The organism is Arenibacter echinorum, assembly GCF_003259375.1.
Classification (GTDB): Bacteria; Bacteroidota; Bacteroidia; order Flavobacteriales; family Flavobacteriaceae; genus Arenibacter; species Arenibacter echinorum.
Genome location: NZ_QLLN01000006.1, coordinates 115,343 through 173,013, shown reverse-complemented (window position 1 = coordinate 173,013; position 57,671 = coordinate 115,343). Strand labels below are relative to the sequence as shown.

General features: G+C 40.0%; 47 protein-coding genes (2 of these 47 running past the window's edge). 18 read left to right on the top strand and 29 right to left on the bottom strand.

Features of this window, described 5'->3' with window-relative positions; translation table 11 throughout:
* Positions 1-1,961 carry the 5' portion of a cation-translocating P-type ATPase gene (locus tag LV92_RS16330; protein WP_111624843.1) on the bottom strand. The gene continues 550 nt to the left of window position 1, outside the view, so the window shows 1,961 of its 2,511 coding nt (coding positions 1-1,961); the start codon lies at positions 1,959-1,961; its stop codon lies beyond the left edge, outside the window.
* A 221-nt stretch (positions 1,962-2,182) separates the two neighbouring features.
* Here LV92_RS16330 and LV92_RS16325 point away from each other — a divergent pair, with 221 nt between their 5' ends.
* Both LV92_RS16325 and LV92_RS16320 read left to right on the top strand, forming a co-directional pair.
* Positions 2,183-2,647, top strand: coding sequence for an Hsp20/alpha crystallin family protein (locus LV92_RS16325; RefSeq protein ID WP_111624674.1), 465 nt, complete (start codon positions 2,183-2,185; stop codon positions 2,645-2,647).
* Positions 2,648-2,759: 112 nt separating this feature from the next.
* Positions 2,760-5,399 (top strand): cation-translocating P-type ATPase, encoded by a 2,640-nt coding sequence (locus LV92_RS16320; RefSeq protein ID WP_111624673.1) that lies wholly within the window; start codon positions 2,760-2,762, stop codon positions 5,397-5,399.
* Between the two features lie 109 nt (positions 5,400-5,508).
* On the opposite strand, the gene LV92_RS16315 is transcribed toward LV92_RS16320, so the two are convergent.
* Positions 5,509-6,318, bottom strand: a complete 810-nt coding sequence (locus tag LV92_RS16315; protein WP_111624842.1) for a patatin-like phospholipase family protein — start codon at positions 6,316-6,318, stop codon at positions 5,509-5,511.
* A gap of 260 nt (positions 6,319-6,578) precedes the next feature.
* Here LV92_RS16315 and LV92_RS16310 point away from each other — a divergent pair, with 260 nt between their 5' ends.
* Positions 6,579-9,332, top strand: coding sequence for a PAS domain S-box protein (locus LV92_RS16310; RefSeq protein WP_111624672.1), 2,754 nt, complete (start codon positions 6,579-6,581; stop codon positions 9,330-9,332).
* Positions 9,310-10,377, top strand: a complete 1,068-nt coding sequence (locus LV92_RS16305) for a response regulator (RefSeq protein WP_111624671.1) — start codon at positions 9,310-9,312, stop codon at positions 10,375-10,377. The genes LV92_RS16310 and LV92_RS16305 overlap by 23 nt, the downstream gene beginning before the upstream one ends.
* 36 nt (positions 10,378-10,413) lie before the next feature.
* Here the strand turns inward: LV92_RS16305 and LV92_RS16300 are convergent, their stop codons facing one another.
* The 3 genes from LV92_RS16300 to LV92_RS16290 are packed head-to-tail and all read right to left on the bottom strand — an operon-like array spanning position 10,414 to position 11,317.
* Positions 10,414-10,632, bottom strand: a complete 219-nt coding sequence (locus LV92_RS16300) for a DUF6327 family protein (RefSeq protein ID WP_072861882.1) — start codon at positions 10,630-10,632, stop codon at positions 10,414-10,416.
* Positions 10,633-10,636: 4 nt separating this feature from the next.
* Positions 10,637-10,981 carry a hypothetical protein gene (locus LV92_RS16295; protein ID WP_111624670.1) on the bottom strand — a complete coding sequence of 115 codons (345 nt, stop codon included), beginning with the start codon at positions 10,979-10,981 and terminating at the stop codon, positions 10,637-10,639.
* Between the two features lie 6 nt (positions 10,982-10,987).
* Positions 10,988-11,317 (bottom strand): YtxH domain-containing protein, encoded by a 330-nt coding sequence (locus tag LV92_RS16290; RefSeq protein WP_072861880.1) that lies wholly within the window; start codon positions 11,315-11,317, stop codon positions 10,988-10,990.
* Between the two features lie 163 nt (positions 11,318-11,480).
* Here LV92_RS16290 and LV92_RS16285 point away from each other — a divergent pair, with 163 nt between their 5' ends.
* The 4 genes from LV92_RS16285 to LV92_RS16270 all read left to right on the top strand — a co-directional run bounded on the left by LV92_RS16285 (position 11,481) and on the right by LV92_RS16270 (position 13,715).
* Positions 11,481-11,972, top strand: coding sequence for a hypothetical protein (locus LV92_RS16285; protein ID WP_111624669.1), 492 nt, complete (start codon positions 11,481-11,483; stop codon positions 11,970-11,972).
* Between the two features lie 138 nt (positions 11,973-12,110).
* Entirely contained in the window at positions 12,111-12,878 is a 768-nt protein-coding gene (locus LV92_RS16280; RefSeq protein WP_111624668.1) for an RNA polymerase sigma factor, read from the top strand.
* Between the two features lie 27 nt (positions 12,879-12,905).
* Positions 12,906-13,301: a hypothetical protein gene (locus tag LV92_RS16275; protein ID WP_111624667.1), complete on the top strand. Its 396-nt coding sequence runs from the start codon at positions 12,906-12,908 to the stop codon at positions 13,299-13,301.
* A 48-nt stretch (positions 13,302-13,349) separates the two neighbouring features.
* Positions 13,350-13,715, top strand: a complete 366-nt coding sequence (locus tag LV92_RS16270; protein WP_072861876.1) for a hypothetical protein — start codon at positions 13,350-13,352, stop codon at positions 13,713-13,715.
* Here LV92_RS16270 and LV92_RS16265 read toward each other — a convergent pair.
* The 3 genes from LV92_RS16265 to LV92_RS16255 form a co-directional block, all read right to left on the bottom strand.
* Entirely contained in the window at positions 13,712-14,476 is a 765-nt protein-coding gene (locus LV92_RS16265; RefSeq protein ID WP_111624666.1) for an exodeoxyribonuclease III, read from the bottom strand. The two genes, LV92_RS16270 and LV92_RS16265, sit on opposite strands and share 4 nt — an antisense overlap.
* 138 nt (positions 14,477-14,614) lie before the next feature.
* The gene (locus tag LV92_RS16260; RefSeq protein ID WP_111624665.1) at positions 14,615-16,297 is read right to left on the bottom strand and encodes an ABC1 kinase family protein; all 1,683 of its coding nucleotides are present in this window, start codon (positions 16,295-16,297) and stop codon (positions 14,615-14,617) included.
* Between the two features lie 5 nt (positions 16,298-16,302).
* Positions 16,303-16,689 carry a hypothetical protein gene (locus LV92_RS16255; protein ID WP_111624664.1) on the bottom strand — a complete coding sequence of 129 codons (387 nt, stop codon included), beginning with the start codon at positions 16,687-16,689 and terminating at the stop codon, positions 16,303-16,305.
* A gap of 284 nt (positions 16,690-16,973) precedes the next feature.
* On the opposite strand from LV92_RS16255, the gene LV92_RS16250 reads away from it, so the two are divergent.
* Positions 16,974-17,183 carry a YgaP family membrane protein gene (locus LV92_RS16250; protein ID WP_031443584.1) on the top strand — a complete coding sequence of 70 codons (210 nt, stop codon included), beginning with the start codon at positions 16,974-16,976 and terminating at the stop codon, positions 17,181-17,183.
* A 111-nt stretch (positions 17,184-17,294) separates the two neighbouring features.
* Here the strand turns inward: LV92_RS16250 and LV92_RS16245 are convergent, their stop codons facing one another.
* Both LV92_RS16245 and pta read right to left on the bottom strand, forming a co-directional pair.
* Positions 17,295-18,476: an acetate/propionate family kinase gene (locus LV92_RS16245; protein WP_111624663.1), complete on the bottom strand. Its 1,182-nt coding sequence runs from the start codon at positions 18,474-18,476 to the stop codon at positions 17,295-17,297.
* Between the two features lie 24 nt (positions 18,477-18,500).
* Entirely contained in the window at positions 18,501-20,594 is a 2,094-nt protein-coding gene (gene pta, locus LV92_RS16240; protein ID WP_111624662.1) for a phosphate acetyltransferase, read from the bottom strand.
* Between the two features lie 241 nt (positions 20,595-20,835).
* On the opposite strand from pta, the gene LV92_RS16235 reads away from it, so the two are divergent.
* Entirely contained in the window at positions 20,836-21,696 is an 861-nt protein-coding gene (locus LV92_RS16235) for a universal stress protein (RefSeq protein ID WP_111624661.1), read from the top strand.
* 101 nt (positions 21,697-21,797) lie between these two features.
* Here the strand turns inward: LV92_RS16235 and glk are convergent, their stop codons facing one another.
* The 10 genes from glk to LV92_RS16190 form a co-directional block, all read right to left on the bottom strand.
* Entirely contained in the window at positions 21,798-22,874 is a 1,077-nt protein-coding gene (glk, locus tag LV92_RS16230) for a glucokinase (RefSeq protein ID WP_111624660.1), read from the bottom strand.
* A gap of 80 nt (positions 22,875-22,954) precedes the next feature.
* Positions 22,955-23,899 carry a 1-phosphofructokinase family hexose kinase gene (locus tag LV92_RS16225; protein ID WP_111624659.1) on the bottom strand — a complete coding sequence of 315 codons (945 nt, stop codon included), beginning with the start codon at positions 23,897-23,899 and terminating at the stop codon, positions 22,955-22,957.
* A 45-nt stretch (positions 23,900-23,944) separates the two neighbouring features.
* Entirely contained in the window at positions 23,945-24,634 is a 690-nt protein-coding gene (locus LV92_RS16220) for a 2,3-bisphosphoglycerate-dependent phosphoglycerate mutase (protein ID WP_111624658.1), read from the bottom strand.
* A gap of 11 nt (positions 24,635-24,645) precedes the next feature.
* Positions 24,646-25,635, bottom strand: a complete 990-nt coding sequence (locus LV92_RS16215) for a 2-hydroxyacid dehydrogenase (RefSeq protein WP_111624657.1) — start codon at positions 25,633-25,635, stop codon at positions 24,646-24,648.
* 212 nt (positions 25,636-25,847) lie between these two features.
* Positions 25,848-26,414 (bottom strand): cupin domain-containing protein, encoded by a 567-nt coding sequence (locus LV92_RS16210; protein ID WP_111624656.1) that lies wholly within the window; start codon positions 26,412-26,414, stop codon positions 25,848-25,850.
* 216 nt (positions 26,415-26,630) lie between these two features.
* Positions 26,631-29,039 (bottom strand): phosphoenolpyruvate synthase, encoded by a 2,409-nt coding sequence (gene ppsA / locus LV92_RS16205; RefSeq protein WP_111624655.1) that lies wholly within the window; start codon positions 29,037-29,039, stop codon positions 26,631-26,633.
* A 270-nt stretch (positions 29,040-29,309) separates the two neighbouring features.
* Positions 29,310-29,900 (bottom strand): DedA family protein, encoded by a 591-nt coding sequence (locus tag LV92_RS16200; RefSeq protein ID WP_111624654.1) that lies wholly within the window; start codon positions 29,898-29,900, stop codon positions 29,310-29,312.
* Between the two features lie 8 nt (positions 29,901-29,908).
* Positions 29,909-31,276, bottom strand: coding sequence for an HAD-IC family P-type ATPase (locus LV92_RS21925; protein WP_211323006.1), 1,368 nt, complete (start codon positions 31,274-31,276; stop codon positions 29,909-29,911).
* A gap of 15 nt (positions 31,277-31,291) precedes the next feature.
* The gene (locus LV92_RS21920; RefSeq protein WP_211323005.1) at positions 31,292-32,428 is read right to left on the bottom strand and encodes an HAD-IC family P-type ATPase; all 1,137 of its coding nucleotides are present in this window, start codon (positions 32,426-32,428) and stop codon (positions 31,292-31,294) included.
* A 92-nt stretch (positions 32,429-32,520) separates the two neighbouring features.
* Complete coding sequence (locus tag LV92_RS16190; RefSeq protein ID WP_072861866.1) at positions 32,521-32,973, bottom strand: pyridoxamine 5'-phosphate oxidase family protein; 453 nt, start codon at positions 32,971-32,973, stop codon at positions 32,521-32,523.
* Positions 32,974-33,247: 274 nt separating this feature from the next.
* Between LV92_RS16190 and LV92_RS16185 the strand changes: the two genes are divergently transcribed.
* The 4 genes from LV92_RS16185 to LV92_RS16170 all read left to right on the top strand — a co-directional run bounded on the left by LV92_RS16185 (position 33,248) and on the right by LV92_RS16170 (position 37,147).
* Positions 33,248-33,757 (top strand): nicotinate-nucleotide adenylyltransferase, encoded by a 510-nt coding sequence (locus LV92_RS16185; protein ID WP_072861865.1) that lies wholly within the window; start codon positions 33,248-33,250, stop codon positions 33,755-33,757.
* Between the two features lie 364 nt (positions 33,758-34,121).
* Positions 34,122-35,204 (top strand): efflux RND transporter periplasmic adaptor subunit, encoded by a 1,083-nt coding sequence (locus LV92_RS16180; RefSeq protein ID WP_111624653.1) that lies wholly within the window; start codon positions 34,122-34,124, stop codon positions 35,202-35,204.
* Positions 35,201-36,463: an ABC transporter permease gene (locus LV92_RS16175; RefSeq protein ID WP_111624652.1), complete on the top strand. Its 1,263-nt coding sequence runs from the start codon at positions 35,201-35,203 to the stop codon at positions 36,461-36,463. The genes LV92_RS16180 and LV92_RS16175 overlap by 4 nt, the downstream gene beginning before the upstream one ends.
* Before the next feature lie 9 nt (positions 36,464-36,472).
* Entirely contained in the window at positions 36,473-37,147 is a 675-nt protein-coding gene (locus LV92_RS16170) for an ABC transporter ATP-binding protein (RefSeq protein ID WP_072861862.1), read from the top strand.
* 39 nt (positions 37,148-37,186) lie between these two features.
* Here LV92_RS16170 and LV92_RS16165 read toward each other — a convergent pair whose 3' ends face one another.
* Positions 37,187-38,563 carry a Gfo/Idh/MocA family oxidoreductase gene (locus LV92_RS16165; RefSeq protein WP_072861861.1) on the bottom strand — a complete coding sequence of 459 codons (1,377 nt, stop codon included), beginning with the start codon at positions 38,561-38,563 and terminating at the stop codon, positions 37,187-37,189.
* 114 nt (positions 38,564-38,677) lie between these two features.
* Positions 38,678-39,388: a DUF1003 domain-containing protein gene (locus LV92_RS16160; RefSeq protein WP_111624651.1), complete on the bottom strand. Its 711-nt coding sequence runs from the start codon at positions 39,386-39,388 to the stop codon at positions 38,678-38,680.
* Positions 39,389-39,500: 112 nt separating this feature from the next.
* Between LV92_RS16160 and LV92_RS16155 the strand changes: the two genes are divergently transcribed.
* Complete coding sequence (locus LV92_RS16155) at positions 39,501-41,231, top strand: APC family permease (protein WP_111624650.1); 1,731 nt, start codon at positions 39,501-39,503, stop codon at positions 41,229-41,231.
* 147 nt (positions 41,232-41,378) lie between these two features.
* Positions 41,379-41,636 (top strand): heavy-metal-associated domain-containing protein, encoded by a 258-nt coding sequence (locus tag LV92_RS16150; RefSeq protein ID WP_111624649.1) that lies wholly within the window; start codon positions 41,379-41,381, stop codon positions 41,634-41,636.
* Positions 41,637-41,644: 8 nt separating this feature from the next.
* On the opposite strand, the gene LV92_RS16145 is transcribed toward LV92_RS16150, so the two are convergent.
* Together LV92_RS16145 and LV92_RS16140 are read right to left on the bottom strand one after the other, a co-directional pair.
* The gene (locus LV92_RS16145; protein ID WP_111624648.1) at positions 41,645-43,633 is read right to left on the bottom strand and encodes an amylo-alpha-1,6-glucosidase; all 1,989 of its coding nucleotides are present in this window, start codon (positions 43,631-43,633) and stop codon (positions 41,645-41,647) included.
* A 7-nt stretch (positions 43,634-43,640) separates the two neighbouring features.
* Complete coding sequence (locus LV92_RS16140) at positions 43,641-46,277, bottom strand: MGH1-like glycoside hydrolase domain-containing protein (protein WP_111624647.1); 2,637 nt, start codon at positions 46,275-46,277, stop codon at positions 43,641-43,643.
* 192 nt (positions 46,278-46,469) lie between these two features.
* Between LV92_RS16140 and LV92_RS16135 the strand changes: the two genes are divergently transcribed.
* Positions 46,470-46,979 carry a membrane lipoprotein lipid attachment site-containing protein gene (locus LV92_RS16135; RefSeq protein WP_111624646.1) on the top strand — a complete coding sequence of 170 codons (510 nt, stop codon included), beginning with the start codon at positions 46,470-46,472 and terminating at the stop codon, positions 46,977-46,979.
* Positions 46,980-47,231: 252 nt separating this feature from the next.
* On the top strand, positions 47,232-48,548 hold the full coding sequence (locus tag LV92_RS16130) for a Gfo/Idh/MocA family protein (RefSeq protein ID WP_111624645.1): 1,317 nt from the start codon (positions 47,232-47,234) through the stop codon (positions 48,546-48,548).
* Between the two features lie 102 nt (positions 48,549-48,650).
* Here the strand turns inward: LV92_RS16130 and LV92_RS16125 are convergent, their stop codons facing one another.
* From LV92_RS16125 to LV92_RS16105, 5 genes are all read right to left on the bottom strand, one after another.
* The gene (locus LV92_RS16125) at positions 48,651-51,269 is read right to left on the bottom strand and encodes an alkaline phosphatase D family protein (RefSeq protein WP_111624644.1); all 2,619 of its coding nucleotides are present in this window, start codon (positions 51,267-51,269) and stop codon (positions 48,651-48,653) included.
* 138 nt (positions 51,270-51,407) lie between these two features.
* Complete coding sequence (locus tag LV92_RS16120; protein ID WP_170126346.1) at positions 51,408-52,499, bottom strand: DUF5007 domain-containing protein; 1,092 nt, start codon at positions 52,497-52,499, stop codon at positions 51,408-51,410.
* Between the two features lie 22 nt (positions 52,500-52,521).
* Positions 52,522-53,166, bottom strand: coding sequence for a fasciclin domain-containing protein (locus LV92_RS16115; RefSeq protein ID WP_111624642.1), 645 nt, complete (start codon positions 53,164-53,166; stop codon positions 52,522-52,524).
* A gap of 32 nt (positions 53,167-53,198) precedes the next feature.
* On the bottom strand, positions 53,199-54,743 hold the full coding sequence (locus tag LV92_RS16110; RefSeq protein ID WP_111624641.1) for a RagB/SusD family nutrient uptake outer membrane protein: 1,545 nt from the start codon (positions 54,741-54,743) through the stop codon (positions 53,199-53,201).
* A gap of 10 nt (positions 54,744-54,753) precedes the next feature.
* Positions 54,754-57,671: the 3' portion of a SusC/RagA family TonB-linked outer membrane protein gene (locus LV92_RS16105; protein ID WP_111624640.1), read on the bottom strand. It continues 274 nt past the right edge of the window; 2,918 of the gene's 3,192 nt are visible here — the last part of the coding sequence; the start codon falls outside the window, past its right edge — the gene reads right to left on this strand; the stop codon is at positions 54,754-54,756.

Sequence of the window (57,671 nt, the reverse complement as noted above, 5' to 3'; positions counted from 1 at the left end):
ACCCACCCTAATGCCAAGGGGATAAATACCGTTAATATGATTGGGATATGAATGGATATGATATACTGGATGGCCTTTTTTAAATTGCCGTAAATTTTTCTGCCCATGGCAATGGCATCTACCATTTTTGAAAGGTCATCGTCCACTAAGATCAAGGAGGCTGCCTGCTTGGCAATTTCAGTTCCTTTTTTACCCATGGCAATACCAATATGCGATGCCTTGAGTGCTGGACCGTCGTTGACCCCATCACCTGTCATGGCCACTACTTCGTTATTGGCCTTTATGGCATTTACAATCCTTAGTTTGGCTTCGGGGAACATACGGGTAAAGACCTGTGTGCTTTTTACCTTTTGCTGTAATTCCTCATCCTTCAATTGCATTAATTCTTCCCCGGTCATGTTTTTTTCATAGCCGGGAAAATTAATTTGTTTGGCAATGGCCATGGAAGTGGCGGGATTATCCCCTGTAACCAATTTTACCTGTATTCCAGCCTTGTCGAAATCTTTCAATACCTGGCGGATGTTATCTTTAGGGGGGTCATAAAAGGCCACCAATCCCTTGAAGGCAAATTGAAAATCCTGTTGTTTTTCAGGAAAGTCAGATCCTTTAAAATTGGCCTGTCCCACTCCTAACATTCGGTATCCTTCCTGCCCTAAATTGGTCAAGATATCCGTAATCTGTTCTTTTTGGGAATCGGTAAGTTTGGAAGTTGCCAAAAGGGCTTCAGGCGCCCCTTTGGCTGCAATGATACGGTTACCTTCACTATTTGCGAACAGATGGGTCATCATAGGAGGTTTTCCACTTAGCGGATACTCATGTATCATTTTATAATGGGGTCGCTGGTCTACAGAGGCAATTCTACCGTAGGCCTCATGCAAGGCCTTTTCCATAGGGTCGAAAGGTATTGGTTCGCTGGCCCACATTGCTATGGTGACCAATTCTTTTTGAGAATTATTCAGGAGGGCATCTGCAGAAACTACCTCTCCCGTATCCAAGGTGAAGAGTTTGGCAAGTTCCATTTTATTCTGGGTTATGGTGCCTGTTTTGTCTGTACAGATTACGGTAGCGCTTCCCAAGGATTCTACGGTTTTCATTTGTTTTACCACAATGCCCATTTTCATCAATCTATAGGCGCCTAAGGCCATAAAAGTGGTAAAGGCTACCGGTATTTCTTCTGGCAGGACACTCATGGCCAAGGTTAAGGCTTTTAACAAACTATCCAATACCTCCCGTGATTGAAGGTAATTGATACCCCAGACCAATAGAAAAATGATACCGCCCCAAATGGACATCTGTTTTACGAAATTGGATATCTGTTTTTCCAAAGGCGTCTTTTCTTCCTGGATTCCTTCGAGACTTTTTCCAATTTTACCCAACTGGGTGCTGTTGCCAATTTCTGTAATGGTGGCGATCGCCAGTCCACTGGCTACGGTAGTACCACCAAATATCTTATTGTCCAATTTTGATGCATCCTTAAAAACGGAAAGGGATTCTCCCGTAAGAATGGATTCGTTTACGGAGAAATCGTTGGAATGAACAATGGTGCCATCGGCAGGAATGGTGTTGCCTTCCTCAACCATTAGGCTGTCGCCAACTACCAACTCCTCACTAGGAATATCTACCACTTCTCCATTCCTAATGACCTGGCTATTGGGTTGGGTAAGACTTTTTAATTTTTCCAGGGCCATCCTACTTTTGGAATCCTGATAAAGGGATATGGAGGCTACCAGGATAATGGCAGCGACCATAAATATTCCATCACCATTATTTCCTGTTATAAAATAGATAGAGGAAGCCACCATTAATAGGATGACCATTGGCTCCTGGGCAACACTTTTTAAAGCGTCCAAAAACCCATTTTCCTTTTTATAGCTAAGGCTATTTTCGCCATGTTTTTTTCTTGAGCTTTTTACTGCTTCATCAGTTAGGCCTTTAATGCCAAAATCGAGTGGATTGATCATGTTGTCTAAATTAACAAAATTGTAGTTAACCATATATGGCAATCCAACTTTCGTATTCTTTCTAATTGGTATAAGGTTAGCACAGTTTTGATATAATGATTTGATATGGTAAAAATAAATGTAAAGAATTTTGGTGTGACTGACCTAAATCATTTTGTACAAGGCTTGTTGGATGTACTTTAGAGGCACAATAAATATATAACCCTTAAAAACAAAATACTATGACACTTGTAAAATTTAAAAGAAGACCATTTAGAAATCTTATGACCCAAGATTTTTTTGATATGGACGATTTTTTTGATAATCGTGCTTGGGTAAGGGACATGCTACCCGATAGTTTCTGGAATGGGAAAAGGTCGGAGCCAGCCTTGAACATTAAGGAAACCGGCGACCATTTTGAGATAGAGCTGGCCGCTCCAGGTTTTCAAAAAAAGGACTTTGAGGTAACCATTGAGGATGGATGCTTAAATATTGCTGCCGAGAAGTCGCAAACCAAGGAGGAAAAGGAGGACAAATTTACGCGTAGAGAATTTAGCTATAATTCCTTTGAACGGTCCTTGCAGCTACCTGAGAATGTAAAACAGGAGGAAATTAAGGCCGCCTACAAGGATGGTATACTTAGCTTTAATCTTGCCAAGAAAGAGGAAGCTAAAAAGGCACCTCCTAAAAAAGTACAAATCGGATAATTATTGGTTGGTTATTTGTTAGTAGCAATGCCTTCCCGTCAAAACCCAATATAAGTCCATATGGGTGGTCCAGACGGGAGGGCATATTTTTTGTAATCTAATTATTTTTCCTATGCTGCAAAATGCCTTTTTTACTCCTGTGGATGAAATTATTGCCCAATTGGATAGTGATTTGGAACAGGGTTTGGCTAAAGAGGGTATTCCAGAGCGTTTGAAGAAATATGGACCCAATCAAATTCCAGAAGAAGGTTCCAAGAAAAGATGGGCCATTTTTTTGGAACAGCTCTTGGATCCTATTATTTATATTCTTTTTGCGGCAGCAATTCTTGCCTTTATTTTCAGCGATAAATTGGAAAGTGCTGCTATTTTTTTTGTAATACTTATTTCCGTTACCATAGGATATTTTATGGAACTTAAGGCCGTGAGATCCTTGGAGGCCCTGGTAAAAATGGGGCAGACAAGTACCCATGTAATTAGATCTGGACAAAGAACACATATCAAGGCGGCAGAAATTGTACTCGGTGACATTATTGTTTTGAGCCCTGGGGATGTTGTGCCTGCCGATGCACGCCTTATCCATGTAGATAATCTGTTGGTGAAAGAATCCGTATTAACGGGAGAGAGTTTTTCGGTAGCAAAGGTAACCGAACCATTACCAATGAATACCCCGATTACCGATCAGATCAATATGGTTTTTAGGGGTACGGTGGTTAGCTCGGGATTTGGGAAGGCTATTGTTACTGCATCGGGAAAACATTCACAATTGGGGAACATTCAGCAAATGGGTGTGGATGCCGATAAGGAGCGAACTCCTTTGGAGAAGAAATTAAACCGATTAAGCAATTGGCTTATAGGGTTAACACTGGGTATTGCTGGATTAATTATTGTCTTAGGCTATTTTAGGGGCAATGATCTTTTTTTTATGATCGAGACGGGAGTGGCTTTGGCGGTTGCCGCTATTCCCGAGGGTCTTCCAATTGTAGCTACCATTGCCCTGGCAAGGGGCATGATAAGGTTATCCAAAAAACAGGTCATCATAAAAAAAATGGAAGCCGTACAGACATTGGGTGCTACGGATATCATTTTTACGGACAAAACGGGAACCTTGACCGAAGATCGGATGGTGGTATCAGCAGTGATATTTGACGAAACATATTTGGACAATCTCTATCAAAAGGAGAAATCCTATTACACCTCCTTAAAGGACAAGCCTGTTTTTGATAAAATGATGATGGCTGGGATACTTTGTAACAATGTAGATCCGACAGCCATTAATGAACAGGACGATTCCATTGAAGTGGCTTTGATACAATTTGCTATACATTTGGGGTATGACCCCAAAATTGTAAAACAAAATAATCTGGAAATATTGGAGCTGCCATTTGATTCTGCACTAAAGTTGATGGCAACGGCACATAAAAAACAAGGAGGCTATACGGTCTATGCTAAAGGGGCATATGAGAGTTTGGTGGACCATTGTGATTTTGATGTTTATGGGCTAGGAATGTCAATCAGTGAACATAAACTATTGTGGAATAAAAAGGTAGATACTCTTGCTTCCCAAGGTTTGCGCACCCTTGCTTTTGCTTATAAGGAAGAAGTTGAATTACCCACAAGGGCCAATATACTGAACGGACTTACTTTTTTGGGGGTAATTGGATTCTTGGATCCTGCCAGGCAGGATGTGAAAGCAGTGATGGATATATACAAGAAGGCGGGCATTAAGGTAATTATGGTTACCGGTGATCATCCCGGTACCTCAAAGAAAATAGCTCAGGATGTTGGGATTTTGGAGGTTGATGCGATTGCTGATAAAATACGGCATGGCAAGGACCTCAAAAGAATTATGGAGGGAGCGGATGGAAATGATTTGTCCCTTTTAAAAGCCTCGGTCTTTGCCAGGGTCGGTCCGGAACAGAAGTTGAATTTAATAAGCTATTATCAGAGACATGGCCATATCGTTGGAATGATCGGGGATGGCATTAATGATGTCCCGGCTTTAAAAAAAGCCGACATAGGTGTGGCCATGGGAGTTAGAGGTGCCGAGGCTGCCCGAGAAGTGGCCGATGTGATTTTAAAAAACGATAAGTTTACGGCCATGGAATTGGGAATCAGACAGGGAAGGGTAATATTTCAGAATATTCGCCAATTTGTAGTTTACTTACTGTCCTGCAATTTAGCTGAAATACTTACGGTAGGTTTTGCGGCCTTGCTAAATTTGCCAGCTCCGTTATTACCGTTACAAATATTATTCCTCAATTTAGTAACTGATATTTTTCCTGCCCTGGCCTTGGGATTTGGAAAGGGAGAGAAGGATATTATGGAACAGCCTCCCCAAAACCCTAAGGGCCCCATATTGGATCAAAACGATTGGATTTCTGTTGTAATGTACGGACTAAGTATAAGTATTGCGGTGCTTGGCATTGTTGCTTATGCCGATAGGATTCTAAAATTTTCCGCAGAAACCATTAATAATATGGCCTTCTATACCCTGGTATTTGCCCAGTTGCTTAATGTGTTTAATATAGCAAGGCACAGAGGAGCATTTTTTGTAAATGAGATAACAACAAATGTGTGGGTTTGGGGAGCAATTCTACTATCCTTGCTCCTGACTCTGGGAGCCAATCTTAGCACTCATTTGGCAGCGGCATTTTCGTTGCGCATGCTGTCAATGGAACAATTGGGATATTCCGTGCTATTTGCCCTAGGGGCAATGGTTTTGGCGCAATTATTTAAGCGGGCAAGGATATAATATTTTCATGTTTGACAAAATAATAATACTTCGAATTTTTTTCTGTCTTGCATAAATGTACATAAAAATAAAGGGGAATCCTTGAGTTCCAATACGATGGATTTAAAGCTTACATTGAAAAACCGTTCATAGCTTCCAATTCTGCCGCAGATAATAATTCGGAGGCCAGGGGACTATTGTCCAGTGCTTTTATGGTGGCATTATAGCCCAAATCCAAGATAATGTCTAAATTTTTCAAAGTGAACATACTATAACGATCCATGTTGGAAGGACGGATCAATAGATCACAGTCTATAAATTTTTTGGTCGTTTCATTGGCTACCATTACATGATATGCCCTTTCCAAAACCTTGTTTACATGATTCAGTTCTTTGATGCTTACATGATTGAACGGATTTACATAAACTCCCACAATCCGATCACAGTATTTTTTTATTAGGTCTACCGGAAAATTATTCAAGGTGCCACCATCTACGTAATAACCTTTGTCGATTTGTACTGGCGCAAATAGTCCGGGAACAGCTGCTGATGCCAAAACGGGTTTTATAAGTTCGCCCTGATTAAAGACATTTAGCGTACCATCAAGCAAATTGGTAGCTGTTACATAAAGTTGCTTTTCCAAAGATTCGAAGGTGTCATGGGGTATGTAGGCCTTTAATTGATCATGAAATTTTTCTGTATCTAGGAAGCCAGGTTTTCCCATGGCATACTTATTAAAACTAAAAATCTCTGTAGTCTTAAAAAAATCCAACATTTGCTCCCAAGTACAGCCAGAAGCGTACAAGGCACCAACTATGGCTCCTGCACTAGTGCCTGCAATATGTGAAGGGTAAATACCGTATTCCTCCAACGCCTTTATGGCCCCAATATGGGCAACACCCCGTATACCGCCACCAGAAAGGACCAACCCTGTTGTCATAAACCTTTTATTTAGAATTTGAATCAAAATTATTCCATCTAAAGAAATACGCATATGACCATTGTCAGGTTTTTACAATCTAGGTAGGGGTTATGACCGATATCATTTCTTTCGGATGTAGTGCACAATACATTTGTGTAACTGAGTGCCATATTACCGGAACATAGGCTTCAATTGGCAGTAGATATGTAACGAAACAACTTAGCAGCACTTCCTTTTGGTTTCGTCAGGACCAATTAGTAAAGAACAGCAAAAGTACAATGAATGAACAGTTAACAAATAGCGATCTCTTTCAATCCATTTTTGAATCTTCCTTAGCTGGATTATTTGTGGTGGATCAACATGGATCTATTCTCATTGCCAACATGTCTGCCCAAAAGATGTTCGGATATGTTGAAGGGGAGTTGGTACAGCGGGATATCCAATTTATTATTCCTGATTGGAAGCTAAATGCTGTTGGTGCAGAGATGAATAAGGTTGTCGTGGGCCCCAATCAGTTCTATGGCCGGGACAGGAATGGCGTAAAATTTCCAATCGATATCAGGATCGTCCCAACTGTAGTAAAATCTCAGAACCTAAAAGTCATTTATTGTAAACCGGCCGATATTTCAGTATTTGAAAGTGATAGAAAGTTTAGAACGTTGATTTCCAATGTGTCCGGAATTGTATATCGCTCTAAAACTGATAGACCTTGGAACATTGAATTTATCAGTGAAGCCTGCTTAAACATAACTGGATATTCTCCGGCGCAATTTTATGATAGCCCGGATATAAGTTGGGATATCTTAATTCATCCTGAAGATTTGTCCAGGATTTTGCTTGAGGTGGAGAAGGGAATGGCGGATAAGAAACAGTATCAACTCACTTATAGGATCGCTACTGCAAACAAGCAAATAAAATGGATATGGGAACAGGTTTCCTGCGTAATGGACGAGCAGGGAAATGTCTGCGGTTTGGAAGGTTTTATGCAGGATATAACAAAGGGGAAGGAAATAGAAATGGCCCTGGACAAGGAGAAAAAATTGCTACGTCAATATATGGATTCTTCTCCTACAATGTTTCTAGTGATCAATAAGGACCATACTGTTGAACTGGTCAATAAAAGGACCTGTGAAATTTTGGGATTGGAACAAGATGCTATTTTGAATAAAAATTGGTTTGGAAATTTTATACCGGCCAGGGATAAAAAGCGAATAACAGAACTCTTTGAAGTCATTTTCCAGGAGAAGTTGGAAGTGCCCAATATTTACGAAAACCATATAGTTGCCAAAGGTGGGGAAGAGCGACTAATTCAATGGAGCAATGCTACCTTGAGGAATGGAAATAATGAAATTATTGGGGTGGTAAGCTCGGGCTTGGATATTACCGAAACTACATTCTTACAGAATACCTTGAATATTAGAAATCGGGCCTTGGAAGCTGTCGGGAACGGTATCATTATTGTGGATGCCAAACTTCCTGATCAGCCTATAATTTATTGCAACAAGTCTTTTACAGATATTACCGGATATGGGACTGAAGAAGTGACGGGCAAAAACTGTAGATTTTTACAGAACGACGATCGTGATCAGCTTGGAATTGCCCAATTGGCCCGAGCCGTGAAGGAGGGAACGCCTTGTAGGGTGTTGGTAAGAAATTATAGAAAGGATGGCGCCCTCTTTTGGAACGATCTGTTCATTACCCCTCTATATGATAAAAACGAAAAATTAACCCATTTTATAGGGGTTCTGAACGATGTAACAGAAATTCAGGATGCCAAGAAAAAATTGGAGGAATATGCCCTTCATTTAGAGAATACCGTTGAAGAACGTACTAGGGAGGTTCAATCCACAGTGCAAAAATTGGTGTCTACCAGTTTAAGCCTGGAAGATCAGTTGGTAGAGACACAAAGAGCGGAAAGGAAGGCCAAGCTGAGTAGGGCATTGTTTACCGCGATAGCGCACAATTTTCCCAATGGGGTAATTATGGTCTTTAATTCCGATTATGAACTGGTTTATGTGGAAGGGGAGGAAATGGACCGGATCAATATTAATAAGTCAGATTTTGAAGGAATACCCATTGATCATATCCCGGTTTTTTCAAAATGGCAGATCAATAAAATTAAATCCGATATTCGAAAAACATTAAGGGGGAGCAATATTTCATTTGAAGTGGATTTTCAAAATCAGTGTTATGCGGTAAATTCCACACCGCTCTATTCCGATGAAAAGGAAATAAAGTGGGCCTTGTTCGTTTACAACAATGTTACCGAGCAGAAAGAGGTTCAGCATAAATTGGAAAAGACACTCAAGGTGGAAAAGGAACTAAATGAGCTGAAATCCCGTTTTATTTCGATGGCCTCCCATGAATTCCGAACCCCACTAAGTGCCATTCTATCTTCTGCAATCCTAATAGGAAAACAAAATGAACCCGGTAAGGAAGATAGGAGGATGAAGCACGTTTCCAGAATTAGAAATAATGTAAAGGATCTAGTTGTTATTCTTAATGATTTTCTGTCCTTGAGCAAATTGGAAGAGGGCAAAGTGCAGGTAAAACCAAAGTCTTTTGAGTTAATACAGTTTGTTAAAATGTTAATCGATGAATTGGAGCCGAACAAAAAAGAAGGCCAGGACATTGTATTAAAGCATTCCCAACCTTCAATATCGGTTTATCTGGATCCGAAACTATTGAATCATATCCTTATAAATCTTCTCTCCAATGCCATAAAATATTCGGAGGAGCAAAAGGAGATCATCATTGAAATTAAGGTTAATGGTAAAGACTTATCCATAAATATTAAGGACAAAGGCATTGGGATACCCAAAGAGGAGCAAAAAAATCTTTTTAACCGCTTTTTTCGTGCAGAGAACGCCACCAATATTCAGGGCACAGGTCTTGGACTTCATATTGTGAAACAGTATACGGAGCTTTTAAGCGGTGGTGTTAGCTTTAACAGTGAATTAGGAGTGGGTAGTACCTTCAGTTTAATGCTTCCGGTAAATATATACGAAAATGAAAAAAATTCTATTAATTGAGGATAACAAGGATGTAAGGGAAAATACAGCGGACATATTGGAATTGGCCAATTACGATGTAGCTACTGCCGAGAATGGAAAAATAGGGGTAGAACTTGCAGAAAAATTTAAGCCAGACGTAATCATATGTGATATTATGATGCCAGAACTGGACGGCTATGGAGTCTTGGAACTGTTGGGTAAAAATAGTGCCACCTCCAGCATACCCTTTATATTTCTAACGGCAAAAACCGATAGGGCAGAGGTGAGGTTGGGAATGAATTTGGGGGCCGACGATTATCTGACGAAACCTTTTGAGGAAAAGGAATTACTCGAAGCCATATCCTCCCGTTTACGAAAGAGCGACTTTCTAAAAAAAGAGATTGCCAAAAACTTGGAAGGCCTCAATAAATTTCTGGACGAGGCTTCCCAATACCACGATTTGAAAAGTCTACCCAAGGATTATCCCCTTAAAACGTATCATAAAAAGGATATTGTTTTTTGGGAAGGCGATAACGCAAAATCCTTGTATTTTATAGAAAAGGGTAGTGTAAAGACCTACAAGAGTACGGAATCCGGAAAGGAATTTGTAACCGGAATATATGGTCCGGGAGATTTTGTTGGACAAATATCTTTATTGAATTCCGATAAAGTTTATGTTGAAAATGCCACTGTTTTGGAGGATGCCGAAATGTGCGCCATACCTAGGAAGGATTTTACCAAATTAATCTATGGTAACTCTGCCGTTTCACAGAAATTCATAGGAATGATATCCAATAATTTAATGCACCTACAGGAGCAATTGGTGGATATGGCTTTTGCCTCGGTAAGGCAAAGGGCGGCAAAGGCCCTTTTGGAACTTTATGATAAACATGTTATACAGGACAAACCCATGGGCGGAATAGGAATTCCAAGGGAGGATTTTGCCGGTATGATCGGTACCGCTACTGAAACAGCTATTCGAACCCTATCCGATTTTAAGGACGAAGGCCTTATTGCCACCGACCACGGAAGAAGGATCATTATTTTAAATGAAAAGGGACTCAGGGAGGTAGCGGATTTTTAAGGTGGACATTGGGCAAAAGCTTGACGCGCTTTGTGGCTACCTTCTATTAAAAATGGACTTTAATTTTCTTATGGCATAGATCAACAGCATTTGCTGAAGGCTACCCTTAAGGCTCCCCGCCAATTGCAGAGGTCTTAGATTTGCCTTTGCCTGATTGATATTGAGTTTAAGACTTTCAATTTCAATTTTGCGCTGTAGCTTTAAGACCATTAGTCTTTCATCAATTTCTTTAAAAGAGTTGTATTGTTTCCCCATGGTCTTAATCAAAATAATGTTTGGAAAATGTACGCAGTAATGGCCTATTGAGCCTATTCCTTAGAAAATAACAAATGATGGCTATTAGTACATAGCCCGTACCTATGAGCAAATAACCAAGGTAGGCACTTTCCAATGCTTCATTCAGGGCATTGGATGCGGCCCAAGATATCAAAACCAAGGCAAGTAGGGCCAAGGCCCCAATTAAAAGGGTTTGGGCAAATACGGTTACAAGCTCCATAAGTACCTTAAATATTTTCAGCTTGGCATATTCCTCGCTATTTTCTAGATAAGACCTTACATCGGCTTCTGCCTCTGTAAGGTCTCTCTTAAGTTCTTCCAAGGCCATATTACCTTATTTTTGAAATTGGGCGTTTTTCTTTTTTAAGTCTTCCAATTTGCGCTCCAAGGTAGCAATAATGTCATCTGCCTTGTAGCTCATAGTGGAGATAGCTTCATCCAACTTACGGTCAAAGGCATCTTTTTTCTCATTGGCAGTTTTGGTAAGTTCTTCCTTGGCATGGGAGATTCTTTCTGATAAGTCGTGCGTGGTCTCCCCCACCTTTTGCTTTATTTTGTGCCTAGTCTCTGTGCCCTTATCCGGCGCATACAAGATTCCAATTCCTGCACCTATGGCAGCACCTGTCAATAAAGCTAAAAGAATATTTCCGTCGTTGTTTGTCATGATTACTGATTTTTTTGATTATTACATATTTTAAAATGATACTCAAAAATAAGTCTATTAAAATGCTTTGGAAATGATATAAATCATATCATTTACAGGCATTAGTTCTTAAATTAGGGTTGGACGAATATACCAACCTAGCCATTTCATCATTCTTTATCAAATGAATACTAGGGTAAATAAAGCGGTGTATAATTTTATTTTGAGGGATTATGAGCATCTAAAGATGTTGCGTAAGGCCATTGAAATTATTCTTGAGGAAGATATGGAAAGGCCGCAAATATCTGTCCTGGGAAAACTTGGAAACAACCTTGTTGCCAATGGCAAAAAGGATTTACTTCAAGAATCGGACTGGAATGCTTATTGGAACAGGGTTTTAAAAGAAAAGGTAAATTTTGGCGTATTTCCCCATACAGAGTTTGGGACTCTCTTTATTGCTGGTGCCTTGGCCTCCCAATTTTTATTTGATATATCGGGGAGACCACTGGGATCTATGTCGGCCGGACCGTATGGAATTTTAAGGGGATTGGGCATAACGGAGGATAAGGTTAATTTTTATCTCAAGGCACTAAAAAAAGGACACTTAATTCTTTTGGTGCGCCACACTTTGCCGCAAATTCAGCTGATAGAAGAAAAGTTGGACAAATTAATTTAAGCACTAGTGAACGTCTAGGATTACTATCAAAATTTATTTCTCTGGATCGATTCGGGATAGATGATTAAAATCATTTTTTTAGAAGAAGGAAGTTGGCATTTTTGAAGTACAACTATTTAAAATATAATTATATAAAGTATGAAAGAGTCAGTCAATATATTTCAAAGTCAAAGGGAATTTCATGTGTTTGTAGCCAATTCCTTTTCTAATTTACGACGGTTAAAAAAGGAAGGAGACCTTAAGGCATTCAATCAGTTATTGCTAAAGGCCATGCCCGAAGTAAGGCGATATGTCCAAAAAAATCTCAATCGTGCCGTGGTAAAGGGTAAGGTCGATAGGAACAGGTATAAGGCGGATGATATTATTGATCAGCTTTTTATAGAGGTATATGACCATTTGGATGAGATTAATAATAAAAATGAGCTGCATCCATGGATGTTCAAGAAAGTGGATGAATTGCTGGAGACTATCTTTGTGGATGAAGAGTATGATGCCTTGTTCCTTGAAAATATAGATACCTACTCCAAACCTGAATGGGATAGCATGCAGGAAAAATTTACTACGGATGGAGATGGGGATTTAATTATGAACGAAGAATTGGACGATATTTCCTATGCCAAGGACGACTATGTGCTAAACCATATTTTTGTTGGCGATGACGATCAAAAAGTGATACTCCAATTGGATAAGGAATTGGGAGCGGAGAACATTAGAAAACACTCAGAAATGGTCTTATATCATATGCCCGAGCAAATGCGAAGGGTATTTGAACTATTTACGGAACATCAATTTGATATATCGGAAATTTCCAAAATACACAATAGTACCGTTCAGGAAATAGAATCGCTTTTGAAGACTGCAAGAAAAAGTCTAAGGGCCAGCTTCATCAAAAGATATTTGGACTAATAACAAGGAATTTTAATTTATAGAACTATGAGCACTGGACCAAAGTCAAAAAAAGAAATATTGTTGGGTGAAGGGCTTGATGCGTTACATAAGGAAAGTAGGGAATGGTTGAACATCATTGCCTTTTGGAAGGACGAAGCCAGGTTCTTTACGGATTTGCTGGATAAGGAACAGGTAAAAGCTTCTGAATATGGACAGATGTTACAATATCTGGATAAGATTCACGAAACCTTATTTGATTATTTGGCCGAAGATATTGTAGCCCATGAAAGTCTATTGTCCCGTTTAATAAAGGGAGAGAAGGGACTATCCGATCAGGATTTCAGGGAAAAACATGCAAATATCAGGGACCAAATGGATTTGTTTACCAAAGACTTTATGGAATTTAAAAAAATGGTTTTTGGGTATGCCAAGAAATTATGACCAATAGCTTGCCCAATATCACTGTCTAATCTGTTAGGAACAAAATTTATGGAAATCTCTATTTATAACACGGATAATAAGACTGTAGATAGTATAGCCCATTTTATGGATTTCTACTACAGTCTTCGATTAAAGCATCTAGCCAGCGATTTGTTGGATCAAGGATTATCACCAAAACAAATTACCGAGGCTGTCATCAAGGCCATGACGGTTGGCAAATCTGCCGGTCTGGATATAGACCAACATTTTAGGCCGGTTTTTACTGGAATCCAAAAACAGGTTGTAAGCGACTGTAAGCTATCGCATTTGGCATATGGATTGGTACTTATGAACGCGGATGCCGAACTTAGGGTGGTTGGGGATTTTCAAATTAGTGTCCTACAGGAATATATAGGGCACTACGGGTCTTTCTAGAATTCTATTTCCAAGGAGATAGGGCAGTGGTCGGAACCAAAATAATCCGATAGGATATCTACAGACTTTATGCGATCTACCAGAGACTTGCTTACCAAGAAATAATCTATTCTCCAGCCCGTGTTTCTTTCCCTGGACTTGAAACGATAGCTCCAATAGGTATATGCTATGGTATCTGGATGAAAATGCCTGAACGAATCCACAAAACCGGCTTCAATAAAATTGTCCATGCCATCAATTTCAATTTGGGTGTATCCTGCAGTTTTGTTATAGTTGCTTTTATCGTTCTTAAGGTCTATTGCCCTATGTGCTACGTTAAAATCCCCACAAGCAATTACAGGTTTTGTCTTTTCAAGGTTTTTCAGGTACTTTAAAAAATCGGTATCCCATTGTTTACGGTAGTCCAGACGATCCAATTGCTGTCCGGAATTGGGCACGTAGACATTTACCAAGTAAAAATCATTATACTCCGCACACTGTATTCTACCTTCGCTATCGTGTTCCGATACCTGCATATCTTTGGTTACGGCAATAGGTTCTATTTTGCTGATAAGTGCAGTACCGGAATATCCTTTCTTATCTGCCGAATTGTAATGCATGGTATAATGTTCCATTGCCGAAAGGGTCTCCTCAACCTCATGGTCCTGGGCCTTGGTCTCTTGAAGACATAGAATATCAGGTGCCATTTTATTTATGGATTCGAAAAAATCTTTTTTTGCAACGGCCCTAATTCCGTTGACATTCCATGAAATTATTCTCATTGTTAGGATATTATTTTGGACAATGCTATGAAAAATACAATTCGGAATAAAGATAATGATTCCGAACTATTTTTATAAAATGAACACCTAAAGTTTTGCCCAATCTGTTATCAACTATTCATAGCAATAGACTAAGATTTACTCTTCCTTATTCCTATAAATTGAGATTAGAATAACCAGTCCAATAATGGCGGAAAGACTAAAACCTATTGCGCCCAATACGGGTATTCCGCTAATCTTTGGAGGCATATCGGCCATTACTAAAAGGGCAGAGCCAATGGAGAGGGCTGCAATAATAACCGCATAGACCAAACGGTTAAAGGCAGTTTTTAGAGACTTTCTAAACTCGTTCAAGCCTTTGTGCTCATGCACAATGACCAATTTCCCATCTTTGATCTTATCTACTATTTCATTAATGTCTGTCGGCAATTTATCCAGCAGCGCATTGTAATCTTGAAATCTATTTAGGTTCTTTTGAAAAAGTCGTTTTAGGCCAAACCTTTTACGGGTTATCTTGGCCATGTATGGTTCTAGATTATCCGTTATGTTGAATTCTGGATCCAATTTTAGTCCTACACCCTCAATTATTACCAAAGCGCGTATTAGAATATACAAGTAATGCGGTATGGTAATCTTATTTTCATAAAGCACATTTTTAAATTGTTTCAAGGTGGTCCCCAACTTAATGTTACGGATAGAGGTATTGCTTATGCCTTCAATCAATTCGTACAAATCGTACTCCAACTTTTTTTCGTCGGGAATCTCGGTTTTTAAGGCTATTTTTTTTAGGACGGAGATGATTTTCCTTACGTCCTTTTTTAAAAAAGAAAGCAGCAGTTCTATGAGTGCCTCCTTGTCATTGGGCATAATGGTACCCATCATGCCAAAATCTATGAAACAGATTTTTTGGATCTCGGGTAACACAAATAGATTTCCGGGGTGTGGGTCCGCATGAAAAAAGCCGTGTTCCAAAACCTGTTCCAAATATAGATCTACCCCAACTTTGGCTACGGCGCTGGAATCAATATTGCTTTCCTTTAATTTATTCAGCTCGGAAACCTTGATTCCGTCTATCCACTCCATACATATGATATGGTCGTTGCTAAGCTCGCGATATAGATGGGGGACATAGATAGCCTCGTTGTCCTTGAAATTCTTGGCGAAATGTTCCATATTGTCCATTTCCCTATGAAAACTAAGTTCTTCGTTAATGCTTTTTTCAAAGGATTCCACCAATTTTACAGGTTGAAAGGCTTTTACCTGTGAACTATATTTTTCCATTGCTTCCGCAACTTCTTTCATAATGGAAATGTCAGACGCAATGACTTCGGCTATATTGGGGCGCTGTATTTTTAATACTACCCAATCCCCATTGGAGAGCTGAGCTTTATGAACTTGGGCCAAAGAGGCTGCCGCCATAGGTTTGGGGTCTATGGAAAGGAAATGTTGGGAACAGTCAATATCCAGTTCTTGCGACAAAACTTTTTCTACGTCAAAATTCTGTAGGGAAGGAGCATGGTCCTGTAGTTTTTCTAGTTCTTTCACCAGGTCTGGGGGCAACATGTCGTCACGGTTGCTCATAATTTGCCCCATCTTTACATAGGAAGGGCCCAATTCTTCTAGCACCATGCGGATGCGTTCAAAAGTGGATTCTGATAATTTCTTTGCTTTATCAGGGTGTTTTAAAAGGTAATTTTTAGGGATAAATTTTCTTGCCTTGCTACTGGCCATTACATCCTCAAACCCATATTTGGTAAGTACTACAAATAGGGCGTTGTATCTTTTAAGATTTTGTTTTTGTGGAAATTTTATACCAAACATATGATTTATAGGTGCTTGGTCAAAAAACGAAAGAATTCCCTTTTAAGAGCTGTATAGATCTCTTCCTGTATTTCCATTTTTTTTCGGAACTCCATGTGTTTTTTTACCATCATGGTATCCATGGCATCATGTGACAACAAATCTTGATCGGCCATGCGGGATTCATGGATTTCCATTTCTTCCAATAAATCCTCGATTACTCCACCATGTAGGATAAATTCGTTCTGAAAGTAGTCCAATTGATTTAATACCTCTTTTTTGGTCCACCTAGTAACCAGCTCACTAAGCCTGTTATTGAAAATGATGAGTTCATCCTGCCAAAAGAAGAGTTCCCGCCTCCAAATTTCGTGTTCAAAATGCAGATTTGAGTTATATATGATTTGTTTTTCCATGATAATTTGCTTTAAGTACTATAATACTTGGCGTACTACAAAATTATTTAAAGGTATTGGTCCCTGAAATGACATATATCATTTGAATAGGAATACATATCCATTTACTTTGATTTATCAAGTTAAAAAATTGGAAAAAGCGGAAAGTTGCATGAATCGTTAGGAATGAAGTGCAAAAGGATGCTTTTCACAGATTGATGTTTACATATAAAAATATTCCTTAACAATGGCATTGAAAGTGCCTTGTGGGGTTTTTAAAAGTTCTATAACTTAAATTTATAATCATGAAGAAAAATATGGGTAATTTGGACAGAACCTTGCGTTTTGTGATAGCGGCGGCATTGATCGCTCTTTATTATAACGGTACTATTTCCGGGGTGTTGGGAATTGTATTGGTGGTTTTGGCCATTATCTTTTTCCTTACCAGCTTTATGGGCTTTTGTCCGTTGTACCTTCCTTTTGGAATAAAAACATGTAAGGCAAAAAAGGAGTAAACCTGGCTTGTGACAAACGGTAATTTTGTTTGACTATACTAGTCATCGGTCATCATGGAAAATTTGATTTCTCCCAACGTTGACTAAAAATCTATACCATAATTATTGGTTCTAGGATAGACCGAAGGCCTGTTTTGCAATTTCCAGTTCTTCATTGGTAGGTACTACCAAGATTTTGACTTGAGCCTTGTCACTGCCAATTTCCCTAATGTTGGAAGATTTTGATTCATTTTTGGCAGGGTCCAGTGTTATGCCCAGACAATCCATATCCGTGCATACAAGGCTCCTAAGGGTACTGGAATTTTCTCCGATGCCGGCGGTAAAGACCACGGCATCCAAGCCGTCCATGGCTGCTGTATAGGCCCCTATATATTTTTTTATGCGGTAGGCATTCATTTCCAAGGCCAAGATACATTCTTTATTTCCTGTTTTGGCTTTGGCTTCAATGTCCCTTAAATCCCTATGGCCTGTAAGCCCTAGCATCCCACTTTTTTTGGAGAGTAAAGCATTGACTTCTTCCAGACCATAGCCCAAATTATTTACCAAATAAAAGATAAGGGAGTGATCTATGTCCCCACTTCTAGAGCCCATGATAAGTCCGTTGGCAGGGGTAAACCCCATGGAATGATCAACACTTTTTCCTTCCCTTACGGCAGTGATACTGCACCCATGGCCCAGATGTATGGTAATTATCTTGGAAGATTTTAATTTTAATAAGGAAATTGCCTTCTCGGATACATATTTGTGACTGGTACCATGAAAACCAAAGGCTTGGATACGATGATCTGTATATAATTCATTGGGCAAAGCGTATTTCTTGGCCTTCACTGGCATGGTCTGGTGAAAAGCGGTATCAAAAACGGCAATTTGTTTGGCAGTAGGAAAAGCTTCCTCTGCCAATATAATGCCTTCCAAATTATGTGGGTTGTGTAAAGGGGCCAATACTGAAAGTTCCCTTATTTTATCTTTTACCTCCTGTGTAATCACGGTGGTTTCAGAAAAGGTGTTACCGCCATGCACTACCCTATGGGCGACAATCGCGATATCATTAACGTCTGCAATAACACCTTGGTCAGGATCCATCAGGAGTGTGGCCATTTTCTTGAATCCGTCACTGTGGTTGGGAATCACCATCACCTCCTCAATATCCACGGTATTGGTTTTATACTTTACAGTGGCATTTTTGGAGCCGATTCGTTCTATTAAACCCTTGCCTATTACAAGCTCCGAAGGCATTTGAATCAATTGATATTTAATGGAAGAACTACCTGCGTTTATGATCAGTATGTTCATAGTTTTTGTTTTATTGGATTAAAATTATAGGCCTTGTGCCTGTATGGCGGTGATGACTACAGTGTTATAGATATCCTCCACTGTACAGCCACGGCTTAGGTCGTTAACAGGTTTGTTTAGACCTTGTAACATGGGGCCAATGGCCAAGGCACCTGTTTCCCTTTGAACGGCCTTATAGGTATTGTTTCCAGTATTGAGATCTGGAAAAATGAATACACTGGCCTGTCCCGCCACTTCCGAATCCGGCAATTTACTCTTGCCTACATTTATATCCACGGCTGCATCGTACTGTATGGGGCCTTCTACTTTTAAACCAGGTCGTTTTCTTTTGATAATATCTGTGGCTTTGCGCACTCTATCCACGTCTTCGCCCACTCCTGAAGCCCCGGATGAATAGGATAGCATGGCAATTTTGGGTTCTATGCCAAACGCCGTGCTGGTTGCCGCAGAAGAAATGGCTATTTCCGCCAATTGTTCAGCGGTGGGATTGGGATTAATGGCGCAGTCCCCAAATATGGTGACACGGTTGGGGAGACACATAAAGAACACGGAGGACACAATGGAGACCTCAGGTTTGGTCTTGATAAATTGTAAAGCCGGTCTTATGGTATGTTGTGTAGTATGTGCTGCACCGGAAACCATTCCATCGGCATGACCTTTGTAGACCATCATGGTGCCAAAATAGGAAACATCCTCCATTAGATCTTTCGCCATGGCAAGGTTAACATTTTTTTCTTTTCGCAGTTCGTATAGGGTGGTGGCATAATCCATAAAATTGGGCGAAGATTTGGGGTCTATAATATCGAAGCTATTGGAATCCAAACTTATATCCAATTCTGAAATTTTTGCCATTATTTGCTCCTTATCTCCCAACAATGTAATGGTGACGGCATTGGTGTCCAGAAGTTTTTTGGTAGCCTTCAGAATGCGTTCGTCATTTCCTTCCGGGAGGACAATATGTTTCTTGGCCGATTTTGCCCGTTTAAGAAGATTGTACTGGAACATTCTAGGGGTAATTCCCTCAGCCTTAAAAGTAATAAGTCGCTCGGCCAATTCATTTGTGGGGACATATTTTTCAAATTCCTGTATGGAGGTCGCTATTTTTTCCTTGTTTTCTGGATATATCCTAGGTTTAATGGTTCCTATGCGGTTGGTTACCGAAAAAGTACCATCGGCAACTGAAATGATAGGAATAATATCGGAAAGGCCCTCAATAAGTTTAATGATGGAGTCCTCCGGTAATAGTCCGCCTGTTAGAACTATACCGGATAGATTGGGGTAATTTCTGGAGATGTTGGCCTGTAAAGCCCCTAGAATAATATCTGCCCTATCTCCAGGGGTGATGACCAAGCTATCCTTTTTTAAATGGGTGATGTAATTGCGGAGCTGCATGGCGCCCACGCTAAATTCACCGGCCTGATTGTTTATAAAATCTTCTCCGAACAAAACCTTGGCCGAAAGAGCCTGTGCAATTTCCTTTACGGTCGGATTTCCCAAAACAGGGTTCAAAGGGATAGCAGCTATCAATACTTTTTTTGGCAGTTTTGTCTTGAGACCAGATACTGCCTGTTCCAAATTTTCTGGCTGTACCTTATTGGCAACGGTCAGTAGTACTTCAACTCCCTTTTCCCTAAAGGAATCATAAGCCATGTATATATTTCCGACCAATTCTTGAAGGGATTTGCCCATGCCGTTGGCAATTATAATTGCCGGAATTCCTAAATTTTTGGCGATAAGCACATTAATGTCCCATTCTATGATGGCGCCCTCACCTGAAAAATCTGTTCCTTCCACCACTACAATATCGAACCTATCCTCAATGGCCTTGTACTTATTGATGATATTACTTATAATTTCGTCATCCTTGTCCATATTTTTAAGTTGTACCACTTGGCTACGGGTATAGGCATAGGAATCCTTAAATTTCTGGTCTACTTCAAAATGCTTTAGTACAGTATCTATATGGTCATCGATCCTGCCCTTTTCAAAGTCATCGATAATGGGCCGGAAATAACCCACTTTCGCGGTTTTCCCCAATAATAACTGCATCATGCCCAAGGATACGATAGATTTTCCGCTATTGGGCTCTGTAGTGGCAAGGTATATGGCTTTGCTCATGAACTATTAATATTCTTTGAATTTATATAAACGATTCTTTTTCCAGTTGCGAAGTTCGGGCATAGAAAGATTACCATATATGATAGAAGTCATTTATGGATACGACATTAGGTTCTAATTTTAACCAATCAAATTTATTCCATTAACAATTTAACTTCTTAAAATAGCAAGTATCTTAGGATGTAATCCAATCGGATCTGTTGCTTGCAAGTTTTGCTGATAAATTACAATTCATCATAAAATGAAAACATTGCTTTATGCCACGGATTATTCTAAAAACTCGGTCTCTGCTTTGCAGTTGGCCTATAATTTAAGTCAGGATCTGGGAACTCGACTGGTGGTCACCCACACATTTAATTTACCTACTGTTTTGGGTGTTGAGGGACAGGATGACCGGCCTGTCCTTGAAGGAAATCCGTTTAAAATTCACCGTGCCCAGCTGGAAAAATTCTGCACAGAACACCTTGGAAGCAAGTGGGACAATCCCAAAATACAATTGGAGCCTGTACAGAACAGTTCGGTAATCAAAGGAATTATATCAAAGGCAGAAGAGTATCACGCCCAACTGATTGTGGTGGGTACTAAAGGAGCAAGTGGTCTTGAGGAAATGATCATGGGCAGTACCACCAAGAAACTCATAGAGAAAGCACCTTGTCCCGTAATTGCAATTCCCAATGATATATTGCCTAGAAATATGGATACCATGGTTTATGCCACAGATTTTGAAGAGGAAGATATACATGCCATTCAAAAACTTTCCGAAATTGCCAAACCCTTAAAAGCAAAGATTAAGGTAGTGCATATTTCAACGAACGAGGAATATGCGGGAGACTTATTAATGGAGTGGTTCAAGGAGATGCTCAAATCCAAGGTAGATTATTCAGAAATTGAGTTCGAACTATTGTTTTCGGAAGATGTATTTGATACCCTCAGAATCTATCTTGGGGTCGTAAATGCGGATATGGTAGTGATGCTGGAAAGGGAAAAGAAAGGATTTTTAAAAAAATGGTTCCATAGGGATCTAGTAAAAAAAATGGAGGATAAGGGCGAGATAATATTGATGAGCTTTAATGAACACAACCATAAAACCCTATTTTTCTAGGGATATCCCTTGTTTGTTAATGGGGTTTAGGCAAGGAATTTTAGATTGATGCTATAGAAGTATGCATTACTTGTATTTTGATAACTGCAAAGCATCACATTTTAATCCCCTTGCAGAGCCATAGCGCCGTAATAAGCGGCCCCAAGAAGCGCCGTTTTTTCATTAAGGATTACCTTTACCGGTATCATTTCCAAGAGTGCGTTTAACCGCCCCGATTGTACAAAGTTGTTGTAGAATACGTCCCTTTTAATACCTGTTATTATTTTTGGTAAGATGCCCCCACCTATATAAATACCACCCGTAGCCTTGAATTTTAGGGCAAGCTGTGACGCTTCTATAGCCAAGAACCTAATAAAAACATCCAAGGTTTCAACACAAACGGAATCTTTTCCTTCCATTGCCGTCCCGGTAATTATAGCAGAAGGATTGCCTTTGGACATTTGATTACTCAGCCATTGTGGCTCCTTTATGCCACTTATTTGCCTCAAGAATACATATAGTTCCATGATTCCGGGACCTGACAACAACCTTTCCCAGCTGACATGTTCATATTTTTTTTGGAAGTGTTGCAGAATTTCTATGTCCAATTCATTACGAGGACTAAAATCGCAATGGCCACCCTCACAGGCAAAGGGGTGGTAGTGCGATCCGTCCCAGAACATTCCTGCTTCCCCAAGTCCCGTACCAGGAGATATAAGTGCGGCATTGCCAGGTATATTTGTTCCGGACTTAAGTGTTTCGAAGTCTTTTTCTTGGAGCGCTGCCAGTCCGTAGGCATTGGCCTCCATATCGTTGATCAATGAAACAGAACGTATATGAAGTTCCCTACTAATTTCTTCGCTGTCAATTGCCCAAGGAAAATTAGTGCCATATACCTTGCCCCGAATTACGGGTCCGGCAACACCTAGACATATTCCATTTATCCTAGGCATGTCGTCCGTATGGAAGTTAGATACCATCTCCAAAAAAGATTTATATTTTTTAGTGGGATATGATTTTTCCTTCAAAGGAACCATGTCTCCGTCCTGGATTTGAAAAAGGGCCAAATTTGTTTTAGTGCCTCCAACATCGGCGGCCAAAATTACTCCCTTATCCCGGGATATGTTGGTATTCATAAAAGCTAAGGGAATCTCCCCTTCATGGATGGCGGGTAATGAAAATCTTTGAATATTGTCCATAAAGTCTATCTTTTATAAAATGGTTATGTTCTATTCCTGTTATTTATTCTGAATCAAATTAAGTAATCCAAGGTTTACTTTCAAGTGTTTTTTTGTCCTAGGATCCATTTGTACAAATTATCGGCGTCATCCTTGTTGCACAATTGGGTACCTTCATGCATGGTAGCCGCAGTACCACAAGCTACCCCGTATTTTGCCATTTCGCTATAGGATTTGCCTTTAAGCAAACTAACTACCATACCTGCCACCATACTATCACCTGCCCCTATGGTGCTTTTTTGCAGCACTGTGGGCGCTGGTATATGTTCTATGAGATCCTTGGTGGCCAATAGGGCTCCTTTCGGACCCAAGGATACGACAAGTATCTCACAATCATGTTCCTTCAAAAACTTTTTGGCAAGGGGTTCCAATTCCATAGCTGAAATTGATGTAACACCACACAAAGTGCTTAGTTCCCCTAGGTTGGGCTTTAGCATAAATACTCTGGATTTGGTAGCCTTAGCCAATGCCTCCCCGGAAGTGTCCAAAATAAAGTGCACTTTTTTACTTTTGGCTATTTCGGCCACCAGAACGTAGAAATCATCCGGCATTCCCGGAGGTAATTTACCGCTGGCCACCAAGTAATCTCCTTCTTCCAGATTCTTTTCCAATTTTATTAGTAGGGCTTCCCACTCTTCCTTTTCAACCTGTGGTCCCGGCACTCCAAAGCGGTATTGTAAGTTGGTAGTGGTATCGGTAACAGCAAGATTATCCCTTGTCCATCCCTTAATGGACACTACCATTTGATCAATACCTGCCTTGTCCAAAATTTGCCTTAAATGTTCTCCTGTAGGTCCGCCTGCCAGATACATGCAGAGTGATTTCTCTCCCAATTTTTTAAGGGCACGGGATACATTGATGCCACCACCTCCCGCATCGTAAGTGGGTGAGGTACAGCGTAGTTTGGTATTGGGGCTGATACCTGCTACCGAGACACTTTTATCTATTACAGGATTTAAGGTAAGTGTTACTATTTTTTTGAGCATGTTGATTGAATTTTATGTTTTCCCATTTATTCGACTTAAATGGTGTTATTCTAATTTGTGATGTTCCATTAAATTTTGGTTGCCGTCAAATTCATATATATGTGGTACGCCAGTGGGTACTTCTAAACCGGCTATATCTATAGAAGGAATATTACAAATGTAGCCAATAAGGGCACGTAGGGAATTACCATGTGCCGAAATCATGACCGTCTTACCTTGTACCAAATTGGGAACTATTGCTTCGAAATAATAATTGACGACTCTTTTTGAGCTGTCCTCTAGCGATTCCCCCGATGGCAAGACTGCCGGGTCTACATTTTTGTAGTTCGGGTCGAATTTAGGATGTAGTTTGTTGTTGGGACCCAACTTCGGAGGAGACTCATAATATCCGCGCCTTATGGCCCAATATTTTTTTTCGCCCACCTCTTTTAAGGTCTCGTCCTTATTTTTACCCTGCCAATCACCGTAGTGCCTTTCGTTTAGTTTCCAATGATAGTAGGTATCTACATGCATTTGTTCACAATTGTCCAAAACGATCCAGGCCGTGCGTATGGCCCTTTTAAGATAGGAAGCAAAACATATATCGATGTTTATTTTATTGCGTTTAATGATTTCGCCAGCATTTTTAGCTTCCTCCTTTCCTTGTGGTGAAAGGTCAATATTGGTCCAACCTGTGAAGATGTTTTCCAAGTTCCAAAGACTTTGTCCATGTCTTATAAGAATCAATTTTCCCATTTATCATTAATTTAAAGGACTTCATTTTTACAAGGAAGGCCTTGCTCCAGGCAATCCAGATTTTCAAAGGTGGTTTGTGCAATATTGCCTAGGGCGGTATCTGTTAAAAAAGCCTGGTGGCTGGTAATCATTACATTTCTGAGGGTCATTAAACGCGCTATCATATCGTCCTGAAGTATATCTTCGGAATGGTCTTCAAAAAATAAGCCTTCTTCCTCTTCATAAACATCCATTCCATAATAGCCAATTTGTTGGGATTTAAGGCCGTTAATAACATCTTGGGTATTTACCAATCCCCCTCTACCGGTATTGATTAGCATTACCCCCTTTTTCATTTTGGCAATCTGGGCTTCGTTTATTAGATAATGTGTTTGTTCCATCAAAGGGACATGTAAGGAAATAATATCGGATTGGCTGCACAAGGTATCCAAATCGGTATAGGTGGCCTTGCATTCTTCTACCAGGCTTTGGTCTTTCATGGCATCGTAAGCCAGAATATGACATCCAAAACCATGTAGAATTTTAGCTACGATTCTTCCAATTTTTCCGGTACCGATAATTCCCACGGTTTTTCCGTGCATATCAAAGCCTACCAAGCCGTCTAGCGAAAAATTCATTTCCATAATGCGGTAATGGCTTCGTATCAATTTACGGTTCAAGGCCAAGATTATGGCTACAGTAAATTCGGCGATGGCATTGGGGGAATAGTCCGGTACCCGGACAACCCTCAGACCTAAGGATTTAGCATGGGCTATATCTACGTTGTTATATCCAGCTGATCGTAATGCAATATATTTAACCCCCATTTCATGGAGCTTGTCCAAAACAGGAGCAGAGCCGTTGTCCTGTGTGAAGATGCAAATACCTTCACAATCTTCGGCCAAAACTGTAGTATCTAGGGTAAGATAGGAATCCAATAATTTTAAATTATGTCTATTTGCATTGGCCTTGATTAAATATTCCTTCTCAAATTTATGTGTATTAAAAACCGCTACTTTCATTTTTTGGATTACAGACCACGCATAGGTGTTCTAATTGCAATCCCAAAGGAAGTAATTATGAAGGTGATCTAATATGATATTAATCATTATACTTATGGCAAATACCATATTATTTTAGCGCTAAAATTATAATTTTGAGTATGTGTAGGTTTACGAGCATACGGGCCAAGAACCAGGCATTTTAATTTTTTCCAAATGCCCAGATAGGTTGGTCATTTAATTTTAAGGGGTGGTCCAACTATCTTCATTTCATTATCCGCAAATAAATGTTCCATTTCTTTGGGACTGGGTTCGTGGTCTAATTGGGATACGGCTACAAAAAAATTCTCCATTTTGCCAGCGGGTTGAAAGATGACAAGCATTTTACCTCTTTCCGAGACTTGGGTCCAAGCATGTGGCACTTTTTTGGGCAAAAATATGCTGTCCCCAACATTTAGATCAAAAGTTTCTTCCCCAACCTTAAAGTAGTAGCTACCCTCTAGGACATAAAACATTTCATCTTGGAAGTGGTGTACATGCAAAGGGGTCCCTTTTCCTGGTGTAAGCGAGGTTTGTTCAAAAATGGCCAGGTCCTTATCGGTATCACTACCGGATATTTTGACATCCAAAATATTGGAGTTTACTCCTTTCAAGGTTATGTGCCCGTGTATTCTGCCTTCGCCAGCCTTAACCTTAAAGCCTTTGACTTTTCTTCCAATAACATCTTCTATGGACGAAAAAGATAACAAAGGCAATGTAGTCAGCGCAGATAGCGCTACGATAAAGCTATTTCTTTGCATTTTCTAAAGAATTAAGGTTAAAAGGGGAAGTAAGAACATACCTTGTTGTTCGTATACCTAAGTTACGGAAAATGTAGATTGAATATGAGGAAATTATGCAATCATAAAAATAATTTTTTGCTTAGCGCGATAAGTCATTAAATATTGTGATTTATTTCAAAAAAAACTGGTTTAGAACCTAAACTGGCGATCTAGGTCTTAATGGTTTTTATCACATTAATTACTACTTTCCGCCATTCCAAAGCTGATTTTACTTTGCTCTGCCAAATTGATATTCTTGATTCCTTCAATGAGTGCATCCGGATTAAAGGATATGGAATTAATTCCTTTTTCTACAAGAAATTGGGCAAACTCGGGATAATCACTGGGAGCCTGTCCGCAGAGTCCAATTTTTGTATTCGTTTTATGCGCGGAAGCAATGACCATAGCGATCATTTTTTTCACTCCCGGATCATTGGCATCAAAAATATCGCTTAAGAGTTCTGAATCTCTATCCACGCCCAAGGTTAATTGGGTAAGGTCGTTGGAACCGATGGAGAAGCCATCAAAAAAATGTGCGAATTCTTCAGCCAGAATTACGTTGTTAGGAATTTCGGTCATCATGTAGAGCTGTAAGCCGTTTTCAGCCCTTTTCAATCCGTAATCTGCCATAAGGTCAATTACTTTTTCTGCTTCCTTAAGGGTGCGGCAGAAGGGAATCATAATCTTAACATTATTAAAACCCATATCCTCCCTGACCATTTTCATGGCCTTGCACTCCAATTCAAAGGCTTCTTGATATTTGGGATGATAGTAGCGTGATGCTCCCCTAAAACCAATCATGGGGTTGGACTCCAATGGTTCAAATTCCTTACCACCTATTAAATTGGCATATTCATTGGATTTAAAATCACTGGTACGCACAATAACATCTTTGGGATAAAAGGCGGCTGCAATGGTGGCAATGCCCTCTGCCAGTTTATGCACAAAATAATCGGCCTTGTCAGGGTAGTGGTGGGTAAGTTTTTCAATAAGCGCTTTGGCCGAAGCATCTTTCAGGTGGTCAAAATGTTTTAAGGCCATCGGATGAATTTGTATGGAATTATTGATGACAAATTCCAATCGCATAAGACCAACGCCGGAAGTGGGATAAAATGATAGTTTGAACGCCTGCTCTGGATCTGCCAAAATGAGCATGGGTTGGGTTGCGGGTTTTTTAAGTGATTTAATATCCACTGTTTTTTCATCCCATTTCAGTAATCCATCGTACACTACACCAGTATCCCCATCCGCACAGGAAATGGTAATATCCTGGCCATCCTTTATTGTTTTTGTAGCATTAAGAGTGCCAACAATGGCGGCAGCACCTACCTCACGGGCAACTATGGCTGCGTGACTTGTGCGTCCCCCTTGGTCCGTAATGATGCCGGCCGCTTTTTTAAGGATGGGATCCCAATCGGGATCTGTCTTTTCGGTGACAAGAATTTCTCCTGGTTGAAGCTTATCGGATTCTAATGGACTATGTATAATCCGTGCTTTCCCAGCCGATATTTTGTTGCCCAGACCCATTCCTCTAGTAATTTCCTTACCTTTTTCCAGTAAGGTATAGGTACTGATTTTAAGTTTGTCCTTTTTTGCACTTTGCACTGTCTCCGGTCTGGCCTGGACTATAAACAATTCATTGGTCAGTCCGTCCTTTGCCCATTCTATATCCATTGGACGTCCATAATGCTCTTCAATGATCATGGACCATTGTGCAAGTTTTATCACTTCGGCATCGGTAAGTACAAATATTTCCTGTTTTTCTATTTTGGTATCTAGGTTAAGGGTACCACTGCCCGAGCTATCGTAAATCATGGTTTTTTCCTTGCTGCCTAATTTTCTGGAAATTATGGGTTGGCGAATGCTATTTTTCAAACTAGGTTTATACACAAAGTATTCGTCGGGATTTACACTTCCCTGAACTATATTTTCACCTAGGCCCCAAATACTGGAGACAAGAACTACCTTATCAAAACCGGTGTCCGGATCTAAGGTGAAATTTACTCCGGAACAGGCCAGATCCGAGCGCACCATTAACTGAACGCCTATGGATAGCGCTACCTTTGTCTGGTCAAAATGATTGTCTTCGCGATATTTTATGGCCCTATCTGTAAACAGGGAAGCATAACATTTATGACAGGCGGCTATCAATTCATCAAACCCCTTTACATTGAGATAAGTTTCCTGTTGTCCTGCAAAACTGGCGTTGGGAAGGTCTTCTGCCGTAGCACTACTGCGGACCGCCAAGGAAATCTGGTTACCGTATTTTTTAACTAGTACATTATATCCTTTTTCAAGGGAAGATTTGATGGCTTGTGGAAAATCCGCTTTGGCTATGCTTGTTCTTATAGCACTCCCTACTTCCCGTAAATTTGAAAAATCTTTCTTATCCAATTTTGCAATTTCGGCGAATATGGATTCCTTTAATTGCCCTTCTTTCAGGAAAAGCCAGTAGGCGTCAGAGGTGGTGGCAAATCCGTCAGGTACCTGTACACCCGTTAAGGTCAGTTTCTGGTACATTTCACCCAATGAGGCATTTTTGCCTCCTACTTCGGGCACATCGTTTATATCTATTTCGTTAAAGTGTTTTATGTAGTTTTTCATCTGCTAGATTATTGCGTTTTTTGAACATATCAATTCGATAACCAATATCACCCAATCCTGCGTGGTATAAAATGATATTGATCAGTTCCTAACAGTATGCGATTGGAGATATTTTTGTTAAAGAATTTAAAAGGAAAAGCTGTCGATAAATATATGAATTACGTAGTTGTAGGGCACTTTAACTGTAAATAGCTGACCACTTTAAATTGAAGTTAAGTTTGTTTTGGTAAACCTTCCCATTTAGGTTTGCAGAGTAGTATTAAGAACATCTCACTTTGACAACCACTTACTTACTAAAACACTAATTATAACAGCCATGAGGAGTATAATGCCGCCAAAAACGGAATGGCGAACAATATCGACCTGATTTATTAGTTTTTCCATGGCACTGTGGAAGAAAAAACCCAAGCAAATATAAACTGAAACATATGCTAAGGAACCCATCATGTTTACGAGAAAAAAATTACGGTAATGCATTTTACCAAGTCCGGCAAGGATGGGGCCAAAAAATCGTACTTTGGGAATAAAGGCAATAATTAGCAAAGTGCGGACCTGATGCTTTTTCAATTTATCCTGAAATTTTTTTAAGATTTGCGCCCTCTTCTTTTGTTGTAATTTTTGTGTCCATTTATTTCCTGTGAAGGCCAAATAAAAATAAATGTTGTCTACTACCATTAGTCCCAGGAGGGCCGCTATTCCCGCAAAGATTGGGTTAGCTATGTCTGTATGCGTGAGATAACCAACGGTTACCAAAACCAATTCTTCTGGAATTGGGGTTAGTTGGTCGATTATAAAGAACCAAATAAAGATTCCTAGATAGGAGTAATGTGCAACGTAGTAGGTTATATCGTGTGTCTCCATAATCGCCTTCAAAAGTGAATCGTCCTATAAAAATATTTTTTTAGGATTTCATTTGCTATACCATATAATACCACCACACCCATAAGCATGAGCACGGTTTGAAGTGATAATACCGAAAGTTCCAATATTTTCCCCAAAGGAGTGTAGGGCAATCCTATTCCCAGGATAAACATGCCTAAGGTGGTAAACAATAAGAATTTTCCAGGTTTACTTTTATAGAATACTTTTTTGGAACGTAGCACCCATAAAACCACAAATTCTGTTAGAATGGTTACCATAAACCAGCCAGATCTAAAATGTTCCTGATCACTTTTGGTGATATATATTAAAATAGCAAATGTCAGAAAGTCGAAACATGAGCTTAGCAAACCAAAACGAATCATAAATTTTTTAATGAACTTAAGGTTCCATTTTTTTGGCATAGCTATCCAGTCGTCATCCACATTATCTGATGGTATGGTCATTGCTGGAAAATCCGATATAAAATTTGTTGCCAAAATTTGTTTCGGAAGCAAGGGCAGGAATGGCAAAAACATGGAGATTATGGCCATGCTAGTAATATTGCCAAAATTGGCACTGGTGGTCATAAAAATATATTTGATGGTGTTGACAAAAGTTTTCCTACCGGTTATAATACCATTTATCAAGACTTTAAGTTCTTTTTCCAGCAATATAAAGTCTGCGGTGTTTTTGGCTACATCAACCGCGTTCTCAACGGAAATTCCTACATCAGCAGCCTGAATGGCAGACACATCATTGACCCCATCGCCAATATAACCTACCACATTACCGGATTTTGAAAGTAGATTTACAATTCTTTCCTTATGACTTGGTTCCAGTTCAGCAAAAATGTCTATTTCATTTACCTTTTTTATTAAAGCGATATCATCCAATTTATTTAGATCGGCCCCGGTCAATACCTTTTTTTCGCTGATGCCCAACTGTTTTCCTACGAAGAGACTTACATTTTTATTATCGCCGGTAAGGATCTTGAGAGTAATGCCCAGGGTTCTCATTTGTTTTACTGAGTCAACCACTCCGGCCTTTACCGGGTCATCCAAGAAAATCATGCCTAAAAAGGTCATTTCTTTCTCTATGGAACGATCTATAATTTTTTCCTCCAAAGGTTTATAGGCCAAAGCAATAATTCGAAGTCCCTTTTTAGTGGATTCTTCGAAAAGGGTATTAATTTTTTTTCGGTAGGATTCAATAGCTTCTATGCTGCCATTGTTATCCACATAGGTGCAGACTTCCATTACTTTTTTAAAAGTTCCCTTTGTAATTATGAATTGGGAACCATTTTGTTCCACAAGAATACTAAGCCGTTTACGCGTAAAGTCGAAGGGGACTTCATCCAATTTTTTGTAGTTGGTCAAATCCAACTTGTGTTGTTATTTTATAGCTTTATCTATTGGGTTGGCATAGCCTGTTTGGTAGATGGCATTTAAATATGCCATATCCATAATCTTTTCATTTTTTATACCATTGGTATCCAAATAGTCATGTATGTGAATTTCACCAGAAGTAAGGGTCCCGGTTTTATCGGAACAGAAGATATTCATGCTGCCAAAATTTTCAATGGACACCAATCGCTTGACGATTACTTTTTGTGAGGCCATATGTCTGGCACCATAGGCTAAATTTATACTTACAATGGCGGGTAATAAAAAAGGAGTAACCCCTATGGCCAGGGTTAGGGAGAAAAGGAGGGAATCTATAAACGGCTTCTCGAAATAGACATTGACTGCAAAAATAATAAGGGCAAGCATAAGAGCAATCTCCATAAGCATATAGCCAAACTTTCGCAATCCTCTTTCGAATTCTGTTTCTACTTTATTGGGTTTTATCTTTTCTGCAATTTTGCCAAATTCCGTGTCTTTTCCCGTCAATACGACAATAGCTTTAGCAAAACCACTGGTTATATGGGTTCCTTTGAATAAGCAATTGTAGCGATCTTTTAAGCTGGTGTCCACAGGCAATTTTCCTAACTTTTTTTCCTCCGGATAGGGCTCCCCTGTCAACATTGCTTCATTCACGAAGAGGTCATTGGCTTCAATGATTAGGCAGTCGGCAGGCACAACATCACCAGCGGATAGAATAACTATATCTCCGGGAACTGCTTTTTCCAAATCGATGGATTGTTGGGTGCCATCCCGTAATACTTTGGCGGTCACTTTTACCATTGCCAATAATTCTCTGACTATGTTTTGTGCCCCTCTTTCTTGCCAAAAGCTTAGTACCCCACTTAAAATAATGATGCAGAATATAATGATGGCATCCACATGTTCTCCTAAAAAAAAGGAAAGGATATCTGCAAATAATAGCAGTGCCATAAAAGGACTTCTAAACTGATTGAATAGAAGCCAAAAATCTGATACATGTGAATTAGGGGCGAGGGTAATAGCGCCCGCCTTCTCCGTACGTATTTTTATTTCCTCTTGGGTAAGTCCCTTTTCAGGATTTGAATTCAGCTCCTCGACCACTTCATCACTATATTTGGTCCAAAAAGGTGCTATTGACTTGGCCATGGGCTGTGAATTGAGTGGTTCAAAAAAATGGAAGTTTCACATTTTGGGAAATGGCTGGAAAATTGGGGAAACTAACCTTGTCGATTACTTATCTAGGTCTCTTTTCTTTTTCCAGTAATCTCTACTATTTTGATACGATATACCGTCGGAATCCCTCGAGAGTACAATTTGCTTGAAAATTCACTAATAAATTCGGTTTCCCGATGCTCTTTCTCTAGGATAAGACCTTTTACCCCTTCTGTAAATTGATGCAACTTAAATTTGGCATCGGTTCCTTGAAGTTCTTCATAGGTGCCATGGGCCATAACCGATTGCCAATTATTGGATGATTTTACTTCCTCTACCAGTAATGTTACCGCAGTATTCTCACGCATGGCATCTATCTTATGTCCGTCTGCTGAATAACTTATTAGGGAATGATCATCCTTGTCATAATAATAGGTTATAGGGAGGACATAAGGCTTATCCTGATATATATATCCCAAGTGTCCGGTGTAGTTGCCTTTTAGTAAACGAATACTTTCGCTAGTGGTCAAATTTGTCATATTCCGCTTTATAATCTTTAAACTATTCTGTGACAGTTCTATGGAATCCCCTATAAGGCATTTCGCATAAATCCTTGATAAGATCAAATCTAGTTCCTTCTAAGCTGGTAAAATATGATATTGGTCAGTTCTGACTTGTGGGTGTGGGGGTTTTCTTAATTAAATGTAGCAGAATGACTTAGGTCATTGTAGAAGCCTTGAAGTTGGAATAATTTGCTACCAATGGACAACGAAAATCCATGTTAACACTAATTAATTTTTAAACTTAATGATCATGAAAAAAATTCTATTTGGTTTATTAGCTTTTGGACTAACCACCCAAGCCTTTTCTCAAATTATTCCTACGGTAGAACTATCGGAGGTAACGGTCTATGCTACCAATTATAAGTATCTTAACGATATAAACACTGGGGAGCTAGCCTCCATACCAGTGAAGCTATTGCAGCAAAAGGTGGCGACCTATGATGTTAAAAGCTCCGAATTTTATCAGGACGATTATGACCTTTACAACATTACGTTTTTTATTCCCGAAGGTAAAATTCTTGCCGCTTATGATGGCGAAGGGAAGTTATTGCGTACAGCTGAAAAGTTTAAGGACATTAATCTGCCTACCGCTGTAAAGAAGGCCATTGCAGATCGTTTTCCTGAATGGGTTATTACCAAAGATATTTATTTGGTCTCCTTTACCGATGCCACAGGAGCTAAGAAAACCTATAAGGTTAAATTGGAAAACGGGGATAAAATGTTGAGGGTAAAGATGGATGAAACAGGGAAATTTCTTTAGGATTAACAAAAGACCCTACCTTTTATAAATAATAGGTAGGAATAAATCCTAAATTTGGTTCAAGGACATTTTTATAGCGTTGGGATTATATAGGCGCTATATGAATGTCCTTTTTCTATGGGTTGGTTACAATCCTTTAAGAAGGAAATAATTGGGTATATCAGTATGGAAATGCTGGTAATTAGTTTTTTTTTTGGAGCGTTGTAACCAAGCCAAGTAGGCCAATACCAGTGTTTATTTTTCAAACACGACATTCTTATTTTAAGCAGGCAAGATTAATAAAGACGAAGTACGTATATGATTTTCCTCATATTCTTTAATGTATATTTCCCTTTATTTTGGGCTATCTTAGTTACTATTGTCTATGAGGAATATTATTTTGATCCATTGTCTATTTCTTTTGTTATCCTGCGGAGACAAAGAAGAAAAGATATTTCCCACTAAAATCCATTTAACCGAATCGGTCTATGCTTCCGTAACCGTGCAGCCAGATAGTCTGTATCAGGCTTATGCCCCTGTAGCGGGCATTTTGGATCGTAATTTGTTGGAAGAAGGGGATTTGGTAAGTCAGGGTACACCAATAATTCAAATCGTGAACAGTACCCCAAAGCTTAATACGGAGAATGCCCGATTGACCCTAGAATTAGCACAGGCAAATTATAATGGAAGTTCGGCGGTTTTAAGTTCGTTGGAAGATGAGATCCAATCGGCAACCTTGTCCTTTAAAAACGATTCCATAAATTATTTGAGGCAAAAGAGGCTTTGGGATCAAAATATTGGTTCAAAAGTGGAGTATGAGAACCGAAAACTTGCCTATGAAATTTCAGGGAATAATTTAAAGCAACTTAAAAATAAGTATGTCCAGACCAAGAACGAACTTTCTACCCAAGTGCAGCAAGCGCTCAACAATTATAATACCTCGCAGCTTACTACCAAAGATTTTACCGTTAGTAGCAAGATCAGCGGAAAGGTGTACGCCTTGTACAAGAACCCTGGGGAAATAGTAAATACTATGGAGCCTTTGGCATCCGTGGGCAGTGCTACGGATTTTATAATTGAATTGTTGATAGACGAAGTGGATATCGTAAAACTTCAGGTGGGCCAAAAAGCCCTTATTACTTTGGATGCTTATGGGGATAAGGTCTTTGATGCCAAAGTAAGCAAAATTTATCCCAAAAAGGATGAACGCTCACAGACGTTTAAGGCAGAGGCCATTTTTATCAATCCACCAAAAGCACTTTACCCGGGTTTGGCAGGGGAAGGAAATATAATTATTTCTGAAAAGGAAAGTGTCTTGACCATTCCTAAGGAATATTTGTTGGAGGGGAACAAGGTAAAGACCCCGGACGGACTTGTTGACGTTATTCCCGGACTGCAGAATTTGGACCGCGTAGAAATTATAAATGGTATCAATGAGACCACGGAAATTTTAAAACCTGAAGAATGATCAACTGGAGGGTCATATTGAACATCGCCAAAACCCATCTGCTCACAAAGATGAAATCTACGGTCACCGCTTCCCTAGGGGTTACCTTTGGTATTGGGGCCTATATTACTTTGGTTAGTTTTATGACGGGGCTCAATGAAATGCTGGATAGCCTTATTTTAAACCAAACGCCCCATATCCATATCTACAATGAGATAGAGCCTTCAGAAAAGCAGCCCATTGCCCTATACCAGGAATTTGAGGATGCCTTTAATGTGGTTAATTCCATTAAGCCAAAACAAAGTCAGAAGAAGATCCATAATGGTCTACCCATCTTGAATTATCTAAAAAAGGACAAAAAGGTTTATGGAGCAACACCCCAACTTAGGGCACAGATCTTTTATCTTTCGGGATCTATAGAATTAGGGGGGAACTTGGTAGGAGTGGATATTATGGAAGAGGCAAGACTCTCTAATATTGACGATTATATAGTAGAGGGAACAGCACAGGATTTAAAAAACAGTGAAAATGGAATACTTTTAGGAGCAGGACTTGCCAAAAAAATGTCGCTAAAAGAAGGGGATCGTGTACAGGTCAGCACCATAAAGGGAGATGTTTTTCCACTAAAAATTGTGGGGATATACCAAAGTGGTATTGCGGATATAGATAATATTCAAAGTTATGCCAATCTAAAGACGGTTCAACGTATTTTGGGGGAGGCTCAGAACTACGTCACCGATATCAATGTAAAATTGTATGATATTAACGAAGCCACGGCCATGGCAAGTAGTTTGGGTAAAAAGTTTCAAGTAAAGGCGACCAGTATCAATGAGGCCAATGCACAATTTGAAACCGGATCCAATATCCGTAACCTTATTACTTATGCCGTTTCCATTACATTATTGATTGTTGCGGGTTTTGGAATCTATAATATCCTAAATATGCTTATTTATGAAAAAATGAAGGATATCGCCATATTAAAGGCTACAGGGTTTTCGGGTACCGATGTACAACTTATATTTATGAGTCAGGCCATGATCATTGGGGCAGTAGGAGGAATTCTCGGGCTATTTGTTGGATTTGTTCTTTCCAAACTAATAGATAACGTGGCTTTCGAAACCGAGGCGTTGCCAACCATTACCACCTATCCCATAAACTATAATATTTGGTATTATATCATCGGCATTTCCTTTGCACTGATTTCGACTTTCGTTGCCGGTTGGTTGCCTTCCAACAAAGCAAAGCGCATAGACCCTGTGCGAATTATTAGGGGAACTTAACCTAGAAAAATGGACTTCGTTTTAGAGACTAAAAATATCAATAAATACTTTGAAAAGCCTGTGAAATTTCATGTGCTAAAGGATATTTCTTTCAGCATAAAAAAGGGCGAATTTGCCTCTATCATGGGTAAATCTGGATCAGGGAAGTCTACCCTGCTTTATATTCTGTCTACCATGGATACGGATTATACCGGAGAACTATTTTTGAACAACGAGTTGATTACGGGTCAAAAACATAGCAAACTGTCCCAAATCCGAAATAAGAATATTGGATTCGTGTTCCAATTTCATTATTTGTTGTCGGAGTTTAGTGTTCTGGAAAATGTGATGCTACCGGCCAAAAAATTGGCTGAGAAGTCCCTAGCGGAAATAGAACATGATGCAATGGAGAAACTAAGAATGTTGGACATTGAAAAGTTGGCCCACCAAAGGGCATCAAGGATATCCGGTGGAGAAAAACAACGTGTGGCCATAGCAAGGGCGTTAATAAACAATCCTTCTATTCTGATGGGCGACGAACCTACTGGGAATTTGGATAGCCATAATTCCGAAAATGTCTTCAGTATATTTAAACGGCTAAAGGAGGAGGAAGGACTCTCCCTTTTGATCGTGACGCATGACGAGGACTTTGCCAAACGAACCGATCGCATCATCCAGATGGAGGATGGGCGAATTTTGGATTAAATATTTATTAGTTACAACTCGTTGTGAACCAGTATAATTCTATCTAAAATCATTGGGATGAGGATGTTTCCAAGGGGCACGATAATCCCTTTGTAAAAGCGCCGTTGCCTCCGCATCATTTACTACCACAATATTTTTAGGGTCATAGATCAACGGTCTTCCGATGGCCATAGCCATATTGGCCAAAATGCAGCTTGCCGTGGATACATGTCCTTCCCGGATATCGGCAATAGGCAAAGTTCCTTTATCAATGGCCGCAAGGAAATCCAACATATGTAATCTGGTCGCAGGAGCAGCATTTAGTTCTATATCCTTTTCGGTGAGGTCCTCTGGATATTTTTCTTTTTCATAAATAACGTCCATATGGATCTTTTCCCCACCCCCATGCGGAACAAAATCATATCTCATGGTGCTTCCGGACAATGTGCCTTTCTCCCCATAAAGTTTAAACGACCATGGGTAATCCGGGTCTGCAGGGGTTCCCCAACTTCTATGTTGCCATACGCAGTTGAGTTCCTCATATTCAAAGATGGCGGTTTGGGTATCGGCAATATTGGATTTCCCGTCTTTTTGTACATAGATTCCCCCTGTAGAACTTATTCTTTTTGGCCAATCCAACTCTAGCATCCACCTTACGGTATCCAACATATGCACGCACATATCGCCCATAATGCCATTGCCGTATTCCATAAAGGTTCGCCACCATCGTCTGTGGGGAATTCCATCATAAGGACGCAGGGGAGCGGGTCCGGTCCACATTTCATAATCCAAAAAATCAGGAACCTTTTCTATAGGAGGATTGCCATTGGCCCTCATATGGTAATAGCAACACATTTCCACATGGGAAATTTTTCCCAATAAGCCTGCGTCCACTATATTTTTTTTCGCATCTATAAGATGCGGGGTACTCTTACGCTGGGTTCCTACCTGAACTACCCTGTTATATTTTCTGGCGGCAGCTACCATAGCTTCACCCTCCATTACATCAACACTTATTGGCTTTTGCACATAAACATGGGCCCCGGATTTTAAGGCCTCAATGGCCTGCAGTGCATGCCAATGATCGGGGGTACCAATAAGCACAATATCCAAATCTTTTTCTGCGAGCATTTTTCTATAATCCCTATAAGTTCTCGGGGTTTTTCCAGAAGTCTGTCTAAGACTGATGAGGTTTGCTGCTTCTTTTAGTAAATTGTCGTCCACATCACAGATAGATACCACATCCACTTTGGTGACTTGCATAAGCCTAAAAAGATCGCTTTTTCCATACCAACCCGTACCAATAAGTCCAACACGAAGCGGTTTATCCCTATAAATAAGTTCCATGCCATAGGATCCAAAAGAGGAGAGTGCCAGGGATGCCGCAGCCCCTTTTAAAAAATGTCTTCTGTTGATGTTGAAAATTTTGGTATCCATGGTTAGTTTATTTATTTGATGGGTTTATAGGTTTTCAAAAAATACAAAATAACTTCAATCCTCGACTAAAATTCTGTATAAAATTTTGAGATGTGATTATTGCAGCGATAACAACTAGGTTTTCTGTTGACCTTTTATTTGCTTCATGATGTCTTCCATCATTTCTACCTGAATTTGCTGTATGTTCAATAGTTCCTGTTGTTGATGCATAATAAGGTGGTCCAATTTTTCGTGCAGGACGCGAATTTCCAGTTCTGCTTTTAAATTGACCATATAATCTTGTTTGGCACGCTCCCTATCCTTTTCCTCCTGCCTATTTTGGCTCATCATGATTACCGGAGCCTGTAAAGCTGCCAAACAGGACAGAATTAAATTAAGCAGAATAAAAGGGTAGGGGTCAAATCCTTTATCCAATAGGAAAACAATATTGATGACCATCCATATGATAATAAAAATGCCAAACAGAATTATGAACCTCCAGCTGCCACCAAAGCTAGCCACCTTGTCCGCCAAGCGTTGACCATAGGAATAGTCTGTTGCTACATTCAACCCTTCCGTCTGAGTAGTAATTATTTTTTCCTGCTCTATCGTTTTAAGAACGTCCTCTTCCAAGGTGGTCAATTCTCCCACCTCATGTATGAGATAGTCCGATAGGTATTTTTGCCGATATAGATTAAGTTCGGAAACAGAAATAGACTTTTTCGAATTTATTTCTGGATGTTCCTTATGAATAAGATCCATAATGGATTTTCGAATTGTTTTAACCGGAATTTGTTCGCTAATCGGATATTCTTTTAAGGAAATAGCGCTTACAAAGGTCTTCATGTCTATAGTGTTTTATCTATTAAATGTAAGGTATTTTCTATCCTGTTAGAAGATAAAGTTGTGTAATTACCCCTATCTTTAAATACGAATTCAATTGCCTAATAATTTTTCGATGAAAAAAAAATTGAATCAACTGGAGGCAACCGCCATATGCGGCAACGACATAAGTTCCTCTTGTTTATATGTATCTGCTTTGGCCATTGTTTACTCCGGTCAGTATGCCTGGATTTCCCTTTTGGTAGTAGCCTTTGTCCTATTTCTCTTTAGGAAAATTTATGGCGAGGTAGTGGGAGCACTGCCATTGAACGGAGGGGCGTATAATGCTTTGTTGAATACTACTAAAAAGTCAACGGCATCCCTCGCGGCAGCATTGACGGTTTTGTCATATATGGCAACGGCTGTGATATCGGCTAGTGAGGCCGTAAAATATGCCTACAGTATATGGCACTTTATTCCTGTTTTGCCAGTGACAATAGCGTTGATTTTTTGCTTTATGTCCTTGGTTATTATCGGAATTGGTGAGTCTTCCAAGGTGGCAATAGTTATTTTTTTATTTCATCTACTTTCATTGACCTTATTATGCACTTTCTGTATAATCTTTTTTGCACAAAATGGTTTTGAAACCCTGATATTAAATTATAAGGTTCCAGTAGAGGGTAGTGTTTTTAGCGCTTTGTTTTTGGGATTTTCTGCAGCGATGTTGGGGATTAGTGGTTTTGAAAGTTCGGCCAATTATGTCGAGGAGCAAAAGGCAGGAGTTTTTCCCAAGACCTTGCGCAATATGTGGGTGGTGGTTACGGTTTTTAATCCTTTGATCGCATTTCTGGCCTTGGCCATTATTCCGCTTCATGTAATTGAATCCAATCAAGATGCACTGCTTTCCCACATGGCCAGTGTATCGGGGGGTAATTGGCTTTCCATTCTAGTGGGCATTGATGCGGCATTAGTGTTAAGCGGGGCCGTACTTACCTCTTTTGTAGGAGTGGGCGGACTTATGGAACGCATGGCATTGGACAGGATTCTTCCCAAATTTTTATTGAAGAAAAACAAGTCGGGCAGTTCCTATATGATCTACACGCTTTTCTTTATACTTTGTGTTTCCATATTATTGGCCACTAAAGGTAATCTGGCAAAATTGGCCGGAGTTTATACCATAGCCTTTTTATCGGTTATGGTATTGTTCGGATTGGGAAACATGATGCTTAAAATAAATAGGGCCAAATTACCACGCCCGGAAAAATCAAGTTGGTTGGGCCTAATGGTGGCTATCCTGGCGGTGATGGTAGCTATGGCAGGGAACATTTTTCTAAATCCCTCTTATTTGGCCATATTTACGGAGTATTTAATCCCAACGCTTATTGTCATATTTTTTATGCTGTACCGCACTTATATTTTTAAAGGCTTTCTTGATGTTTTGAGCTATGTATTTCCGGATAGGGGACACCTTTTTAAAACTTTGAATCGACATACCAAGGAATTACTGGCTGCAATTAATAGACAACAGTTTGTTTTTTTTACCAATCATGATGATGTGGCCACCCTAAATAAAGTTATGCTTTATATTAAAAATAATGAACCTACCAGAATTCTTAAAATTGTTGCCGTAATAGATCAGGAGCATACTGTAACGCCCAATTTAAAGAAAGATATAGAGGTTTTGGATAGGGCCTATCCAGACATTCATATCCAATTTATTGAAGAAGTGGGTGTGTTTGGTCCAGATAAAATAAAGGAACTTTCAAAACGATGGGGAATTCCCACTAATTTTATGTTTATTGGCTCCCCTGGGGATAAATTTCCCTATAAAATCCAGGAATTGGGTGATGTAAGACTCATTATCTAATGATTGTTGCTTTTAAAGTTATGATAATTATGACCTTTGTCTTTTCTTCTTTTTGTAAATTTATATGGGGCTTACGAAATTTAAATAGATACAGGTTTAGAAGATGTGTTGGTCCACTAATAATTTATTGAAAAACAAAAATGTAATATGAGTATTATATCAGAAAATGTAATTCCCGGCAATCACGGAAAAGTTTTTGGAACCAATGCAAAGGAGGCTAATGACCTGAGGAGAATTGAGGAGAACCTATTAAAAATTGAAGGTGTAAAAAATGTAATTTTCAATGATGACTTCCCTGTTGAGTTCACGGTACATACCACTAAAATGGTTGAAATAAAAGAGATTGAAAAGATGGTTAAAGGTCTAGGGTTTCATGCCATACCGAAGGGGCTGTTTGCTTTATAAGTGAATAACTAAATTTCATTTTTAGCTTTTACATTCCGGTGTTCCTCTTTGGACGATATTTCCTGTTCAATTTTGTCGAGCCCAAAATCTATGTACAATTTAATAATGGCCGCTACCGACCAAGCTTGATGAATACAACCTTTTCCCTCCTGGGGCTCACTGCCGTTAAAAATCTCGGAAATACAATGAATGCCATTGTCCTTATAAAAATGTTGACGCAACGGCTCCAATTCCAACATTACTTTTTTCTTATTATTTAGGGAGGTTCCGTAGATTTTGAAATAGGCCTGAAAATATTCATGAAGAAGAAAAGGCCATACCGTTCCTTGGTGGTAAGCATGGTCCCGTGACCATTGGTTACCTTCATAGTTCGGTTTATATTCCGGACTATCCGGATCCAAGGTACGCAGTCCAAAGGAGGTATAAAGCTTAATTTCCACGGCCTCAAAAATGCATCTTTGTTGATCGTTGTCCAAAACGCCGAAAGGTAGACTAAGGCAGTATATTTGATTGGGACGCAGGGCATTGTCCTGTGAGATCCCAGGGATGATCACATCGAATAGGGTTCCTTGCGGATTGGTAAAAAATTTGGTAAAATTGGATTCAAACTTGGCAATCAATTCTAGGTAACTGGCTTCAATTTCTACCTCAAGAATTTGGCAAAAATTTTCATAAATCTTAAGGGCATTGTACCATAGGGCATTGATCTCCACAGGGCAGCCAATCCTTGGGGTAATTACTTTTCCACCAACCAGTGCATCCATCCATGTCAGCTGCACATCGGTCTCACCACCGTAAAGAAATCCTTCTGGAGTAATGTGAATGTTGTAACGGGCACCGTCAATATGCTGGTCCAAAATGTTTTTTAATATTTCAAAATGGTCTTTGATAAATGCAATATCCTCGAATTTTTTTTGGTAATCGTAGCTGGCCACAAAAAGCCAAAGTGTGGCGTCCATAGTGTTGTAATGAACAGGGTCTTTGGCGTTATCCGGAAATCGGTCCGGGATCATACCCTGATCCACACTTTTAAAAAAAGTATTCAAAATGGATTTGGACAGTTCTTTTTTGCCAGTAGCTATAGTTAATCCGCGCATGGCGATCATCGTATCCCTTCCCCAATCCGTAAACCAGTGATAGCCGGCAATTATAGACATACTATTGGTAGACTTTCTATGTACCATAAATTGTTCACCGGATACCATCAGGTCTTTAAAAAAACCAGGTGCAAGCTTTTCTTTGTTCCATGGGCGTTTTTTGTGGTCTTGGGATAGAACTTCTTTTATCCCTTCCGTTATTATGTTCTCGTCTATGGAGAAGTACAACATTAGATCTTCTCCAGGCTGTAGTTCATGTACCAGATATCCGATTCTATAATAGTCGCAGACCGATCCCAGTCCACGAGCTTTACCCTTGGAGAGGATAATATTTTTAAACCAACAACGGGCCTCAAAATAATGTCCTGCTGTCCACCCGGTATAAACCGGATTACTCCCGTACTTGGGGTATGTTTTTAAATAGTCATTATTGAACTCGGTAAAGAAATTATAGCATGAAGTTTCGTGAAAGGTAGTATGAAAGTCATTGTAAGCGTAAAGGGGATGTAACTCCAGGACCAATGGCCTTTTTCCACTGTTGGTGTAGGTGAGTACAGTGGTGTTGGACCCCGATATCATTTGTACATTTTTGCGTAAATCCCAATCATTGTAGGCAAACTGCCAAGTAGGAGAGGGGTCAACATCAAAATTCTTTAAATATTTACCTCCATCCGGGAAAACCACTTTTGGATATTGATTGGTGGAAATATTATGATATTGTCCATCTATCAGAACGCGTTCTTCAATTTTTGCCACTACCACAGTACGGTCGGTAGGAGGCTCTAAGGCCGCGACCAATAGACCGTGGTACTGTCTTGTATTAGCACCGTTGACGGCGCCTGAGGCATAACCGCCCAATCCGTTGGTAGCCAACCATTCCTTTCTAAACAAATTTTCCAAATTACAATTATATTTCTTCCATTAAGTTTACTACCAAAGCGGTCCATCCGGTTTGATGTGAAGCTCCTACACCTCTGCCACTGTCCCCGTGAAAATACTCATAAAATAAGATCAGGTCCTTAAAATGTGGGTCCTGATATTTTTCTTCGTGTAATTGGTGAATGGGCCTGTTACCGTTTACATCCTTTTCAAAAAGTAGTATCAGCCTTTTGCCAATTTCATCACTAATATCCTTTAAATTCATCATATTGCCATTACCGGTGGGATAAGGGAATTTTAGCTTATTCCCAAAATAACTATGATACTCCCTTAGGGAATTAATGAATAAATAGTTCATGGGCATCCAAATAGGCCCTCTCCAATTGGAGTTTCCTCCAAAAATTCCGGTGCTGGACTCTGCTGGTTCATAATTTATCCCATAGGTTTTTCCGTCTATGTTGATGGTGTATGGATTTTCATGTATTTTGGATAGAGATCTAATGCCGAATTCCGATAGAAATTCCTTTTCGTCCAAAATACTTCCTATCAGCTTTTGTAAACGCTCTTTTGGCACTAATGATAATAGTACATCCTGATTTTCGGAGTATTCCTCCATTACCTGATATTTTGCGTTCTCTATACGGTGTCTACGAAACCATTCCATACTTTTTCTAAACCTGGGAAGTTTGTCCAAATGTTCTTTTTTGATATTCAATACCGCTGTAAGCGATAGCAATCCCGAAATGGAACGCACTTTAATAGGTATGGATTCCCCATTGGGAAATATCAACTTATCATAGAAAAAACCTTCGCTTTCATCCCATGACCCGTTATAATCCTGACTTATGTTATTCAATGCTTCTGCAATAAAGACAAAATGGCCAAAGTACTTCATGGTCATATCCTCAAAAGATATGTCTTCCAATGCTATTTCAAGGGCCATCTCCAACATATTTAGGCAGTATAAGGCCATCCATGAGGTTCCATCAACCTGTTCCAAAACCCCTCCCCCTGGAATATCGCGACTACGATCAAAGACCCCAATATTGTCCAAGCCTAAAAATCCTCCTTCAAAAACGTTGTTTTCAAGACTATCTTCCCTGTTTACCCACCAGGTAAAATTTAGGGCCAATTTGTTGAACATCCGTTTTAAAAAGATAAGGTCCCCTTTACCGGTCCTCTTTTTTTCCATTTGATAAACTTGTAGGGAGGCCCAAGCTTGTACGGGTGGATTAACATCGCTGAAATTCCATTCGTATGCCGGTATTTGTCCGTTCGGTGCCATATACCATTCCTTGGTAAATAACAACAATTGATCCTTGGCGAAACTGGGATCCACTAAGGCTAGGCTAACACAATGGAAGGCGGTATCCCAGGCCGCGAACCAGGGATATTCCCATGTGTCCGGCATAGCTAGTATATCGTGGTTCCTCAGTGTTTTCCATTCCTTGTTTCTACCGTTAAATCTTTTTTGAGGTGGGGGCATTTCTTTATGGTCCCCGTTCAGCCACCTTTCCACCTCATAATTGTAATATTGCTTGGACCATAACAGTCCGGCAATAGCCTGTTTCTGTATTTCTTTGGTTTCTTTTGAGGCCGTTTTAAAAGTAGCATCCAGAAATTCTTGGGATTCTTGGATTCTTTTTAAAAAGGCAGTGTCGAAATCCTTATCGAACGGGGCTTCCAAGGAAGAGGCGGTCAACCTCAATTTAATCGTTTTTGTTTCCCCGCCCTTAAGATTCATCTCGTACATGGGTGCGAATTTGGTGCCTTGATTATTTTTAGAAATAATGGAATAATCGTTGTTCACCACGGAATTGTGAAAAAGATCTTTTTTGAAGGGATGATCGTTGGGCTGCGCATAGACCTTCTCCATATTGGTCTCGTTTTCTGTAAACAGCAATCGGGACGGTTTTTCAAAATATAGGTTGTAGTTACCTACATAAATGTGATTTATGGAGGCAAAGGTCTGGCCTTTAGTGGTTTGTTTTTTTATGATCGGTTTTTCGGGCATACCAACAAAACTCCATAAATTTCTGGTCCAAAGAGTGGGTAAAACATATATAGGGGCAGATTTTGAATTTCTATTGCTAACAGATATTTTTATCAGAATATCTTCGTTGTCCGCCTTGGCATATTCCGTAAGGACATCAAAATATTCATTGTTGTCGAAGATACCTGTATCCAAAAGTTCGTACTCAAATTCGTTTTTTCCCCGCCTCCTGTTTTCTTCCACCAACTGTACATAGGGAAATTCATTCTGTGGATATTTGTACAGATGCTTCATATAGGAATGGGTAGGGGTGTTCTCCAAATAGTAATATAGCTCCTTAACATCCTCTCCGTGGTTACCTTGTGGACCTGTTAGTCCATAAAGACGCTCCTTCAGAATACCATCCTTACCGTTCCATAAAGTAATTCCAAAGCATATATTACAATACCGGTCCGATATACCGGCAATACCATCTTCTCCCCATCTATAAGCCCTACTGCGGGAATCGTCGTGCGAAAAGTAGTTCCAGGCATCTCCATCCGGACTGTAATCTTCCCTAACTGTCCCCCATTGCCGCTCACTTAAATAGGGGCCCCATTTAAGCCAATCCTTCCTTTTAGATCGGGAATCGTCCAATCGCTTTTGTTCCTGAGCTGTTCTTTTTTTAGTCATTCAATCAAGATCTCATAAAAGGATAATGCGGCCGACTAATGTCGTGCGCAATTGGCACCTTTGAATTCTATAATTAAAGATAGTATATGTTTAACACATTTTTAACCTGTCAACAGTTTAAATAATAACTTGGATGGCATTTTTTTTGAGGCTAATGATGAAAAAACGGAGGTTTAATTAAAATTTTTTAAGATGAAAAAAATTGTGTTTACCCTTTTGTTGGGTCTGATGTTAGCTGCATGCCAGGCACAGGACGACCGTAGTAAATCCAAGGTTGAATTGGTGGATAAAAATACGGACAGTATTACTGTAGATAAACCGAAAATAAGTTGGAAGGTAAATAAGAAATATGATGAGGAAGGAAAGGTGGTAGGATATGACAGCATTTATTCCTATTCTTACAGCAATATCAACAACTTGCCAAAGCAAATGAATCTGGACAGCATTATAGGTTCAATGAAGTTTTTCCCCCATGGTAAAATATCTTCTTTAATGGAGGATCAAAATTTGGGGCAGTTTATGGATATGGATTCCCTTATGAACGGAAGCCAATATTTTAATGATTTTTTTGAAAGTCAGCGGAACAATAACTTTTCGGACATTCGGAAACTATTCCAACAAATGGATTCTTTACAAAATATGATGATGGAAAAGCATCGTAATTTTCTTCCAGAAGATAAAGAAGAAAGATCCAAGATATAATAAGCAGTACCACTTCTCAAATAACATGAAAAATTGCCTTGATTTATAGAGCAAGGCAATTTTTTACTTACTATTTTAGGATAATATTGGTTATTTAACATTTTTGGGAGTATTCTGTAAAAATGTAGATTGTACGTTTCCAAATAAATCTCTATCTTGACAACCCGTTCTTGTCTTCTATTTTTTATTATGGGGCAATAACAAAACGAATTTTAACTTTAAACATGAAAAACTAAACAAACAAGAAATACCATGACCAATATTAAAAATAGTAGAAGAGATTTTGTTAAAAGCAGTGCACTGGTAACAGGGGCAATGATTTTACCTACCATGCAGATGAATGCTATGGTAAATGTCGCTAATGACAAGAAATTAAAGATAGCCTTGATTGGTTGTGGTGGTCGTGGTACAGGTGCGGCACAACAAGCCTTGAACGCGGATCCCAATGTTGAATTGGTGGCTATGGCCGATGCTTTTGAGGACAGGTTGCAGGGAAGTTTAATGAATTTACAGAAGGAGTTTAAGGATTCCAAGAAGGTAAATGTTCCCAAGGCCAATCAGTTTGTTGGTTTTGATGGTGCTGAAAAGGCTATAGACATGGCGGATGTAGTTATTTTGGCAACTCCTCCTGGGTTTAGACCACAGCATTTTGAGTATGCCGTTAATGCAGGAAAGCATGTATTTATGGAAAAGCCTGTTGCTACGGACATACCAGGAGTACGGAAGGTGTTGGCAGCAGCGCAAGTGGCCAAGGATAAGAAATTAAACGTGGTTGTTGGTCTCCAAAGGCATTATCAGGACAACTATTTGGCAGGAATAAAACATATTAAAGATAATAAGATCGGAAAAATTGTTTCCGGACAAGTGTATTGGAACAGTGGTGGTGTTTGGGTAAGGGAAAGACAGCCCGGACAATCTGAGCTGGAATACCAGATGCGCAATTGGTATTATTTCAACTGGTTGTGCGGAGACCATATCTTGGAACAGCACATCCATAATATTGATGTTGCCAACTGGTTTATTGGGGAATACCCAGTATCGGCACAGGGATTTGGTGGAAGGCAAGTAAGGACTGGAAAGGACCATGGGGAAATTTTTGATCATCACTTTGTAGAATACACCTACCCAAGTGGTGCGGTAATCGCCAGTCAGTGCCGCCATATGCCGGAAACCATGAGTAGGGTAGCCGAAACATTCCAAGGTACCAAGGGTACTATTGAGACCTATGGTGACAATACCTTTATTAAGGATTATGCCGGTGGGGAAATATTTACCCATCGTGGAAAGGATGATCCTAACCCTTATCAAGTAGAGCATATTAAACTTTTCGAATCTATCAGAAACAAAGGTGTTATTACCGATGCGGAGAATGGAGCTTTTAGCACTATGAGTGCCATTATTGGCAGAATGGCTACCTATTCCGGTCAAGTAATTAAATGGGAAGAGGCTATGACTTCCAATATTGACCTGGCTCCGGACAATTTAACCTGGGATTCCCCAGCACCGGTGCAGCCAAATGCTGATGGTACTTATAACATACCAACTCCTGGGAAGACGGTTGTGATTTAAGTTTTAAATACAATAATAATTGATCCCAAACTTTCTATAAACTAAGAAAGTTTGGGATTTTTTTGTTGGTCCATATAGCGTTAATAGAACTACCGAGCCAATTTAAACAAGGCTAATTTGCAATAGTTGTTTGTTAACGGTCTTGGCCCTAATATTTTTTAGTGTTTTTTTTCTATTGTTTTCCACATCCAGGATTACAATGGTATATTTTTCTTTATCGAATACTTTGGGGGCAAAAGTATTGGTTGCCATACGAATGGAATAAACCAGCTGATTATTATTGTCGAAAACTGAAATAACGGGTTTGCTTGCGTCGACAACCTTTATGGTAGGCAACCAGGCTACTGCCTTTTTACCATAATTGTCTTTTTGCTTTATGGTGATGGGCCACCCTGGAAATTGTTCATTTCCAGCGCTGCTAGGGTCAGCATATCTGGGCCAACAGGCTGTGGTTATGGTTCTTTCTTTTTTGTTGAAGGTTACCAATCCATAACCGGTTGCCCTATTATGTACAATGGCCGGCTCAAACCCGGTATCGAACGGATTGCCCACGGCATGTACGGATAGTTTGTTGCCAAATCCGTCCATATGGTCCCCTAAATAGGCCGGGTTTTCATAGGTATGGGAATCACTATTTACTTCTGGCCAGAATCTTCTGGGCCAAATATTGTTCAAGGCAGGACCAGCAAAGGCATAACCGCTGTCTCCATGCTCGTCTGTGCCATATTGGATAAAACTTCCCAAATGTTGGTCGCCAGCAATATGAAATGCATAGCATTTTCTGATGGCTTCGACGGCCTTATCCCTTTCGTTAGCTGGCCAACCGTTGGAATCCATATCCACGGTAGGGACATCCCCAAGTACGTATTCTCCTTTTTTAGGAATAGGTAAGGAGGGGACCACGTCATCATTTAAGGCTGTTTTGGGCAAGGTGGCCACAGTGGCAAAATTGGTCTGTGATAGCACTACTTTTATTTCGGCCCCATTATTCCAATCCTGGGTCCAGTGATCTATAAAATCGTGCTGCCTTTTTCCCAAAAGTTCGGCATCTAGATCCCTGTACTGTTTTATATCGAAATCTTTGTTTTGTATCCAACCGTTCCTTACCTGGGCCTCTGGAGGCAAAACATGCTTGGGTGCCGATTTAAATTTTCGGTCCTCTAGGATGGCAAAACTAATGCCTGCGTAGTTCCAGTGAGTGTAGTAGACACCGATATTCTGTTGAACAGGGCTAGGATCGAAGGGATCTGGTAAATGGCTGGTCTGTGTAAATTGCACCATGTTTACCCATTCCGCAGGCATTTTATATCCTCCGGAATCCTGTGCCAACATGCCATGGCCATCACTGGTATCGGCTTTTTTACCACCTTCACCCCAAACGTTTCCGTGATACACGTCATGGTCATCTGGGATTATGGCACAGGGTTTATGTCTAAAGAGTTCGCGGTAAGACCAACCGAACATCATCCATTTTCGCAGATAATCCAGACATAGATCGTCCAGGTCACCATCGCGTTCTGCCCCAAATCCACCTGTGCCTTCGTAAAATTGATCCCCAAGGAAAAGAATGATGTCCGGGTCTAATTTGGCTACATTTTCATAAACGTCATTATCAGGGAATCCGTAATGAAAATTACAGCTAAAAACAGCCGCTGAAACGGATTCTTTATTTAAAGGCTCTTGGGCTATAGTACCTTCATAGGTGTATTGGTGGATTTCATTTTTTAGAGGGATTTCCACCAATATTCGGTAAGGAATATCCGAATTGGCGGTCCAATTCTCAACTGCGAAGTTTACCGCTCTGCCTATATGTTCCAACTTGGTATTGGTTGTGGTTTTCCAAACGCCCTGTTCCTTGAATTGCAGTTGTACGGAATTGCCTTTAATTTCTTCAATAGGCGCTAATTGTGCGGTTAATTTCAACTTTTTGTCGTGAAGGGTGTATTGTGCAAAGCAAATAGGACCATAAAGTTGATCGCGGTTAGAAACCAAATTGTCTGAAGATATACTCCAGTTGGAAAAACCGGCCGAAGGTTGGGATGTGTTACTCTTAGCCGTCATTAAATCTGCGAGCAGGGCAAAATTGCCTTCAACACTGGTACCTTCAACTGCTATGTTTTCCTGGGTATGAATTAATTGATCGGTTATGGAATCCTGTATCAAAACCTTTAATAGGTATTTGTTTTCGGAAGGCCTAAACTCTGCCACCAATTTGTAGTTATTTGGAATTTGTGAAAGCTTGGTTTCAAAGGTTTGATTTCCGACCAGAAGGGTGCCACTAGGGTTAAGTCCTATATCCAGTCCCTTACCAAAAACAGCAGCGGATCGGTAATCCTCGAAGGGACCTTTACATCCCAGTCGTATTCCCAGGCAACCTTTATCGGCTGGTGAAATATTTTTGTTCAATAAGTTTATTTCCAGGCTTACCTTCAATGGTGATAGATATTCCGTTTTTTGAACGGTCAATAATTGAAGGTTTCTATTTTCAGCACTAATGCTGCAAACGGCCATCCCATCTTTTAGTCGCCAATCTTGGAGTCGGTTTCCCCAATATTCCGGACCTACCCATTTCATATCTGGCCAGTTGTGCCAATTGCTTTTAAATTGTATTGCTTCAAGGGGTTTATTTTGGCCTACTAATCCAAATGGGAATGCCGAAGCGGAAAAGCTGGGCAATAGGGTACCTAAGGCAATGGTCTTTATATATTTTCGTCTGTTCATGCTGTTAAATTTCGGGTTGTGCTTAGTGGAAAAATTATTAACTCTTAGGCTAAAAATAAGTAAAAAAAAATGGTTTGTAATGGGAACCTAAGTTGCACCAAAACAAACCATTTATAAGGTATATAAAACTAGTTAATACTATTCCTTTATCTTGGTATATGGAATTTTCATTTTTATCTCCCAAGTACCGGAATCGTTTATTTTGATTCCCCATCTAATGTAAGCTCTATTCATTATTTCTCCAGTATCAGGATCTAAATAGGGTGTCCAGTCCTTTGGTCCATTATCCGCTTCAAAGGCCGCGGTATCTACCGTAAAGGCATCATCTGTGGTCAGGTAGTACATTAAATAAGAATTGGTTCCTGAAGCATATGTTCTACCATACTGTGGAAACGGTGGTGCAGGCAACGAGAATGTAGAACCAGTTGCATCAACTTCCGTATCAACGGAATTGTCATGATAGTTTTGTAAGTAAGTTGATCCCGAAGGATAGAAAACAACCTTTTCTGGATTCAATGGTTTATCATAACTATCCGCAATGATCATTTTCACCTTAACGCCCAAAGCGGGTTCCTCACTTACTTTGGTTACTGTGATGTAAGGATGGGTGCCATCCAAGACACTGGGGACACCATCGTCAAAATCGTTCATTATGGTAGAGGTGTAGGCAATATCATAAGCTCCGCCACCTTTACCCAATTGTAATCTTGAACGCATTTCTGTTGGGAATTCAACTGGTTGAAAATCATCCAATTTTACAATTACAAAGTCATCCAATTGACGCTCACCTCTTACGTTACTAGCTTTAACGTTTATCTTGAATATGTTATTATTGGTTACAAACTTACTGGCCTGGGTAAAGGCCAATTGTCCACTCACTTCATTGATCATGATGGTTGGATAATCCCCCAATTCCAACTTTTCTTCCACCAATGCCAAGGTGGTATCGGTTTCTGCATTAAAAGCTGATTTCCAAGTTAAAAGCTCGTACTCGTCGTACAGATCATTGGTAGGGTTGCCTTGGGCATCTGTGATACTGGTTATCTCCCATTTTAAAGGATAGGTAGATCCTTCTATTGCCGGTGCGGCCCCAACTTTAAACACCCCGCGTGGAACGGCAATGGTGTCTTCCAAGGCGTGGATGTTGTCACTGATATAACCCACTTCCGGGGGCTGACAAGATGCAACCATTACGATAATGATCAGTATGGAATAAAATATATTTTTCATCTTTTTGTTTTTATGGTTTGTATTAGTCCCTTTCGAAATTGAATAAAGTATGGTTTCCCTGAAGGACATGAATAACGCCATTGGTAGAGATTAAATTGGAGGTTTTTACCACCACCTTATCATCATCATCAATATTATCCCATTCGTCCCAATCATCCCCTTGTTTATAAGTGAAATAAACATATTCGGGTTTGGAATCCAACTCACCGTTATATTGATCTGTTGGTTCCAAGGAAATTCTTCTTTCTTCCCCATTCTCGGCAGTATAGATTTTCCCTTGGTCCTTGGTCATGTTTTCCCTTCTAATCTTGCCGGAAAAAATATAGCCTCCCATATATTTAGTAAGTGTATCCAAGGGAATATCGTTTACGGTATATTCGGCTTGAGGATCTATTTCCCTCATATCGGCCAATACAGCGTTCACATAATTCTTAATAGATAGATTATTGGGCGCAAAGATGGTGTTGTTTCCGTTGACCAAATCGGACATTCCCGCTTTTTCTATTAAAATGGCCAAAGTATCCAACTGACTATGGGATTTGAAAAAATCCATGGTGGTCGTTCCCACCTCTGGACTGCTAATTCCTCCATCTACAAGGTAGTTTCCATCCTTTTCACAAGAGTAAAGGACTACTACGGCTGTTAGTATGATTATTATTTTTTTCATCGTGATTGTTTTCTTTAGTTCTAAAAATTCGTCTACAGTTTACCTCTCCAATATTCAGTTTGTAGAATAGAAGCATTCCTTGATATTACGGCAGGAAGAACAGGCCAGAAATATCCTTTTTTGGCGTTTCTTGCTTGGTTAACCCATGGCACTCCATCGAAATAATCCATACGTATTCTATCATAACCAGATTGGGCTTCACCAACAAATTCAATGGCGCGCTCGTCAAATATGGCCTTCATAAGGGATTCACGGTCTGTTGCTCCTGAATAATCAGGAACATTGGCCTGACTTCTTATAGTATTTAAATCAGTTATGGCAGGTCCGGAAAGGTCTTTTCGGGCATTGGCTTCTGCTCTTAATAAATACATATCTGCCAACCTAAAAATTAAGATGTTGGACTCTGAAAATTGGGCATAAGCGTCTTCTGAAGCTTCATCTTGCGCTGAATGCGAATACTTCTGAAGGTAGGAGTAATCTGCATTTGTACCATATTCATAAAAGAAAAGATCCTTACGCACATCGTTGGCTCTATCGGTATCTGTGGCCATCATTTCATTTCCATAGAAATCTGGATCCATATAAGGGCTTATTCCTGTATTAACGCTTTGCCATACGGGGTAATTTAAGGTAAGTCCGGTATGGTTATCATCATATTGAAGCAACCTAAAGGATTCGTTCATGTCCGCGCTGATATTGATTTCGAACAAGCCAGTCTTGGATTGACCAATACACATTTCATCGAATCCATCTTTTCCCTCGTTTACATAATCGATTAAACTAGCGCCACTATTATTAATAACAGATGTTGTTGCATCAATGGCTTGCTGAATCATTTCTGGGTTGTCATTGTCCCTGCCAGCATACCAAAGTGAAATATGGGCTTTTAACGCTTCTGCGCTTGCCTTATTGGCGGTTATGGCCCAATTGGAAGCTCCGGGAGTGGAGTATTGCAATAATCCAATGGATTTATTAACGGCTTCCAACGCATAATCCAGCACCTCAAGTTCATCGACCCTTGGATTTTCCACAATGAATCCGTCTTCTGAAATTAGCTGGTCGGAACTTTCTATGGATTGCTCTACGATAGGCACATCTCCCCATATACGGGCCATGTAAAAATAGGTCAATGATCTAATGAAGGCAGCTTCTCCTAAAAGACGATCCTTTTCAGTTTGTGAATCGAACATATCCACGGGCATGTCCGCTATATATTGCTCTATAGTATAGGCCCAGTTGGCTGCACGGTAGAAGTTTTTCCAGTTCATGGAAGCATCGCGGTATGCCAAAACGTAATTGCCGCTACCTTCAATATAGTTTACGATCCAGTTTCGACTGTTCATAAAGGTCATCCCGGTCCATTCACCCCAATATAAAAAATTGGATTGTGTCATAATAGCCTCCTTAAAAAGACCATAGGCACCAGCAACGGCTTGTTCGGCGTTGGCCTGACTATCCCAAAAGACATCGGGATGGGTAATGCTGATAGGCTCCTGATCCAATAAATCGGAACAACTGGCTGCACCCAGGAAGCTCAGGACCATGATATATATTTTAAAACTCTTTATCTGTTTCATCGTTTATTATTTAAAATTTTGTATCAATTCCAATGGTAATTGTCCTAGCCTGTGGATATCCATTTCCATAAGTATGTCCCTTGGCATCTACCATGGAGGCATCTACCACCTTCTTGGATCTCTGCCATTGGTAAGGGTTCAACATTGCTCCGTAGATTCTTAAACGGGATAAGCCAATGTTCTTCATAAAGTTATCATTCTGGTCAAAAGTGTATCCAATGGAAGCATTGTTGACTTTCCAATAATCACCACTTTCTATCCAAAGGGTCTGATTGTCCCTGAAGCCGTAAAACGCTCCAAGTGTTGGACTCTGTGGGTATATTGCAGGAAAGTCTACCCCGGCGGCACCATCACCCGGTTGTTCCCAGAAGGTGTATTCACTTAGGTCTGCCAATCCATTTCTTGCCCATGCATCACCGCCTCTGTCGTAGCTATCCATATAACTATTGAGTACTGTATTCTTGATATCAGCCCCAAAGGAAAATTGACTATAGGCCTGGAAATACCATTTTTTATACTGCAAGTTTATATTGAATGAACCGGTAATATCAGGAATAGGAGAGTAGTCTGTAGTTAATTTTAGATCGTGCTCTTCATTAAGTAAGTAGTCCCCGTTAAGATCCTGCCATATTGGAAAACCTGGGCGGATATTGGCCCAAGCAGATTTACCTTGTAAAGGTTCTCCAGTAAATGGATTTACAGGCAATTGGTCTAGATCATCAATGATATAATCGTTAATGAACATCTTGTACAGGTTAAGCGGACGCCCAACCACATATCCATAATCTCCACCTATATAATCCTGGTTACCATTGGGCAATTTTGAAACGTAGTTTTTGTTTTGTGCAAAACCTACGGACAATTCCATTCGAAGGTCGTTCTCCCTAGGGAAAACGTGGTAACGCAGCATGGATTCCCAACCATAATTAATAACACCAGCCACGTTGGTAGGGGCAGAGTTGTATCCCGAATAAGCAGGGAAGGCTACATCAAAAAATAGTTTATCGGTATTTTTGTTATAGGCATCAAATGCCAAACTTACCCTTCTGTTGAACATATCCAGATCAAACCCAACATTCCATTGTTCGGTTTCCTCCCAAGAAAGGGATGCGTTCCCAATTTGATCGTAATTTGGAATAACCCCGGTTACACCGCCATAACTGGAAACATTCATTTGGTTGGCCCAATAAGGGTTGCCACCATAACCTAGATTGTATTTTCCGAAACGTAGGTAGTTTTCTGGGAATTGCTTACCATTGATACCCCAGCTACCCCTAATTTTTAAATAATCTATAAAACTGGAAATATGGGGTTTAAGAAAGGGCTCATCCGAAATTACCCAGCCTGCGTTTAGGGAAGGGAACTTGGCCCAACGTACATCTTTACCAAATCGGGAAGAACCATCGATACTGAAGTTTCCACCAACCATATAGCGATTTTTGTATTTATAACTCACACGCCCAAAATAGGATACCAAGGCATTGGCACTAATATCGGTATATCCACTTATTTGATCCTGGGTATATCTGTTATTGATGGTTTGTATGGCATCACTACCAAAACCAAAGGCGGTCATGGCCATGTCCTCATATTTGTTATAATCCACCCTATTTCCCAATACTCCCGTAACTTCATGATCGTTATTGGCGCCAATGTTTTTAAAGAGGCTTAAATAGGTTTCAGCAGTCAAGTTTTTTCGGTTATACAGGGCATAACTGGCAAATCCATCTCCTTCTGTCCTTATGGTAGACGGCTCATAAAAGTTCTTTTTATTGCTGTCGTAAACAAAACTTAGTTGGGAATTTAGGCTAAGACTAGGTAAAAGATCATAGGTGGCAAAGTTGGAAATGGTAAAGTTGACGGTCCTATCCTCGTTCAGCTTGCCTTCCAGTTCCCCACTTAAGGACTGGACTCTTGCGTCTGTTATATAAAATAGAGAGGATTGAAGTCCGGCCGGATCTACAGGTAGGGAAGAGTTAAGGTTAAAACTTCCTTGGTAGGGATTACCTTGTCCAGTTTGTAGATCGGTATGCGTAAACCGGGTAATTAATTGGTTGCGAAATTTTTCCCCTGCCGTAAAATTAAGATTGGAGGAAAAAGTTACCCTATCTACCCCGGTACCTTTTATAACACCTTCCTGGTTGTCATATCCCAAGGAAACTCTGTAGTTGGTTTTCTCACTACCACCACGAACACTAAAATCGTACTGCTGATCAATCCCGGTTTTATAAAACAAACCTTGATAATCTACATTATTGTTAAAGGCAGGGTTTATACTATCGGTCAAGACCATTGGTGTTTGTCCGGATTGTAATTCGTCCGTGTGCCACCATCTTTGGATCATCCCCATTTTGGCTTGGCGTTCAGCAGCTCCAACCAACATAGGTACCAAGTTAGGTTTTGGTTGTAATCCTAAACTGGTGGAAAACGAAAATTCCGGTTTATCCAATGCTACGCCTTTCTTGGTTTCGATAATAATAACCCCATTTGCTCCCCTTGACCCGTAAATGGCCGCGGCAGAAGCATCTTTAAGAACATCTATACTGGCAATGTCGTTAGGGTTAAGCGAGGCCAAAAAGTCTACGTTGGAAACACCATAACCGGCTAAATCCTCAAGACTGGTCTGTACCCCATCAATTACATATAACGGGCTACTGTAGGCCAAATCGGCATCAATATCCCCACCTATGCTTGTATTACCCCGAATTATTAGAGCTCCTCTTCCTGCAGGTGCCCCGGTCATATTCACACTCTGGATACCGGTGGCCTGGGTGGCGATCAATCCTGATACGTCCAGTACTGGGATGCCTTCAATGTCATCGCTCTTAATACTGGAAACAGCACTGGTAACATCCCTTTTAAATACCTTTTGGTAACCAATCAAAACTACATCATCCAATTGCGTGGCATCCGGAGCCAAGGTAATGG

What these genes read in the sequence shown, in the direction of transcription:
- LV92_RS16325 (WP_111624674.1), top strand. Translation starts at nt 2,183, where the DNA reads ATGACACTTGTAAAATTTAAAAGAAGACCATTTAGAAATCTTATGACC.
- LV92_RS16320 (WP_111624673.1), top strand. Translation starts at nt 2,760, where the DNA reads ATGCTGCAAAATGCCTTTTTTACTCCTGTGGATGAAATTATTGCCCAA.
- LV92_RS16315 (WP_111624842.1), bottom strand. Translation starts at nt 6,318, where the DNA reads ATGACAACAGGGTTGGTCCTTTCTGGTGGCGGTATACGGGGTGTTGCC.
- LV92_RS16310 (WP_111624672.1), top strand. Translation starts at nt 6,579, where the DNA reads ATGAATGAACAGTTAACAAATAGCGATCTCTTTCAATCCATTTTTGAA.
- LV92_RS16305 (WP_111624671.1), top strand. Translation starts at nt 9,310, where the DNA reads ATGAAAAAAATTCTATTAATTGAGGATAACAAGGATGTAAGGGAAAAT.
- LV92_RS16300 (WP_072861882.1), bottom strand. Translation starts at nt 10,632, where the DNA reads ATGGGGAAACAATACAACTCTTTTAAAGAAATTGATGAAAGACTAATG.
- LV92_RS16295 (WP_111624670.1), bottom strand. Translation starts at nt 10,981, where the DNA reads ATGGCCTTGGAAGAACTTAAGAGAGACCTTACAGAGGCAGAAGCCGAT.
- LV92_RS16290 (WP_072861880.1), bottom strand. Translation starts at nt 11,317, where the DNA reads ATGACAAACAACGACGGAAATATTCTTTTAGCTTTATTGACAGGTGCT.
- LV92_RS16285 (WP_111624669.1), top strand. Translation starts at nt 11,481, where the DNA reads ATGAATACTAGGGTAAATAAAGCGGTGTATAATTTTATTTTGAGGGAT.
- LV92_RS16280 (WP_111624668.1), top strand. Translation starts at nt 12,111, where the DNA reads ATGAAAGAGTCAGTCAATATATTTCAAAGTCAAAGGGAATTTCATGTG.
- LV92_RS16275 (WP_111624667.1), top strand. Translation starts at nt 12,906, where the DNA reads ATGAGCACTGGACCAAAGTCAAAAAAAGAAATATTGTTGGGTGAAGGG.
- LV92_RS16270 (WP_072861876.1), top strand. Translation starts at nt 13,350, where the DNA reads ATGGAAATCTCTATTTATAACACGGATAATAAGACTGTAGATAGTATA.
- LV92_RS16265 (WP_111624666.1), bottom strand. Translation starts at nt 14,476, where the DNA reads ATGAGAATAATTTCATGGAATGTCAACGGAATTAGGGCCGTTGCAAAA.
- LV92_RS16260 (WP_111624665.1), bottom strand. Translation starts at nt 16,297, where the DNA reads ATGTTTGGTATAAAATTTCCACAAAAACAAAATCTTAAAAGATACAAC.
- LV92_RS16255 (WP_111624664.1), bottom strand. Translation starts at nt 16,689, where the DNA reads ATGGAAAAACAAATCATATATAACTCAAATCTGCATTTTGAACACGAA.
- LV92_RS16250 (WP_031443584.1), top strand. Translation starts at nt 16,974, where the DNA reads ATGAAGAAAAATATGGGTAATTTGGACAGAACCTTGCGTTTTGTGATA.
- LV92_RS16245 (WP_111624663.1), bottom strand. Translation starts at nt 18,476, where the DNA reads ATGAACATACTGATCATAAACGCAGGTAGTTCTTCCATTAAATATCAA.
- pta (WP_111624662.1), bottom strand. Translation starts at nt 20,594, where the DNA reads ATGAGCAAAGCCATATACCTTGCCACTACAGAGCCCAATAGCGGAAAA.
- LV92_RS16235 (WP_111624661.1), top strand. Translation starts at nt 20,836, where the DNA reads ATGAAAACATTGCTTTATGCCACGGATTATTCTAAAAACTCGGTCTCT.
- glk (WP_111624660.1), bottom strand. Translation starts at nt 22,874, where the DNA reads ATGGACAATATTCAAAGATTTTCATTACCCGCCATCCATGAAGGGGAG.
- LV92_RS16225 (WP_111624659.1), bottom strand. Translation starts at nt 23,899, where the DNA reads ATGCTCAAAAAAATAGTAACACTTACCTTAAATCCTGTAATAGATAAA.
- LV92_RS16220 (WP_111624658.1), bottom strand. Translation starts at nt 24,634, where the DNA reads ATGGGAAAATTGATTCTTATAAGACATGGACAAAGTCTTTGGAACTTG.
- LV92_RS16215 (WP_111624657.1), bottom strand. Translation starts at nt 25,635, where the DNA reads ATGAAAGTAGCGGTTTTTAATACACATAAATTTGAGAAGGAATATTTA.
- LV92_RS16210 (WP_111624656.1), bottom strand. Translation starts at nt 26,414, where the DNA reads ATGCAAAGAAATAGCTTTATCGTAGCGCTATCTGCGCTGACTACATTG.
- ppsA (WP_111624655.1), bottom strand. Translation starts at nt 29,039, where the DNA reads ATGAAAAACTACATAAAACACTTTAACGAAATAGATATAAACGATGTG.
- LV92_RS16200 (WP_111624654.1), bottom strand. Translation starts at nt 29,900, where the DNA reads ATGGAGACACACGATATAACCTACTACGTTGCACATTACTCCTATCTA.
- LV92_RS21920 (WP_211323005.1), bottom strand. Translation starts at nt 32,428, where the DNA reads ATGGCCAAGTCAATAGCACCTTTTTGGACCAAATATAGTGATGAAGTG.
- LV92_RS16190 (WP_072861866.1), bottom strand. Translation starts at nt 32,973, where the DNA reads ATGACAAATTTGACCACTAGCGAAAGTATTCGTTTACTAAAAGGCAAC.
- LV92_RS16185 (WP_072861865.1), top strand. Translation starts at nt 33,248, where the DNA reads ATGAAAAAAATTCTATTTGGTTTATTAGCTTTTGGACTAACCACCCAA.
- LV92_RS16180 (WP_111624653.1), top strand. Translation starts at nt 34,122, where the DNA reads ATGAGGAATATTATTTTGATCCATTGTCTATTTCTTTTGTTATCCTGC.
- LV92_RS16175 (WP_111624652.1), top strand. Translation starts at nt 35,201, where the DNA reads ATGATCAACTGGAGGGTCATATTGAACATCGCCAAAACCCATCTGCTC.
- LV92_RS16170 (WP_072861862.1), top strand. Translation starts at nt 36,473, where the DNA reads ATGGACTTCGTTTTAGAGACTAAAAATATCAATAAATACTTTGAAAAG.
- LV92_RS16165 (WP_072861861.1), bottom strand. Translation starts at nt 38,563, where the DNA reads ATGGATACCAAAATTTTCAACATCAACAGAAGACATTTTTTAAAAGGG.
- LV92_RS16160 (WP_111624651.1), bottom strand. Translation starts at nt 39,388, where the DNA reads ATGAAGACCTTTGTAAGCGCTATTTCCTTAAAAGAATATCCGATTAGC.
- LV92_RS16155 (WP_111624650.1), top strand. Translation starts at nt 39,501, where the DNA reads ATGAAAAAAAAATTGAATCAACTGGAGGCAACCGCCATATGCGGCAAC.
- LV92_RS16150 (WP_111624649.1), top strand. Translation starts at nt 41,379, where the DNA reads ATGAGTATTATATCAGAAAATGTAATTCCCGGCAATCACGGAAAAGTT.
- LV92_RS16140 (WP_111624647.1), bottom strand. Translation starts at nt 46,277, where the DNA reads ATGACTAAAAAAAGAACAGCTCAGGAACAAAAGCGATTGGACGATTCC.
- LV92_RS16135 (WP_111624646.1), top strand. Translation starts at nt 46,470, where the DNA reads ATGAAAAAAATTGTGTTTACCCTTTTGTTGGGTCTGATGTTAGCTGCA.
- LV92_RS16130 (WP_111624645.1), top strand. Translation starts at nt 47,232, where the DNA reads ATGACCAATATTAAAAATAGTAGAAGAGATTTTGTTAAAAGCAGTGCA.
- LV92_RS16125 (WP_111624644.1), bottom strand. Translation starts at nt 51,269, where the DNA reads ATGAACAGACGAAAATATATAAAGACCATTGCCTTAGGTACCCTATTG.
- LV92_RS16120 (WP_170126346.1), bottom strand. Translation starts at nt 52,499, where the DNA reads ATGAAAAATATATTTTATTCCATACTGATCATTATCGTAATGGTTGCA.
- LV92_RS16115 (WP_111624642.1), bottom strand. Translation starts at nt 53,166, where the DNA reads ATGAAAAAAATAATAATCATACTAACAGCCGTAGTAGTCCTTTACTCT.
- LV92_RS16110 (WP_111624641.1), bottom strand. Translation starts at nt 54,743, where the DNA reads ATGAAACAGATAAAGAGTTTTAAAATATATATCATGGTCCTGAGCTTC.